The 56293-nt window shown below is 64.1% G+C and carries 53 protein-coding genes (2 of these 53 only partly in view); 18 read left to right on the top strand and 35 right to left on the bottom strand.

All coding sequences use genetic code 11. The features are described 5' to 3' along the window. A protein-coding gene (locus tag H2509_RS08760) for an aspartate aminotransferase family protein (RefSeq protein WP_182164394.1) crosses the window boundary here: on the top strand, positions 1–254 show its 3' end. It extends 1072 nt beyond the left edge of the window; only the last 254 of its 1326 coding nucleotides appear in the window; its start codon lies beyond the left edge, outside the window; the stop codon is at positions 252–254. Between the two features lie 30 nt (positions 255–284). Continuing rightward, positions 285–1043 carry an SDR family oxidoreductase gene (locus H2509_RS08755; protein WP_182164392.1) on the top strand — a complete coding sequence of 253 codons (759 nt, stop codon included), beginning with the start codon at positions 285–287 and terminating at the stop codon, positions 1041–1043. A gap of 66 nt (positions 1044–1109) precedes the next feature. On the opposite strand, the gene H2509_RS08750 is transcribed toward H2509_RS08755, so the two are convergent. The 3 genes from H2509_RS08750 to H2509_RS08740 all read right to left on the bottom strand — a co-directional run bounded on the left by H2509_RS08750 (position 1110) and on the right by H2509_RS08740 (position 4608). Beyond that, positions 1110–2351 carry a CaiB/BaiF CoA transferase family protein gene (locus tag H2509_RS08750; RefSeq protein WP_182164390.1) on the bottom strand — a complete coding sequence of 414 codons (1242 nt, stop codon included), beginning with the start codon at positions 2349–2351 and terminating at the stop codon, positions 1110–1112. Positions 2352–2732: 381 nt separating this feature from the next. Continuing rightward, positions 2733–3083, bottom strand: coding sequence for an endonuclease domain-containing protein (locus tag H2509_RS08745; protein ID WP_235974821.1), 351 nt, complete (start codon positions 3081–3083; stop codon positions 2733–2735). 145 nt (positions 3084–3228) lie between these two features. After that, positions 3229–4608, bottom strand: a complete 1380-nt coding sequence (locus H2509_RS08740) for a formimidoylglutamate deiminase (protein WP_182164388.1) — start codon at positions 4606–4608, stop codon at positions 3229–3231. 135 nt (positions 4609–4743) lie between these two features. Between H2509_RS08740 and hutI the strand changes: the two genes are divergently transcribed. The 6 genes from hutI to H2509_RS08710 all read left to right on the top strand — a co-directional run bounded on the left by hutI (position 4744) and on the right by H2509_RS08710 (position 11616). Then, positions 4744–5949, top strand: a complete 1206-nt coding sequence (gene hutI, locus H2509_RS08735) for an imidazolonepropionase (protein WP_182164386.1) — start codon at positions 4744–4746, stop codon at positions 5947–5949. Further along, on the top strand, positions 5949–7496 hold the full coding sequence (hutH, locus tag H2509_RS08730; protein WP_182164384.1) for a histidine ammonia-lyase: 1548 nt from the start codon (positions 5949–5951) through the stop codon (positions 7494–7496). The genes hutI and hutH overlap by 1 nt, the downstream gene beginning before the upstream one ends. Beyond that, positions 7493–8311 carry an N-formylglutamate deformylase gene (gene hutG, locus H2509_RS08725; RefSeq protein WP_182164382.1) on the top strand — a complete coding sequence of 273 codons (819 nt, stop codon included), beginning with the start codon at positions 7493–7495 and terminating at the stop codon, positions 8309–8311. The genes hutH and hutG overlap by 4 nt, the downstream gene beginning before the upstream one ends. A 13-nt stretch (positions 8312–8324) precedes the next feature. Beyond that, positions 8325–9998, top strand: coding sequence for a urocanate hydratase (gene hutU, locus H2509_RS08720; RefSeq protein ID WP_182164380.1), 1674 nt, complete (start codon positions 8325–8327; stop codon positions 9996–9998). A 66-nt stretch (positions 9999–10064) separates the two neighbouring features. Continuing rightward, positions 10065–11123: a type III polyketide synthase gene (locus H2509_RS08715; protein WP_182164378.1), complete on the top strand. Its 1059-nt coding sequence runs from the start codon at positions 10065–10067 to the stop codon at positions 11121–11123. Then, a complete protein-coding gene (locus H2509_RS08710; protein ID WP_182164376.1) occupies positions 11116–11616 on the top strand; it encodes an isoprenylcysteine carboxyl methyltransferase family protein in 501 nt (166 codons plus the stop codon). The genes H2509_RS08715 and H2509_RS08710 overlap by 8 nt, the downstream gene beginning before the upstream one ends. Here the strand turns inward: H2509_RS08710 and H2509_RS08705 are convergent. The 7 genes from H2509_RS08705 to H2509_RS08675 are packed head-to-tail and all read right to left on the bottom strand — an operon-like array spanning position 11613 to position 19140. Next, complete coding sequence (locus H2509_RS08705) at positions 11613–12905, bottom strand: TRAP transporter large permease (RefSeq protein WP_182164374.1); 1293 nt, start codon at positions 12903–12905, stop codon at positions 11613–11615. The two genes, H2509_RS08710 and H2509_RS08705, sit on opposite strands and share 4 nt — an antisense overlap. Before the next feature lie 12 nt (positions 12906–12917). Beyond that, on the bottom strand, positions 12918–13421 hold the full coding sequence (locus H2509_RS08700) for a TRAP transporter small permease (RefSeq protein WP_182164372.1): 504 nt from the start codon (positions 13419–13421) through the stop codon (positions 12918–12920). Further along, positions 13418–14440, bottom strand: coding sequence for a TRAP transporter substrate-binding protein (locus H2509_RS08695; RefSeq protein WP_182164370.1), 1023 nt, complete (start codon positions 14438–14440; stop codon positions 13418–13420). The genes H2509_RS08700 and H2509_RS08695 overlap by 4 nt, the downstream gene beginning before the upstream one ends. A gap of 43 nt (positions 14441–14483) precedes the next feature. Continuing rightward, complete coding sequence (locus tag H2509_RS08690) at positions 14484–16028, bottom strand: class I adenylate-forming enzyme family protein (RefSeq protein ID WP_182164368.1); 1545 nt, start codon at positions 16026–16028, stop codon at positions 14484–14486. A 12-nt stretch (positions 16029–16040) separates the two neighbouring features. After that, positions 16041–17312, bottom strand: coding sequence for an acyl-CoA dehydrogenase family protein (locus tag H2509_RS08685; protein ID WP_182164366.1), 1272 nt, complete (start codon positions 17310–17312; stop codon positions 16041–16043). Continuing rightward, the gene (locus tag H2509_RS08680) at positions 17309–18097 is read right to left on the bottom strand and encodes an alpha/beta fold hydrolase (protein WP_182164364.1); all 789 of its coding nucleotides are present in this window, start codon (positions 18095–18097) and stop codon (positions 17309–17311) included. The genes H2509_RS08685 and H2509_RS08680 overlap by 4 nt, the downstream gene beginning before the upstream one ends. Then, positions 18094–19140, bottom strand: a complete 1047-nt coding sequence (locus H2509_RS08675; RefSeq protein WP_182164362.1) for a M29 family metallopeptidase — start codon at positions 19138–19140, stop codon at positions 18094–18096. Before H2509_RS08675 ends, H2509_RS08680 begins: the two co-directional genes overlap by 4 nt. Positions 19141–19265: 125 nt before the next feature. Here H2509_RS08675 and H2509_RS08670 point away from each other — a divergent pair, with 125 nt between their 5' ends. Next, positions 19266–19706 carry a MarR family winged helix-turn-helix transcriptional regulator gene (locus tag H2509_RS08670; protein WP_182164360.1) on the top strand — a complete coding sequence of 147 codons (441 nt, stop codon included), beginning with the start codon at positions 19266–19268 and terminating at the stop codon, positions 19704–19706. Positions 19707–19733: 27 nt separating this feature from the next. Here the strand turns inward: H2509_RS08670 and H2509_RS08665 are convergent, their stop codons facing one another. The 14 genes from H2509_RS08665 to H2509_RS08600 all read right to left on the bottom strand — a co-directional run bounded on the left by H2509_RS08665 (position 19734) and on the right by H2509_RS08600 (position 34260). Beyond that, positions 19734–20081, bottom strand: a complete 348-nt coding sequence (locus H2509_RS08665) for a RidA family protein (protein WP_182164358.1) — start codon at positions 20079–20081, stop codon at positions 19734–19736. 42 nt (positions 20082–20123) lie between these two features. Further along, the gene (locus H2509_RS08660) at positions 20124–21248 is read right to left on the bottom strand and encodes an NAD(P)/FAD-dependent oxidoreductase (RefSeq protein ID WP_182164356.1); all 1125 of its coding nucleotides are present in this window, start codon (positions 21246–21248) and stop codon (positions 20124–20126) included. 10 nt (positions 21249–21258) lie between these two features. Continuing rightward, positions 21259–22290, bottom strand: a complete 1032-nt coding sequence (locus H2509_RS08655; protein ID WP_182164354.1) for a histone deacetylase family protein — start codon at positions 22288–22290, stop codon at positions 21259–21261. 13 nt (positions 22291–22303) lie between these two features. After that, the gene (locus H2509_RS08650; RefSeq protein ID WP_182164352.1) at positions 22304–22822 is read right to left on the bottom strand and encodes a GNAT family N-acetyltransferase; all 519 of its coding nucleotides are present in this window, start codon (positions 22820–22822) and stop codon (positions 22304–22306) included. Beyond that, a complete protein-coding gene (locus H2509_RS08645) occupies positions 22809–23735 on the bottom strand; it encodes a BKACE family enzyme (protein WP_182164350.1) in 927 nt (308 codons plus the stop codon). The genes H2509_RS08650 and H2509_RS08645 overlap by 14 nt, the downstream gene beginning before the upstream one ends. A 270-nt stretch (positions 23736–24005) precedes the next feature. Next, on the bottom strand, positions 24006–24425 hold the full coding sequence (locus tag H2509_RS08640; protein WP_182164348.1) for a hypothetical protein: 420 nt from the start codon (positions 24423–24425) through the stop codon (positions 24006–24008). Between the two features lie 176 nt (positions 24426–24601). Then, the gene (locus H2509_RS08635; protein WP_182164346.1) at positions 24602–25954 is read right to left on the bottom strand and encodes an aminotransferase family protein; all 1353 of its coding nucleotides are present in this window, start codon (positions 25952–25954) and stop codon (positions 24602–24604) included. Between the two features lie 139 nt (positions 25955–26093). Beyond that, positions 26094–26867, bottom strand: coding sequence for a DeoR/GlpR family DNA-binding transcription regulator (locus tag H2509_RS08630; RefSeq protein WP_182164344.1), 774 nt, complete (start codon positions 26865–26867; stop codon positions 26094–26096). A 129-nt stretch (positions 26868–26996) separates the two neighbouring features. After that, positions 26997–29186, bottom strand: a complete 2190-nt coding sequence (locus tag H2509_RS08625) for a 3'-5' exonuclease (protein WP_182164342.1) — start codon at positions 29184–29186, stop codon at positions 26997–26999. Continuing rightward, positions 29179–29580 (bottom strand): response regulator transcription factor, encoded by a 402-nt coding sequence (locus H2509_RS08620; RefSeq protein ID WP_182164340.1) that lies wholly within the window; start codon positions 29578–29580, stop codon positions 29179–29181. Before H2509_RS08620 ends, H2509_RS08625 begins: the two co-directional genes overlap by 8 nt. Before the next feature lie 113 nt (positions 29581–29693). Next, a complete protein-coding gene (locus tag H2509_RS08615) occupies positions 29694–30224 on the bottom strand; it encodes a hypothetical protein (RefSeq protein WP_182164338.1) in 531 nt (176 codons plus the stop codon). Positions 30225–30265: 41 nt separating this feature from the next. Further along, entirely contained in the window at positions 30266–32107 is a 1842-nt protein-coding gene (locus tag H2509_RS08610) for a DUF294 nucleotidyltransferase-like domain-containing protein (protein WP_182164336.1), read from the bottom strand. 97 nt (positions 32108–32204) lie between these two features. Next, complete coding sequence (locus tag H2509_RS08605) at positions 32205–33980, bottom strand: sodium:solute symporter family protein (RefSeq protein ID WP_182164334.1); 1776 nt, start codon at positions 33978–33980, stop codon at positions 32205–32207. Between the two features lie 16 nt (positions 33981–33996). Continuing rightward, positions 33997–34260, bottom strand: a complete 264-nt coding sequence (locus H2509_RS08600) for a DUF4212 domain-containing protein (protein WP_182164332.1) — start codon at positions 34258–34260, stop codon at positions 33997–33999. 469 nt (positions 34261–34729) lie between these two features. On the opposite strand from H2509_RS08600, the gene hutC reads away from it, so the two are divergent. The 7 genes from hutC (at position 34730) to H2509_RS08565 (ending at position 44013) form a co-directional block, all read left to right on the top strand. Further along, entirely contained in the window at positions 34730–35479 is a 750-nt protein-coding gene (gene hutC / locus H2509_RS08595; protein ID WP_182164330.1) for a histidine utilization repressor, read from the top strand. A 120-nt stretch (positions 35480–35599) separates the two neighbouring features. Further along, entirely contained in the window at positions 35600–37714 is a 2115-nt protein-coding gene (locus tag H2509_RS08590; RefSeq protein WP_182164328.1) for a methyl-accepting chemotaxis protein, read from the top strand. Positions 37715–37905: 191 nt separating this feature from the next. Then, entirely contained in the window at positions 37906–38928 is a 1023-nt protein-coding gene (locus H2509_RS08585; protein ID WP_235974819.1) for a BMP family protein, read from the top strand. Positions 38929–39136: 208 nt separating this feature from the next. Continuing rightward, positions 39137–40681 carry an ABC transporter ATP-binding protein gene (locus H2509_RS08580; RefSeq protein WP_182164326.1) on the top strand — a complete coding sequence of 515 codons (1545 nt, stop codon included), beginning with the start codon at positions 39137–39139 and terminating at the stop codon, positions 40679–40681. After that, on the top strand, positions 40678–41754 hold the full coding sequence (locus tag H2509_RS08575; protein ID WP_182164324.1) for an ABC transporter permease: 1077 nt from the start codon (positions 40678–40680) through the stop codon (positions 41752–41754). Before H2509_RS08580 ends, H2509_RS08575 begins: the two co-directional genes overlap by 4 nt. Continuing rightward, positions 41751–42695, top strand: a complete 945-nt coding sequence (locus tag H2509_RS08570; protein WP_182164322.1) for an ABC transporter permease — start codon at positions 41751–41753, stop codon at positions 42693–42695. The genes H2509_RS08575 and H2509_RS08570 overlap by 4 nt, the downstream gene beginning before the upstream one ends. A gap of 22 nt (positions 42696–42717) precedes the next feature. Then, positions 42718–44013 (top strand): amidohydrolase family protein, encoded by a 1296-nt coding sequence (locus H2509_RS08565; protein WP_182164320.1) that lies wholly within the window; start codon positions 42718–42720, stop codon positions 44011–44013. A 10-nt stretch (positions 44014–44023) separates the two neighbouring features. On the opposite strand, the gene eda is transcribed toward H2509_RS08565, so the two are convergent. Beyond that, on the bottom strand, positions 44024–44653 hold the full coding sequence (gene eda / locus H2509_RS08560; RefSeq protein ID WP_182164318.1) for a bifunctional 4-hydroxy-2-oxoglutarate aldolase/2-dehydro-3-deoxy-phosphogluconate aldolase: 630 nt from the start codon (positions 44651–44653) through the stop codon (positions 44024–44026). Between the two features lie 4 nt (positions 44654–44657). Next, positions 44658–46316, bottom strand: coding sequence for a glucose-6-phosphate isomerase (gene pgi, locus H2509_RS08555; RefSeq protein WP_182164316.1), 1659 nt, complete (start codon positions 46314–46316; stop codon positions 44658–44660). A gap of 389 nt (positions 46317–46705) precedes the next feature. On the opposite strand from pgi, the gene H2509_RS08550 reads away from it, so the two are divergent. Beyond that, positions 46706–47206: a hypothetical protein gene (locus H2509_RS08550; protein ID WP_182164314.1), complete on the top strand. Its 501-nt coding sequence runs from the start codon at positions 46706–46708 to the stop codon at positions 47204–47206. Between the two features lie 329 nt (positions 47207–47535). Here the strand turns inward: H2509_RS08550 and H2509_RS08545 are convergent, their stop codons facing one another. Genes H2509_RS08545 through H2509_RS08535 form a run of 3 tightly spaced genes read right to left on the bottom strand, consistent with a single transcriptional unit; the run spans position 47536 to position 49617 of the window. Further along, complete coding sequence (locus H2509_RS08545; protein ID WP_182164312.1) at positions 47536–47937, bottom strand: Fur family transcriptional regulator; 402 nt, start codon at positions 47935–47937, stop codon at positions 47536–47538. Beyond that, positions 47934–48758 carry a metal ABC transporter permease gene (locus tag H2509_RS08540; protein ID WP_182164310.1) on the bottom strand — a complete coding sequence of 275 codons (825 nt, stop codon included), beginning with the start codon at positions 48756–48758 and terminating at the stop codon, positions 47934–47936. The genes H2509_RS08545 and H2509_RS08540 overlap by 4 nt, the downstream gene beginning before the upstream one ends. Then, on the bottom strand, positions 48751–49617 hold the full coding sequence (locus H2509_RS08535; protein WP_182164308.1) for an ATP-binding cassette domain-containing protein: 867 nt from the start codon (positions 49615–49617) through the stop codon (positions 48751–48753). The genes H2509_RS08540 and H2509_RS08535 overlap by 8 nt, the downstream gene beginning before the upstream one ends. Positions 49618–49727: 110 nt before the next feature. Here H2509_RS08535 and znuA point away from each other — a divergent pair, with 110 nt between their 5' ends. Beyond that, the gene (znuA, locus tag H2509_RS08530; protein WP_182164306.1) at positions 49728–50690 is read left to right on the top strand and encodes a zinc ABC transporter substrate-binding protein ZnuA; all 963 of its coding nucleotides are present in this window, start codon (positions 49728–49730) and stop codon (positions 50688–50690) included. Positions 50691–50764: 74 nt separating this feature from the next. Here znuA and H2509_RS08525 read toward each other — a convergent pair whose 3' ends face one another. From H2509_RS08525 to H2509_RS08500, 6 genes are all read right to left on the bottom strand, one after another. Next, positions 50765–51046 (bottom strand): DUF2160 domain-containing protein, encoded by a 282-nt coding sequence (locus H2509_RS08525; protein ID WP_182164304.1) that lies wholly within the window; start codon positions 51044–51046, stop codon positions 50765–50767. An 18-nt stretch (positions 51047–51064) separates the two neighbouring features. Continuing rightward, positions 51065–51865 carry a carbohydrate ABC transporter permease gene (locus tag H2509_RS08520; protein ID WP_182164302.1) on the bottom strand — a complete coding sequence of 267 codons (801 nt, stop codon included), beginning with the start codon at positions 51863–51865 and terminating at the stop codon, positions 51065–51067. Further along, complete coding sequence (locus H2509_RS08515; protein WP_182164300.1) at positions 51865–52728, bottom strand: carbohydrate ABC transporter permease; 864 nt, start codon at positions 52726–52728, stop codon at positions 51865–51867. The genes H2509_RS08520 and H2509_RS08515 overlap by 1 nt, the downstream gene beginning before the upstream one ends. Positions 52729–52748: 20 nt before the next feature. Continuing rightward, positions 52749–53816 (bottom strand): ABC transporter ATP-binding protein, encoded by a 1068-nt coding sequence (locus H2509_RS08510; RefSeq protein ID WP_182164298.1) that lies wholly within the window; start codon positions 53814–53816, stop codon positions 52749–52751. Positions 53817–53832: 16 nt separating this feature from the next. Continuing rightward, the gene (locus H2509_RS08505) at positions 53833–54900 is read right to left on the bottom strand and encodes an ABC transporter ATP-binding protein (protein ID WP_182164296.1); all 1068 of its coding nucleotides are present in this window, start codon (positions 54898–54900) and stop codon (positions 53833–53835) included. Positions 54901–55174: 274 nt separating this feature from the next. Then, positions 55175–56293: the 3' portion of an ABC transporter substrate-binding protein gene (locus H2509_RS08500; protein WP_182164294.1), read on the bottom strand. It continues 618 nt past the right edge of the window; 1119 of the gene's 1737 nt are visible here — the last part of the coding sequence; the start codon falls outside the window, past its right edge — the gene reads right to left on this strand; the stop codon is at positions 55175–55177.

The following is a 56293-nucleotide window of genomic DNA, read 5'->3' as shown; positions in this document are numbered from 1 at the left end:
GACTGTTCCGGGGGCTAGAGCTCGTCGCCGATCGGGAGACGAAGGAGCCCTTCGACCCGGCCTTGAAGATCAATGCGAAACTGAAGAAGGAAGCTTTCGCGCGCGGCCTCATATGCTATCCGATGGGCGGCACGATCGACGGCAGGCGGGGAGACCACGTGCTGCTCGCTCCGCCATTCATCATCGAGGATGCCCAGATCGGCGAGATCACCGAAAAACTGAGCGGCGCGCTGGAAGCCGTGTTGGCCGCCTGAAACCGGGCGGAAGCGGGAGGGACGAAGAAAATGGCAGGCAAGGGCAGCGTTGCACTGGTAACGGGAGCGAGTTCGGGCATCGGCAAGGCGGTGGCGATCTCCTTCCTCAAGGCGGGATACAAGACCGTGCTGGTGGGTCGGCGGGCCGAACTGCTGCAGGAGGCGGTGCAGGATGCCGGCGCGTTGGCGGAAGACGCGCTCTGCGTTCCAGCGGACGTGACCGATCCGGATCAGGTCGACGAGCTTTTCAAGCGCATCGGTGAGCGGTTCGGCCGTCTTGACGTCGTCTTCAACAATGCCGGCATTTCGGGACAGGCGGCGCCGGTCGGCGATGTCACCTTCGAGAACTGGCGGCAGGTGCTTTCCGTCAACCTGGATGGTGCCTTCCTGATCGCGCGCGGCGCCTTCCGCATGATGCGCGAACAGTCGCCGCAGGGCGGCCGCATCATCAATAACGGCTCGATCTCGGCCTATGTGCCGCGTCCCGGTTCGGTGGCCTACACCGCCTCGAAACATGCGATCACCGGCCTGACGCGGACGATTTCGCTGGACGGGCGGCCCTTCGACATCGCCTGCGGCCAGATCGACATCGGCAACACGGCCTCCGACATGACGGAGAAGATGGCCAAGGGCGTGCCGCAGGCGGACGGCTCGGTTCGCGCGGAGCCGGTGATGGACGTCTCCAACGTCGCCAATGCCGTATTGCACATGGCGAGCTTGCCGCTCGAGGCCAACGTGCAGTTCATGACGGTGATGGCGACCAAGATGCCGTTCATCGGCCGGGGCTGAGCAGCGCAAATTCATTTGCCGGCGCGGAGGAGTTTGCCGCGCCGGCCGAAACTCCCGTCGCAGCAGCTAGTTTTTTCGACGCTGGCTCACCGCGCCCTGCACCTCGAGGGCCGCGACGTCGTCGGCCGACAGGCCCAGCACGTTCTCCAACACCTCCTGCGTATGCTGTCCGAGCGCCGGCGGGGCGGTTTCGCTTGAGACCGGCGTCGCGGAGAAGCGCAAGGGGCTGCGCACGCCCGGCGCGGTGCCGCCATCCACATGCGGCAGGGACAGTTCCAGGCCGCGCGCCTTGACCTGCGGGTTCTCGAATACCTCCTCGATCGTGTTGATCGGTCCGCAGGGCACGCCGACCTTCTCCAGCGCCGTGATCCATTCGGCCGTGGTGCGGGTGCGGGTGATTTCCTCCAGCAGCGGCACCAGCTCGGCGCGGTGGTCGAGGCGCCTGAGGTTACTGGCGTAGCGCGGATCGTGGGCAAGCTCGGGGTGGCCTGCCACCTCGCAGAAGCGGGCGAACTGCGTGTCGTTGCCGACAGCAAGGATCATGTGCCCGTCCTTCGTCGCGAAGGACTGATAGGGCACGATGCTCATATGCGCGTTGCCGTAGCGCTTCGGCACTTCACGCGAGACGAGATAGCTCGTCGCCTGATTGGCGAGCGTGGCCACCTGCACGTCGAGCAAAGCCATGTCGATATATTGCCCCTCGCCGGTGCGTTCGCGATGAACAAGCGCGGAGGTGACGGCGATCGTTGCGTAGAGACCGGTCATGACGTCGGCGAGCGCCACGCCTGCCTTTTGCGGCCCGCCGCCGGGCCTGTCGTCGGCCTCGCCGGTCACCGACATCAGCCCGCCCATCGCCTGGATCATGAAGTCGTAGCCGGCGCGCGGCGCGTAGGGCCCGTCCTGGCCGAAGCCGGTGATCGAACAGTAGATGAGGCCGGGGCTGACGGCCTTGAGGCTGTCGTAGTCGAGGCCGTATTTCTTCAGCCCGCCAACCTTGTAGTTCTCCACCAGCACGTCCGACCTGCGCGCAAGCTCGACCACGACCCTGCGACCTTCCTCGGTAGAGATATCGACGGCCACCGATTTCTTGCCGCGATTGGCGGCAAGGAAATAAGCGCTTTCGCCGGTGCGGTTTCCTTTCGGATCGTGGAGGTAGTAGGGGCCCCAGCTGCGCGTATCGTCGCCCGCGCCCGGGCGCTCGATCTTGATGACTTCGGCGCCCATGTCGGCCAGGTTCTGGGTCGCCCAGGGACCGGCGAGCACCCGGGAAAGATCGAGGACGCGGATATGCGACAGGGGGCCGGACATGGGGGCGATTCCTGATGTGGTTGCGCTTCTGGCGCCAGTAGTAAATCAAGCGGCCCGGCGATGCATCCCCTCACCCGGTGCTACGCACCGACCTCTCCCTCAGAGAGAGGTGAGGGAGCGCGGGGCGGGAGCGGCTGCGCTGCAATTCCCTCTCCGGCCGGGAGAGGGTCAGGGTGAGGGGATTATGCCTTATTTCCAATTCCGCCATGCTGGGGTGCTTTCAATAGTGAAGCACTTTGAAACGAAAGGCTTTCGGTAGTGGCATGCACCGCCGGTGCCGCGCGCCAGCCTCTCCCCAATGGAGAGGTGAACGAGTGCGGGGCGGGAGCTGTCGTGCCGCAATTCCCTCTCCCGTCGGGAGAGGGTCAGGGTGAGGGGACATCACCGCAGTTCCAAATGCGCGAGTATGTCTTCCAGAACGTTTTCCAGATCCGTCATGACGGCGTGATTCCAGTAGCGAACCACCTTGAAACCAAGCGTTTCCAATAAGACCGTGCGCTGTCCGTCTTGTGCCGCCTGCATTGAATGCTGCCCGCCATCCAGTTCGACAATCAACTTGGCGTCGTTGCAAAGGAAGTCAGCGACAAATCGATCGATGGGCACCTGACGGCGGAACTTCCAGCCGTTCAGCTGCCGGTTTCGCAGCCTCGCCCAGAGCCGGCGTTCGGGGTCCGTTTGATTGCGTCTCAAGGCACGCGCGAGCTGGATCCGACTTTTCATGTAGAAAAGCATTATTCAATTAAAAATTGTGTACAAGTAGATCCCCTCACCCGGTGCTACGCACCGACCTCTCCCTCAGGGAGAGGTGAGGGAGCGCGGGGCGGGGGCGGCTGCGCTGTAATTCCCTCTCCCGCCGGGAGAGGGTCAGGGTGAGGGGTCAAAGCGCTTCGCGCAGTTCGGCTACGGCCTTGCGATAGCGTGCCTCGATCGCCTCCCGCTTCACATGCCGGCCTCCGCGGACCATGTGCCGGCCGGCGGACCATACGTCGCTGACGAGGTGTGCCGGGCTAGCAAAGACGAAGGCGTCGAGTAACGCGTCGCCGACGAGTCCGTCGAGGGCAAGACTTTCGCCATCAAGTGCCACGAGATCGGCAAGCCGGCCCGGCGCGATTTCGCCCGCATGACGGAAGAGCGCCTGCGCCGAACCTTTTGCGGCACCCTCGTACAAGGTACGGCCGCAGGAACGGCCGGGGCTTGCCAGCACGGCGCGTGACCTCTCGTTGAGGCGCTGCGAATATTCCAGTTGTCTCAATTCTTCCGGGAGCGCGATCAGTACGTTGGAATCGGAACCGATGGCGAAACTGCCACCGGCCTGCAGAAATCGCCTGCCGTTGAAAATGCCGTCGCCGAGATTGCCTTCCGTGATTGGGCACAGCCCGGCCACCGCCTTGCGCCGGGCGAGACCTTCCGTCTCGCCCTCCGTCATGTGGGTCGCGTGGATGAGGCACCAACGTCCGTCGACGGGATAGTTGGCAAGCAGGAATTCGACCGGCCTCAGGCCATAGGCGGTGGTAACGGCCTCGATCTCGGCGACCTGCTCGGCCGCATGGATATGCACCGGACCATCGGGCAGGAGACCGCAGACGGCCGCAAGCTCGTCCCTTGTGACGGCGCGCAGGGAATGCGGTGCGGCACCGAGTCTTGCGTCGCCGGGCAACCCGCCGATCGCCTCCCGGCACAGGCCGAGAAGCGCGTCGAAGTCGTCCAGTCCCATCTCGAACCGCTTCTGGCCGCCGGCAAGGGGGCGGCCGTCAACACCGCCCTGCGTGTAGAGAACGGGAAGATGGGTAAGGCCGATCCCCGTTTCGGCGGCTGCCGCCATGATGCGCAGCGACAGTTCTGCGGGGTTGCCGTAGGGCGTGCCGCTAGGAGCATTGTGGAGATAGTGGAATTCGCCGACCGCGGCGTAACCCGCTTCCAGCATTTCCACCTGCACTTGCGCGGCGATCGCCTGCACCTGATCGGGCGAGAGCCGGTCGAGGAAGCGGTACATCACCTCGCGCCAGGTCCAGAAGCTGTCCCGTGCCGCCCGGCTCCTGCGTTCCGCCAATCCTGCCATCGCACGCTGGAATGCATGGCTATGGACATTGCCGGGTGCCGGCAGCAGCACGCCGACTTTGTAAATACCTGACGCATCGAACTTTTCCGATACACTCGATACGGATGCGATACGGCCGTCCGCACCGATCTCGACCAGCATGTTTCGCGCCCATCCGGTGGGCAGCAGCACATGGTCGGCATGGAGACGCGTGGTCATCGGCAGCCCTTCCTCGGTCCGGCGCCAAGCTGTCGCAAGGTCACCTTACGTTTCGTCATTGACAAATATGTATAGACATATTTTAGATTGACTGCCAGCCGAAAGACGCGGCCGGATCGGTAAGGGAACGTAGTCATGTCCGCTCGCCTCATCGTCGATGCGCGTGCAGCCACCATGACGGGCGCTGCGCCCTATGGCCTGGTGGAGGGCGCGGCGATCGCGATCGAGGGCGATCGCATCGCCTGGGTCGGGCCGTTCAATCACCTGCCACGCTATTTCGCGGGCTGGCCCCGCCAGTCGGTGGAGGGCCGGCTGGTGACGCCGGGGCTGATCGATTGCCATACCCATCTGGTGCATGGCGGCAACCGGGCGCGCGAATTCGAGATGCGTCTTCAAGGTGCCAGCTATGAGGATATTGCACGCGCCGGCGGCGGCATCCTTTCCACCGTGACGGCAACCCGCGAAGCGAGTGAAGATGAGCTCGTCGCCTTGGCGCTGCCGCGCCTCGATGCGCTGATCGCGGAAGGCGTCACCACCGTGGAGATCAAATCGGGATATGGGCTGACGATCGCCGACGAGACGAAAATGCTGGAAGCGGCCCGTCGGCTTGGCGAGGAGCGTGCGGTCCGTGTCAGGACGACCTATCTCGCCGCCCATGCCGTCCCGCCCGAATATGCGAGCCGGCCGCATGCCTATCTGGACGATGTGGTGCTGGCCGGCCTCGACGACGCGGAATCCAGAGGCCTTGCGGATGCGGTTGACGGTTTCTGCGAAGGGATCGCCTTTTCGCCGGACCAGATCGCGCGGGTCTTCGACAAGGCGGCGTTGCTCGGACTGCCGGTCAAGCTTCACGCCGAGCAGCTCTCCAACCTGGGCGGGGCAGCGCTGGCGGCTTCCTACAATGCGCTCTCCGCCGATCATCTGGAATATCTAGACGAAACCGGCGTGGATGCCATGGCACGAACCGGCACCGTCGCCGTGCTGCTGCCTGGCGCCTTTTATACGCTGCGCGAGGCGCAGCTTCCGCCGGTCGATCTGCTGCGGAAGGCGGGAGTTCCCATCGCGCTTGCCACCGACTGCAATCCCGGCTCCTCGCCGATGACGTCTATCCTGCTCGTGCTCAACATGGCGGCTACCCTATTTCGACTGACGCCGGAAGAAGCCCTGGCGGGCGTGACGCGCGAAGCCGCGAAGGCCCTTGGGCTGGAGCGGGAAGCGGGCACGATCGAAGCGGGCAAGCGGGCGGACCTCGCCATCTGGGATGTCGAGGAACCGGCGGAACTCGCCTATCGCATCGGCTTCAACCCGCTTCATCAGCGCATCTTCGGAGGCAACGCGTGATGGAAACCCTCGTTCCGGGGCATACGAGTCTCGGCCAACTCGAACGCATCTACCGGGAAGGCGTGCCGGCCCGGCTCGACGATGGCGTGAGGGAAGCGGTCGACCGTGCGGCCGGCATCATTGCCGGGGTCGCGGCAGGAGGCGAAGCGGTCTACGGCGTCAATACCGGTTTCGGCAAGCTGGCGAGTGTGCGTATTCCGCCGCAGGACGTCGCGACCCTGCAGCGCAATCTGATCCTGTCCCATTGCTGTGGCGTCGGCGAGCCGCTCGACGAAGACATCGTCCGTCTCGTCATGGCGATCAAGATCCTGTCTCTGGGGAGGGGCGCTTCCGGTGTGCGCTGGGAGATCGTCGCGCTGATCGAGGCCATGCTGGAAAAGGGCGTGACACCGGTCATCCCGGCGCAGGGCTCGGTCGGCGCTTCCGGAGATCTCGCTCCGCTTGCCCATATGACCGCGGTGATGATCGGCGAAGGCGAGGCGATCTACCGGGGCGAGCGCATGGCCGGTGCGGCGGCGCTTGCGCGCGCCGGGCTGAGGCCGGTGGAGCTTGGCGCGAAGGAGGGGCTTGCCCTCATCAACGGTACGCAGGTTTCCACCGCCCTGGCGCTGGGCGGCCTCTTCAAGGCTTTTCGCGCTGCGAGTTCCGCGCTGATCACGGGAGCGCTTTCGACGGACGCTGCTATGGGATCCGCAGCGCCCTTCCGTCCGGAAATTCATGCGCTCCGCGGTCAGCCTGGCCAGATCGAGGCGGCGCGCGCGCTGCGGGCCCTGATGGAAGGCTCGGAAATCCGCGAAAGCCATCGACAGGGCGACGAGCGGGTGCAGGATCCCTATTGCATCCGCTGCCAGCCGCAGGTGGATGGCGCCTGCCTCGACCTGCTGCGGCAGGCTGCCGAAACCTTGCAACGCGAGGCGAACGCGGTCACCGACAACCCGCTGGTTCTTTCCGACGGTTCGGTGGTCTCCGGCGGCAATTTCCACGCCGAGCCCGTGGCCTTCGCCGCCGACCAGATCGCGCTTGCAATCGCCGAGATCGGGGCGATTTCCCAGCGCCGTATCGCGCTGCTGGTCGACCCGGCGCTGAGCTATGGCTTGCCGGCCTTCCTGACGCCGAAGCCGGGCCTCAATTCCGGATTGATGATAGCCGAGGTGACTTCCGCCGCGCTGATGTCGGAAAACAAGCAGCGCGCCGCACCCGCCTCGATCGATTCCACCCCGACCTCCGCCAATCAGGAAGACCATGTCTCGATGGCCTGCCATGGCGCGCGTCGACTGCTCGACATGACGGCCAACCTGGAGCGTATCATCGGGATCGAGGCGGTGACGGCGGCGCAGGGGGTGGAATTCCGTGGCCCGCTGCGGACCGGCACGGAGTTGCGCAAGGCGCTTGCCGCGATCCGTCGGGCCGTGCCGCGGCTGGAAGCGGATCGCTATCTCGCCGGCGATCTGGAGGCGGCTGCCCGTCTTGTCGCGGAAGGCATTCTTTGCGCGGAAATATCGGACGGAATTTTGCCGAAGCTCGAGCGAACGGAGGGGCGTTCATGAAAGCGGTCGAGGTAACCGAAGGCGCGTCGCCCGTCATCCTGGGTATGCCCCATACGGGGCTCCATATCCCGCCGACCATCATGAAGCGGCTCAACCTGCGCGGCCACATGATGAGCGATACGGACTGGCATGTGGAACAACTCTATGCCGGCCTGCTGACCGACGCGACGCGGGTGCGCGCTACCTTCCACCGGTACTGCATCGACGCCAATCGCGATCCCGAGGGCGCAAGCCTCTACCCGGGACAGAATACGACGGGTCTGGTGCCGGAAACCGACTTCGACGGCCAGCCGATCTGGAACGGCGGCGAGAAGCCGGGGCCGGTGGAGACGCGCGAGCGGATCTTCCTCTACCACAAGCCCTATCACGAGGCGCTCGCCAGCCAGATCGCCAGGATCAAGGCAATCTACGGTGTCGCGATCCTGTTCGACTGCCATTCGATCCGCTCCGAGATTCCCTTTCTTTTCGAGGGCAAGCTCGCCGACTTCAACATCGGTACCAACGACGGCACGACCTGCCATCCGGAGATGGAGAAGGCTGTGGCGGAGATCTGCCGGAACGCCGACGGCTACACGACAACGCTCAACGGCCGCTTCAAGGGCGGCTGGACAACCCGGCATTACGGCCGCCCGGAGACCGGCGTCCACACGATCCAGCTGGAGATCGCCCAGTCCGCCTATCTGGAGAGCGAGGACACGCCCTTCCACTATTCCGAACTGAAGGCGGCGAACCTCAGGCCGCATCTTTCCGACATTCTCCACCGCCTGGAACAGCTTGCTCTCGATGGGGTGCTGGATCGCGCGGTCGGCAGTTGAGGAGGCCCGTGCCATGACCAGTCCCCGTCACAACATCCGCACCGTGCGCGCCGATCGTGGCCCGGAGATTTCGGCGAAGTCCTGGATGACAGAAGCGCCGCTCAGGATGCTGATGAACAATCTCGACCCGGAAGTCGCCGAAAAGCCGCACGAACTGGTGGTCTATGGCGGTATCGGGCGCGCGGCGCGCACCTGGGACGATTTCGACCGTATCGTCGCGACGCTGAAGTCCCTTGAAGAGGACGAAACGCTGTTGGTGCAATCCGGCAAGCCGGTCGGCGTGTTCCGTACCCACAAGGACGCGCCACGGGTGCTGATCGCCAATTCCAATCTCGTGCCGCACTGGGCGAACTGGGATCATTTCAACACGCTCGATAAGGTCGGGCTGATGATGTACGGCCAGATGACGGCCGGGTCCTGGATCTATATCGGCTCGCAAGGCATCGTTCAGGGCACTTACGAGACCTTCGTGGAGGCCGGCCGCCAGCACTATGACGGCGACCTCAAGGGCAGGTGGATCCTGACCGCCGGGCTCGGCGGCATGGGCGGCGCGCAGCCGCTGGCCGCCGTGATGGCAGGCGCCTGCTGCCTGGCCGTGGAGTGCAATCCCGACTCCATCGATTTCCGGCTGCGCACCCGCTATCTCGACGAAAAGGCCGACAACCTCGACGAGGCGCTGGAAATGATCGACCGCTGGACAAGCTTGGGGGAAGCGAAGTCTGTCGGCCTGCTCGGCAATGCGGCCGAGATCTTCCCGGAACTCGTCCGTCGCGGCGTGCATCCCGACATCGTCACCGACCAGACCTCGGCGCATGACCCGCTGAACGGCTATCTGCCCAGGGGCTGGAGCATGGCCGAATGGCTGGAAAAGCGGGAGAGTGACCCCCGCGCCGTCGAAAGGGCGGCCCGCGCTTCGATGCGCGAGCACGTGGAGGCCATGGTCGCCTTCTGGGATGCCGGCGTGCCTACCCTCGACTACGGCAACAACATCCGCCAGGTCGCCAAAGACGAGGGACTGGAGCGCGCGTTTGCCTTTCCAGGTTTCGTGCCGACCTATATCCGCCCGCTGTTCTGCCGGGGCATCGGCCCGTTCCGCTGGGCAGCCCTTTCCGGCGATCCGGAGGATATCTACCGCACCGACGAGAAGGTGAAGGAGCTCCTGCCGGATAACGAGCACCTGCACACCTGGCTCGACATGGCGCGCGAGCGCATCGCCTTCCAGGGCCTGCCGGCACGCATTTGCTGGGTGGGGCTTGGCGATCGTCATCGACTGGGGCTTGCCTTCAACGAGATGGTCGCCAAAGGCGAGTTGAAGGCGCCGGTGGTGATCGGCCGCGATCATCTCGATTCCGGCTCCGTCGCCTCGCCGAACCGCGAGACGGAAGCGATGAAGGACGGTTCGGACGCCGTTTCCGACTGGCCGTTGCTGAATGCGCTTTTGAACTGCGCGTCCGGGGCGACCTGGGTGAGCCTGCATCACGGCGGCGGCGTCGGCATGGGCTTTTCCCAGCACTCGGGCATGGTGATCTGCTGCGATGGCAGCGAGGACGCCGCGCGCCGCATCGGCCGCGTGCTCTGGAATGACCCGGCGACCGGTGTCATGCGCCACGCGGATGCGGGCTACGAAGTGGCCCTCGACTGCGCGCGCGAGCATGGACTCAGGCTGCCGGGAATACTCGGCAACTGACTTGGATGCCGTCAGGTAACGGTGGCTTGTTTTGTGGCATTGCCGTGACGTGCCCATACTAAGGCCATGGCTTATCCGGTTTCGGTTCTGGGCCTTGCAACTGCTCAGCCGCCCTATCTGCTTGATCAGGCGGACGTGGCCCGCCGGGCGCAGGCAATCTTCGCGGATGCCTTCGCACGCTATCCGCAGCTCGCCGATGTCTTCGCCAATTCGGGGATCGAGCAGCGCCACGCGGTGCGCCCCGCGGATTGGTATGAGGCTCCGCGCGACTGGCGCGAGCGCTCTGCCGTCTACCTGGAAAGTGCCGGCGAGCTGTTCCTTGAAGCTGCACGTGCGGCACTTCATCGCGCGGGTGTCTCGGCGGATAACGTCGATGCCGTCGTCACCGTCTCGTCGACGGGCATCGCGACACCGAGCCTTGAAGCGCGCATGGCGCGGCAGTTGGGCTTGCGCAGCGACGTGGTGCGCGTACCCGTCTTCGGCCTGGGTTGCGCAGGTGGCGTATCCGGCCTGGCGCTCGCGTCGCGGCTGGCGGTTGCGATGCCCGGAAAGACGGTGCTTTGCGTCGTCGTCGAACTCTGTACCCTCGCATTCAGGCGCGACCGTTGCGCCAAGGCGGATATCGTCGCCACGGCGCTCTTCGGCGACGGTGCGGCCGCAACAGTCCTGCGGGCGGGTGGCGGTTATGAAGGCTCGATCCGGCTCGGCATCAGTGGCGAGCATTTGTGGCCTTCGACACTCGACATCATGGGCTGGTCGGTTGATCCCATCGGCTTTGGCGTTGTGCTGTCTCGGGCCTTGCCAGGCTTTGTCGAACAAAGGTTCGCTGAGCCGGCCAGGGCTTTTCTGAAGACGGCAGGGTTGGAGAATTCCGGAGCGCATTATGTCTGCCACCCCGGTGGCGCCAGGGTGCTGACCTCGCTGGAGATCGCGCTCGGGCTGGAAGGCGGAAGCCTGGGGCATGAACGCGAGGTTTTGCGCAGTCATGGCAACATGTCCGCGCCCACGGTTCTGTTCGTTCTGGAGCGGGCGATCGCGCGCGGATTGAGCGGGCCTGCGGTCCTGGCTGCGCTGGGGCCGGGCTTCACGGCAAGTTTCCTCGCCATCGAGGCGGGAGATGCCTGAAGCCGTCTACCTTCTGGGCTTCCTCACGTTGCAACGGCTGGCGGAGCTCGTCTGGGCGCAAAGCAACACCAGACGGCTGATGGAGAAGGGCGGCGTGGAATTCGGCCGGAGCCACTATCCTGGGATCGTCGCCCTGCACGGCTCGTGGCTGCTTGGCCTCTGGGTGCTGGGTCATGCGGCGCGGGTCGAGGGGTTCTTTCTCGTGCTCTTCGCCATTCTGCAGATCGGCCGCCTTTGGGTCCTGCTCGCACTCGGTCGGCGCTGGACGACGCGCATCATTGTAATCCCGGGCGAAGAACTGGTCGCGCGCGGTCCCTTTAGGCTGATGCGCCATCCGAATTACGCCATCGTCGCGGCGGAAATTGCGGTCGTGCCGCTTGCGCTCGGGCTGCCGGCCTATGCGCTCGTTTTTTCCGCTCTCAATCTCTTGCTTCTGGCGAAGCGCATCCGCGTTGAGGACGCGGCGCTCGCCTGGGCCAAGAGCCAAGCCTAGCCCATCAGGCTCGGCAGGAAGAGGACGATCGCCGGAAAGGCGGCGATCAGGATCAAGCGGACGATATCTGCCGCGAGGAAGGGGAAGATGCCGCGGAAGATCGTGCCGATCGGGATGTCGGGGAGCACGGTCTTCAAGACGAAGACATTGAGCCCGACTGGCGGTGTGATCAGGCTGATCTCTGTGACCACGACGACGAGTATGCCGAACCAGACGAGATCGTAGCCGAGCGAAGCCATGACGGGCGCGAAAATCGGCACGGTCAATAGCACCATCGACAGGCTTTCCAGCACCATGCCGAGCACGAGATAGATCGCCAGCACCACGGCGAGGATGGCGGGTGCCGGCAGGCCGGACGAGCGGGCCAGGTCGCTCAGCGCCGCCGGAAGGCCGGCAATATTGACGAAATTGGAGAAAATGAGCGCGCCGATCAGGACCATGAACATCATGGTTGTCGTGGCGGCGGTTTCGGCGAGGACGTCGAGCAGGATGCGGGTCGTTAGCCGCCGGCGGAACAGGGCGATGAAGAAGGCGCCGGCTGCGCCGATGCCTGCGGCTTCCGTTGCGGTGAAGACGCCCAGATAGATGCCGCCGATGACAAGCAGGAAGAGGCCGAGGATGCCGACGACGCCCTTCAACGCGGCAAAACGTTCGCGATAAGGAAGGCGCGGTCCGCGTGGACCGGCCTCTGGCGAGAAATGGCAGACGGCACGCACTGCGGCCATGTAGCCAAGGATGCCGAGAAGGCCGGGGATGATGCCGGCGATGAAGAGCCGTGCGATGTCCTGCTGCGTGGTGACGCCGTAAAGGACGAGAATGACGCTCGGCGGAATGAGGATGCCGAGCGTGCCGCCTGCCGCGATTACGCCGGTGGCGAGGCTGTCGTCATAGTTGAAGCGACGCATTTGCGGCAGCGCGACCTTGCCCATGGTTGCCGCCGTTGCCAGCGACGACCCGCAGACGGCGGAAAAGCCGCCGCAGGCCACGGCTGTTGCCAGCGCGAGTCCTCCGGGCTTGTGACCGAGCCAGGCGTTGCAGGCGGCGTAGAGCTCGTCCGACAGCCCGCCGCGCGTCACGAGATTGCCCATCAGCACGAAAAGCGGGACCACCGAGAGGGAATAGGAAAGGCCTGTGTCGAAGGTCGTCTGCCCGACGATCGCCATGGCCGGGGTGAAGCCCAGGATTGCGGCGAGGCCGAGTGCGCCGACGGCCGCCATCGCCATGGCGATCGGCACACCGGCCATCATGACGACGATGAGGATGACGAGGCCAGGAAGCCAGGTTTCCATGCAGGGCTGGTCCTATTGCCGCCGGAGAAGGATGGTGAGGGCGCAGAACGAACCCGCGGCAGCAAGGAATGCCATGACGCCGGCAACGGGGCCGAGCGGGATGCGCAGGAACACGGTCGCATCGCCATAGGCCGATAGATCCCGCGCAATGATGCCGAGCCGCCAGGCAAGCATGGCCAGCACGCCCGCCGTCAGCGCTTGTGCGAGCCGCAGCAGAAGGCGGCGCAGCACGTTCGGCGCGCGGCTTGTCAGCAGGTCTACCGTCACGTGCTCCTGGCGCAGGGTGACAAGTGGGAGTCCGACGAAGATTATCAGGCCGAGCAGCACTTCCGTCAGTTCGAACGCCCCGGGAAGGGGGGAGGAAAAGACATAGCGGCCGATCACGTCGACGAAGGTCACGGCCATCATCACGAGAAGCAGAAGGGCGGCAATGATCCTCAATCCGCCCAGAAACAGACCGCCGATGCGGGCGGCCGGACCGGGTTCTCCCGATCCGGACCTTCCGAAATCCGTCATTTCGTGGCCGCGGCGATTTCGCCCTTCAGCATGTCCATCGCGGCGGCGCCGTCTATGCCGGCATCTCTTGCGGCGGCAAGAAAGCCGTCCTCGACGCCGGCGAGCTTCTCGGCAATCGCCGCCGTGAGAGCTTCGTCGGCCACCGAAATGGCGACGCCCTTGTCGGCCATCACCTTGGTGCCGGCTTCGTCGGCGGCATCCCAGGCCTGGCCGGCGAGACGGGCCAGCGCTTCGCCGGATACCTTGTCGATTGCCGCCTTCTCCGCATCCGTCAGCTTGTCCCAGCTCTGCTGGTTCATGATGACGAAAAAGGAGGTGTTGTAGAGGCCACCCGGCACGTTGGTGCCATAGCGGATAACCTCGTCGATGCGGAAGAAAGGTACGGATTCGGCCGGAAAGAGGATGCCGTCGGCAACCCCGTTCGACAGGATCTCATAGACCTGCGGCGAGGGAGCCTGAACGCCGACCATGCCGAGGCGCTTAGCGATTTCGGCGACGACACCGCCGCCGATGCGCATCTTCAACCCCTCCATATCTGCAAGTGAGGTTACCGGTTTGGCGGTGGTGTAGATCGCGCCCGGGCCATGGGTGAAGACGGTGAGAAGCTTGACGCCGTCATGCTCGTTCGCCTTGGAGAGCATTGCGTCCTGCACTTTCCAGTAGGCAACGGAAAGCGCTTCCGCGCTGTCGGAGAGGAAGGGGCCCTCGACGATCGGCGTCAGCTTGAACCGGCCCGGCGTATAGCCGTGCACGCCGTAGCCGATATCGGCCGCGCCGCTCTTGATCAGGTCGAACTGCGCCGGCGGTTTGCCGATCGGTGAAGCCATGATTTCCACTTTGACGCTGCCGCCGGTCGCTTCCTCGACTTGCCTGCCCCAGGGCTCGAGAATGTCGCGGACGATCGGATGCGAGGGCGGCAGCCAGTTGGAGACGCGCAAGGTGGTTTCCGCTGCGGCCGGTGCCGAAAGCATCGCGCCCAGGGCGGTGGCAAACGCAATTTTCCCGAAAATCCGACGCATGCTCATCCCCTCTTTGGTTTTTGTACTGCCAAGGCTGCCCGGCTCACTCCGGCGTGGCGCTGTCGCCGCCGTCGCTGGCCCGAGCCATGATTTTCACCAGATCGACCCTGATCTTGCCAAGTGCATTTCGCGGCAATTCATCGGCAAAAACAACAGCCTTGGGATGTTTGTATCGGGCAAGCCTTCCATCGAAGACGGAAAGCACCGCCTTTTCGTCGCGCGAATGGCCCGGCTTGGTCACCACGACGGCCACCGGCACCTCGCCCCAGCGTGGGTCCGGGCAACCTACGACGGCTGCCTCGCCGATCCAGTCGATTTCGCGCAGTATCCGTTCGAGTTCAGCCGGATAGATATTCTCGCCACCGGAGATGACGACATTTTTCAGTCGGTCCTTGAACCAGTAAACGCCATTTTGATCGACGAGGCCAAGATCGCCGGAGCGGAACCAGCCGCCCCGGAAATTCTCGTCGCGGCCGGCATCCCGGCCCCAATAGCCGGCAGTCACCGTATCGCCGCGAAGCTCTATCTCGCCGACCTCGCCGGGTGCGGCAGGGCTGCCGTCTGGCCGGGCGATGCGCGCCTGCGTGTGGAGGCCCGGGCGGCCGATGGCACCAAGCTCGTCGGGGGCGTCGGTTACCTGCTGGTAGATGGCAATTGGCGCGGTTTCGGTGGAGCCGTATATCTGGATAACCGGCGCGCCGCGCGCAATGAAGGCGCGCATCATCTCGACCGGAACGTCCGAGGAGCCTGTGGCAACGGCCTTCAGGCTTGAAATATCCGCCTTCTCCCAGTCGGCGTGGCCGATCATAGCCGCCATGGTTGCCGGCACGAGAACGGTGAGCGTGGGTTTGTCGGCTGCAATTGCGGCAAGCGTCTCACCGGGATGGAAGCGCTCGTGCAGGATCACGGCCGCACCGAGGTAGAGGGCGGGAGTGGTCTGGATGTTGAGCCCGCCGACATGGAACATCGGCAGTACCGTCAGCACCAGGTCTTCGGCGGTCATCGCGTGCATGTGGCGGGAATTGAGCGCATTGGCGAGGATCGCGCGCTGGGTCAGCACCGCGCCTTTCGGGCGCCCCGTTGTTCCCGAGGTATAGACGATCAGAAGCGGATCGCTCTCCAGTCCTTCTCCGGCCGCGAGGGCCGGCGCCCCTTCTAGCAGGTCATTCAACCCGCCGGTTGCCGGATCGACTTCGACGGTCTTCGGTTCTTCCCCGCCGGTTTCCCGCAGTGCCTCTGCAATTGCAGGCAGCATTTCCCGAAAGGCAGGCTGATGGACGAGCAGCTTGGCGCCGCTGTCGGCGACGGCATGGGCGAGTTCAGGAGGAGCAAGCCGCCAGTTCAGGGGCACGACTATCGCGCCAAGGCGGGCTGCGGCGAAAAGCAGCACCAGCATGTCGGGTGCGTTGTAGCCGAGCCAGGCGAGGCGGTCGCCACGGGAGATGCCATGTTTGATCGATAGCCAATGGGCTGTGCGGCCGATTGCGCGATCGAGTGCGGCATAGGTCAGCGTCCAGCCCTGGAAACGGATCGCCGGCTTTTCGGGTGAAAAGCGCGCATGGGTCTCAATCCACCGGTCGATAGTCATGGGGTGAGCGTATCAATCGTCCGTTTCGCCGGGAAGATAGAGACTTTCCCGCCCTATGCGGTCGAGGCAGATCTCCGCCGTCCAAGGAAGCATCAGCGAACCGCAGCGGCTGTCGCGGTAGAAACGTTCCAGCGGCAGGGATTTCAACATCGACTGCCCGCCGCAGGTGCGGATTGCGAGCTGGCAGATCTCGTTGGAGTTCTCCATCACGGTGTAGTGGGCGGCCCAGGCGCGCATGATCTGCTCGCGCGAAGGATCCGGGCCGGCCTCGGTGATCGCCTGGAACCACAGCGCCTTGGCCTGTTCGAGCATCAGGTGCATCTGCGCGACGCCCAGTTGCTTGGTCGGATACATCCGCCGCTTGACCGGCGGCAGACCCGGCACTTCGCCACGCAGGTACTGTACGGTGAAATCGTATGCCGCCTGCGCGATGCCGAGATAGGTGGGCGACAGGGTCATGAACATATGCGGCCAGCGGCTGGCGGCCTGGTAATAGACGCCGCGCGGCATCAGCGCCTCTTCCTCGGAAACGAAGACATCCTCGAAGATGAGAGTGCGCGAGACGGTGCCGCGCATGCCGAGCGGATCCCACGGTCCGACAACCGTCACGCCCTCGGCTCTGGCGGGTACGGCGATATAGAGCGTGTCGCGGCGGCTCGGCCTTTCGCCGGGCCGGAATTCGCCGCAAAGGATGCCGTAATAGTCGGCATGGCCGGAGAGAGAGGCGAAGATCTTCTTGCCGCTGATGAGGAAGCCTCCGTCGACCCGCGTGGCGCTGGTCGAAAAGGGGGCTGCGCCGGCCGCCGCGGCTCCTCCCTCCGAAAAAGGCTGCGAATAGATCGCGCCATCCTCGAGAATGCGGCGATAGTGCATCGACCGGCGGCGGCGGTGCGCCTCGCGCTCGATGGCCGGCATGTCGAGATCGTCGGTCAGCGCGCCCGTCCAGAGGCAAGAGCAGACGTGCATGTTCCAGGTCAGGGCGGTCGCGCCGCAATAGCGGCCGATCTCCGCCGCAGTCATCATGTAGGCGCGGAAGGAGGCGCCTTCGCCGCCGTCTTCTCTGGGCACGCAGATGCCGAGCAGTCCGGCCTCGTGCATGTCGCGGTAATTTTCCGTCGGAAAAGAGGCCTCCGCATCGAAGCGGCTCGCGCGCTGCGCGAATTTCGACATGCCGATGCATCGGGCCCGCGCGCCGAGTTCCTCTTCCTGCTCGGTAAGGCGGAAGGCCATCGGATCGAAGATCGGCCGGTCTGTTGCTATCAGGTCCAGGTCCGCTTCGGTCATGCTGTATCTCCGCCGATGGTGTCCGAGTAGAAGCCCCGCAGCAATGCGTTATAGGCATCCGGTGCCTCCAGCGGCGCCAGGTGGCCGATACCGGGTAGGCAGGCGAAGCGCGCGCCTTCGATGCTTTCCGCCATTTTCTTCAAGGTTGCCGCCGGCCCGTTCGTGTCCTCCTCACCCGCTATGACAAGGGTGGGAACGCAGATCCGCTTCAGATCCTCGCGCCGGTCGAAAGTGGCGAGGCAGCGGATCACTTCGCGATAGGTGTCAGGAGAAAGGCGGCTCATCGCCTCTTGCGCGATGGCGACCGCAGTCGGTTCGGATGCCGAGCCGACCAGCTTAGGTACGAAGCCGGCTGCAAGCTCCGGGATCGTCTTGCCGGCATCGAGCGGCGCCAGCCGGTCGGCGATGAATTTCCTCTGGAATTCGCCGTCACGGCTGCCGAAGGCGGAGGTGGTTGCCGAAAGCACGAGCGTGGCGACACGCTCTGGATGCCGGGCGTAGAATTCCTGAGCGACCATGCCGCCAATCGAGTGACCCACCAGGTTGGCTTTACCGATGCCGAGATGATCGATGAGGGAAAGCAGCGTTTCGGCGAGGCCTTCGAAGCTCATCGGGCCATCGAGCGGCGTGTCGCCATAGCCGGGCATGTTCCAGGCGATCACCGTAAACGTGTCGCTCAAACCCGAAAGCTGCGGTGTGAACATACCCGCCCCGGCGCCAATGCCGTGCAGAAGGATGATCGTCTCCCGCCCCGCCCCCTGCTTTTCAAAGGAAGGGACTCTCACCGCAGATGCTCCGCAAGCGTGCCGTCGGTCACGACGGCTTCGCCGTCAAGGGCGATCGTGCAGCCGCGAACCGGTATGTCGAAATGACCTTTGGTGTAGCGGCCGGCAAATTCGTTGGCGCCGGTGGAGAAAAGGAAATTGCCGGCAAAGGCGCGCAGTTCGGTGCCGTTCGTATCGCGCTGACCGTACATGGCAAGGGCTTCGTAGCGTGCGGCTTCGTTCATACCGAAGCCCACATGGCTGACCGCATAGGCTTCCCTGTCGCCCCAGGCGGCGAGATAACGGCGCATCAGTTCAGCATCCGTCCCTTCGCCCTCGATTGCCGTCACATAGTCGTCCACGATCGTCAGCGTGACGGGGCGTTCCAGGTAACGCTTGAAGGTAAGGTTGATGTCTCCCGCGTCGAGCACCAGGCGGCCATTTACCGAGCCTGCCTTCGGAAAGCTGACGACGAGGCCCGCCGGCCAATGAGCGACCGTGCCCGGTCGGTCGCACCAGCCCCAGACACCCACGGTTGACGCGCCTTCCATCGCGACAGTGAGATCGGTTCCGGCTGGCGAGACGACCGTCATTCGTTGGCTTGCCCGCGCCTGCCTGACCGCTGCCTTGACGCGCGTTTCGTCGCGGGGCTGGGGAAGGAGGCGCTCCAGGGCATCCGGATGTTCATTGGAAATCATCAACAGGCGGGCGTCGCCGGAAATCACCTCCGGCAACTCGGCCGCATGCAGCAAGCCTTCGACAGTGAGGTCCACCACGAGGCTGCTTGCCTTTAGCGCCGCGATCGCGGCCTTGTGGCCCGACAGCGCATCCGAGGCTCCGGTAGATCGCACCGGCACCGGCGCATGCTGCGGCCGGCTCGGTACGGTTACATGAAAGACCGTTGCGCCGAGCCGCTGCAGGGCGAGCTCCGCCAGCTGGACATTGAGTGCGCGCGACTGGGTTTCGGAAAGGATCGCCACCTCTTCGCCGGCCGCCACCTTGCAGAGGCGGAAGACGGCTTGGAAGGCGTCGAGCCACTTTCCCTCGATCCGGTCCGCGAACATGCCACCTCTCAATCGCCGAGATATTTGGCCGCAAAACTTTATGCCAATCGTCTGGCGGAGCGTAGCAATATCGTTATTGTATGAAAAGGAATAATTATAAGCATAAACCATAGGGGAATTACGGCATGCAGGGGGGTGATCGCTTCATCGACGGCTATCTGCTTTATCTGCTTGCCCGCGCCTCGAGCATTGCCAGCGCCGAGTTTCATCAGGAAATTCGCAGGTGCGGCTACACCGTGGCTCACTGGCGGGTTCTGGCCGCGCTGAAGGGGATCGATGGCGTGACGGTCGGCGACCTTGCCGATATCTGCCTCGCCAACCAGCCGGCGATCAGCAAGACCATCGAGAAGCTGGTGGGAATGGGGCTGGTCGAGCGGTCGAGCGACGATACCGACCGCCGTCGCGTCAGGGTCTGCCTGACGCGGGACGGCGATGCGGCGGTGGATCTTTTGATCGCAGCGGCAAGGGAGCACCAGGCGCGGCTGGTCGATGCCATGGGACATGACGAAACCACAGCGCTCGTGCGGGCGCTTACCCGCGTCATTGAGCGTTCGGTGGCAGGCTGAGGCGCGCCGCGCAAGTCGGCCGGAGCGTCAGTCGCGGGCGGCGACGATGATGATCTCGACCTTGTATTGGGGACCAGCGAGCTTCGACTCGCCCGTGGCGCGCGCCGGCGGATTGGCCGGATCGACCCAGGCATCCCAGACCTTGTTCATCTCGGCAAAGTCCGCCATGTCCGCAAGCCAGATGGTCGCTTGCAGCAGTTTGGACTTGTCCGTTCCGGCTTCCTTGAGGAGCCGGTCGATGGAGGCAAGCACTTCCGTCGTCTGTTCGGCGACGCCCTTGCCCGGCGTGCCGACCTGGCCGGCGAGATAGACCGTATTGCCGTGAATGACCGCCTGGCTCATGCGCGGGCCTGGTTCGATGCGGTGAATGGCCATGATGTTTCCTTTCCGGTGAAGCTGGGGATTGCGGATGCCGGACTACCGTCCGGCAAAGCGTGCGGGGCTCAGGGCGGAGACGAGCGTTTCATCCAGGCCTGGGAGGTCGGGCTGCCTGTGAAGCAGCAGGTCGGCGGCGAGCCGCGACAGGGCCGGCGCCGTCTGCATGCCGTAGCCGCCCTGTCCGGCCAGCCAGAAGAAGCCTTCCGCCGAGGGGTCGTAACCGCAGACCGGCGTGCGGTCGGGTGCGAAGGTACGCAGACCCGCCCAGGACGTTTCCACCCGGTCTATCGGGATCGTCACCGCCTGCTCGAAACGGTACAGGCCCTCGGCAAGCACCATGTCGTCGGCAAAGACGTCATGCGGCTCGACGAGATCCTCGTCGGCGGGCGAAACCAGCATCCGCCCGCTTTCCGGCTTCATGTACCAGCGCTCCGCGGCATCGGCGACGAGTGGCCAGCGGCTGCAGTCGACGCCATCGGGTGCCGGCAGGACAGCCATGGAACGGCGCATGGCGACGAGGCCAACGGGCGCTGCTCCGGATCGGGCGGCGACGATATCCGCCCAGCCGCCTGCGGCGTTCACCAGCACTCCGGCTTCGATCTCGCCGGCTGCCGTCCTGATGCGCCAGCGGCCGGTTGTCCGCTCGGCGGACAGCAGTTCGGCGCGGCACAGGACTTGACCGCCCGAGCGACGGTGGCGTTTGAGGAAGCCCTGATGCAGCGCGTGTACGTCGATATCTTGCGCATCCGCTTCATAAGCCGCGCCCGCAATCGCGCCGGCCTTGAGGATTGGCACCCGCCTGACGGCCTCGGCAGCCGAAACTTCGTCCAGGCCCTCGCCATCCGCCAGATGCTTGGCGAAGTCACTCAGCGCTTCCGTGTCGGCAATGGTCAGGATGCCGCGCGGGGTCAGCAGCGCCTCGGGAAAGAACTCCGGATCGGCGTCCTGGAAGAGCGGCGCGGAGGCGCGCGACAGGGCGCGGATCGGCGCATTGCCGTAATTCTGGATGAAGATGGCCGCCGAACGCCCGCTCGAATGGTAGGCGGGCCGCTCCTCCTGTTCGAGGAGGACCGCACTGCATTGGCCGGCAAGGCTTGCCGCCAGCCCGGCGCCGGCAATTCCCGCGCCGACGATCGCCACGTCGAATTGCCGGAGGTCGTTCATCGCCAGATCCTCAGATCGTGTGGGTCGTGCCGAAGCCTGTGAGGAAACTCGTCAGGTTGTCGGAGAGGGCATCGCAGAGGTAACCGCCTTCCTGAATAATCGCGGTTGGCAGCTTCAGATCTCCCAGCTTCTCGCCGATCCGGGCGAAGCCGTCCGTCGAAACGCCGAGACCGCCGAAGGGATCGCCCTCGAAGGCATCCAGGCCGAGCGCGACGACGATCGCCGTCGGTGCGAAGGCGCGCACCCTCAGGAGCGCCGCGTCGAGTGCCGACAGGAACGCGTCGTCCTTCGAACCGCGCGGCAGCGGCAGGTTGAAATTGTAGCCGAGCCCTTCGCCTTCGCCTCGCTCGTTCGCGTGGCCCCAGAAGAAGGGGTAAAAGCGCACCGGATCGGCATGCAGCGACACGGTCAGGATATCGGCGCGACGATAGAACATGCTCTGCGTGCCGTTGCCGTGATGCAGGTCGACATCGATGATGGCGACGCGGTCATGGGCGCGCCGCAGATGCTGGGCCGCAATGCCGGAATTGTTCAGGTAGCAGAAGCCGCCGGCAAGATCGGCCGTCGCGTGGTGCCCGGGCGGGCGCGACAGGCCATAGGCGGCGGCCTCGCCGGCAAGCACCAGTTCGGCGGCATGCACGGCGGTATTGGCGCTCCATAGCGCCGAAGTCCAGGTTTCCGCCGAAATCGGGCAGGAGGTGTCGGCCATGTGGTACCCGGCCTGGCCGACGGCGGATGCCGGATAGGCGAAATCCCTCCTCTCGGGATGGATATTCGGGACGACCTCCGCCGAGGCATCGGGAATGCGTTGCCAGCGCGTGTAGATATTGGCCAGGAACTGAAGATATTCCGGCGTATGCACGGCTGCTGCCGGGCCAAGGCCGTAGTCCTTCGGGGCGATCTGCTGCAGGCCCGCCGCGCGAGCGCCGGCAAGCAGCCTTTCGATGCGTTCGGGTACTTCCGGGTTGCGCTGCTGCCCGCCGGAGGAGAGGAAATGGCGGGGATAGTGCCGCGCCTGTTCGTCGTGATAGATGACTTTCATCGTTCCTGTCCGGTCAGATCCCGGCATCGACCAGGGCCGTGAATCCCGGCGTGTCGAGATCGTAGAATTGGTCGTCGGCGAACCAGGTGAAGCCCAGCCGGTCGTAAAAGCGCTGTGCGGCGCGATTTTTCGCATCTACGGCAAGGCGGATGAACGAGGCGCCGTCCCGCGCGCCGATCCTTCCGGCTTCGGCAAGGAGGCGACGGCCGAGACCGGACGCGCGCTCGCTCTCTGCGACATAGATATCCTGCACGAACATGCCGCGTCTGCCGCGCCATGTCGAATAGATCGGGAACCAGAGGCAGAGGCCGACCGCGTCGCCGGAGCGTTCCGCAATCAGTGCGCTGAAGGCGGCCGGCGCGGCAAGACCTGTGCGGATGTCCTCCACCGTCGCCGACATCGCATCGCTGCTTTCCAGATGGCCGGCAAGCGCCTTCAATAGACCGTGAACGAGGGTGGCATCCTCCGCATTCGCCATGCGGAAGCTGACGACGCCCGCGCGATCCGCCGCGATCTCGTCAGAAGGCGACACGATCCGCTCCCTTTAGCGCCAGGGCTTCACGGGCTTCGGATGCGCTGGCGACTTCGAAGTCGAGCTCTTCCAGGATGCGGCGGATGCGGGCGACCTGATGACCGTTGCCTGGCGCAAGATCCCGTCTGGCACCGTCCGTGAGACTGTCTTCCAGCCCGACCCGCACATGGCCGCCGAGCATCACGCCCATGCTGCCAAGCCTGAGTTGCTGATAACCGGCGGCGAGCACCGAGAACTCGTAGGCATCGCCGAGCAACCGGTCGGCGGTCGCCTTCATCGTCATCAGCGTTTCCGCCGAAGCATCCGCGCCTCCCAGCACGCCGAGCACGAACTGAACGAAAAGCGGTGGTTTGACGAGGCCTTCCTTGAGGAAATAGGCCAGCGTTCGGATATGGCTGAGGTCGTAGCATTCGAACTCGAAGCGCGTGCCCGACGCGCCAAGCTCCGTGACGATGGACGCGATATCCGTGAAGGTGTTCTTGAAGATGACGTTGCGGGTGTTTTCCAGATACTGCCGCTCCCAGTCGTGCTTCCAGTCGCTGTAGCGGCTGGCGAGCGGGAAGGTGCCGAAATTCATCGACCCCATGTTGAGCGAGCACATTTCCGGCAGGGCCGCACGCGCGGGCGCTAGCCGGTCGTCGAGCGTCATCTGCGTGGAGCCGCCGGTCGAAATGTTGATGACCGCATCGCAGTTCTGCTTGATGCGCGGCAGGAAACCCATGAAATCCTCGACGCTTGCGCTGGGCTTGCCGGTCTTCGGATCGCGGGCGTGCAGATGCAGGACGGTTGCCCCCGCCTCGGCCGCCGCGATCGCCTCGCGCGCGATCTCGTCCGCCGTCACCGGCAGATAGGGGCTCATGGTCGGGGTGTGGATCGAACCGGTTACCGCGCAGGTAAGAATGACTTTCCGCATGGCTTCAGTACCTTTCCTGCGGCAGGCCGAGCCTTGCGGCAAGTACCGCAAGGCTGTCGGTCAGCTTGTCGACACGATTGTCGAGAAGTTGGAGCAAGACGAATAGCGGCGGACAGGCTGCGACGCAATTGCCCTCCCTTCCGCTATCCGCGTCGACCACGGCACCGCGTCGTCAGGCTTTGCACACCTGCTTCGGATGGCTACCCCGTGCAACCGGACGCTGCTCCATCGTCTCCTGATCGGCGCGGGTTTCAATCCGGCCGATCGGCCCTAGAGCGCTGCAAGCCATTCCTGGATCTTCACCGAGTCCGGATTGTTGTTTGCCGGGGTAAGACGTTCGAAGCCCGTTCCCGGATTCGTGACGAAAGCCAGATCCGCAACGACGCGCGTTCCGGCCGGTACCTTGGCGAAGGTGAGGCGAATTCTCGCGTTGGGCACGGAATTCCACTGGGACCCCAGAAGGGCCGCAGCCACCGGATTCTCCACTGGCTTTTCGAAGGTCATCGAATACGGAGTGTCCGCAGTTACGGCGTAACCGTGATTGATCAGCTCGTTGATGGCGCTGTTCTTGACGACTTCAACGCTTTTCCTGGTCGTTACCTCCGGCCGTCCGCTCGCGGTATTGTGCTGGACGCCCTGGCAGGCAACGAGAGCGAATGCTATTGCAAGCGATGCTAGAATTTTTTTCAATTTAGCCCCCACTGATTGTGGGTGGCATGAATAGGGGATTCGCAAGTCTTGCGGAAGTAGATCAATTCGATCCTGGAACCGGTCGCTCGTCCCGGAGCTCGGGAAATCCAGGCAACAACCGGCACGACTCGGTAGACGATAAACCTGCGAATTAATTCAACGCCTTACCTGGGCAATCAATACCCCTCCTGCGGCAGGCCGAGGCTTGCGGCGAGTGCCGCTAGGCTGTCGGTCAGCTTGTCGACGATCTCGTCCAGATGTTCGCGCGTCACGATCAATGGCGGACAGACCATGAAGTGATCGCCTTCGCGCCCGCCGCGCGTGCGCCTTGAATAGATAATGAGGCCGCGCGAATAGGCTTCGTCCACCAGCTTCAGATAGGCATTCTGAGCGGCCGGAAGCGGCGTCATCGTTTCGCGGTCGGAGACGAGTTCGAAGGCGAGCAGCAGCCCCTTGCCGCGCACGTCGCCGATGAAGGGAAAACGCTTCATGAGGAGTTCGAGCCGCTCCTTCAGCGCAGATCCCATACGCTCCGCATTGCCGCAGAGATCCTCGCGTTCGATTTCTTCAAGCACGGCAAGGCCCGCGGCGCAGGCGAGCGGATTGCCGGCATAGGTATAGCCGTGCTGGAACCCGCCGGCATCGAGCACCGGCTCCACCAGCCGGTTATGCGCGACCATGGCGCCGAGCGGCGCGTAGCCGGCGGCAAATCCCTTCGACAGCGCGATGAGGTCGGGTGTGATCCCCCAATGCTCGGCCGCCAGAAACCGTCCGGTGCGGCCGGCGCCGGTCATCACCTCGTCATAGATCAGCAGGATGCCGAATTCGTCGCAGATCTCCCGGATGCGGCCGTAGTAGCTGTCTGGGGCGACGAGCGCGCCGGTCGACGCGCCTCCTACCGGTTCCATGATGAAGGCAAGAACGGTTTCGGCGCCTTCCTCCAGAATCTTGTCGCGCAGCAGATCAGCATATTTCAGTCCGCGCTCGTGCGGGGAAAGATTGTCGCGGTCGAGATAGGCGCGGGGAGCGGCGATCTTCGGCATTTCCCGCATCATCGGCAGAAAGGGCGCGGTCAGCGGATCGTAGCCGGTCACCGCCAGCGCGCCGAGCGTCGAGCCGTGGTAGGACGGCATGCGCGAAATCACCTTCCAGCGACTGTCCTGACCGGTCGCCACCGCATATTGGCGGGCAAGCTTGATCGCGCTTTCCACCGCTTCCGAGCCACCGGAGACGAAGAAGACCCTGTCGATCCCTTCCGGCATCAGGGAGGCGGTCTTAGCGGCAAGCCTTTCGGCCGGCTCGTTCTCGAAATGCAGCCGGTAGGCGAAGGTCGCCTTTTCCATCTGGCGGCGCATCGTTTCCAGAACCCGGGCATTGGAATGGCCGATATTGGCGACCATCGCGCCGCTGGAGCCGTCGAGATAGCGCTTGCCGTCGACATCCCAGATGTAGACGCCCTCGGCGCGGTCGACGAGAGGGCGGCGCAGGCGGGACTGATAGAAGAGATGCGAGGGTTCGCGCGCTGTCATGAAGGCCATCCGGCAAGACTGAAGGCGGGGATAACAAGACCGAGGGCGGATAATCTGCCAGACCGGCAAGGCCCGCAAGAGCGGTGCATCAATGCGCAAGGATCGGCACACACTTGTCAACAAAGTGGATGGCGAACGGTTACTCGCAGATCGTCGTTTGCACGCCGGTGCGCGCGAGCATGCGGGAGATCGCGGGCGGTGGCGGTCGGTCGCAGAAGACATGGCTGACATCGCCGATATGGCCGCCGCGGACATGGGCCGTGCGTCCGAACTTCGAGTGATCGAGAACGAGGAACGAGCGGCGGCTGTTTTCCAGTATGGCCTGGCGCGACAGCACCTCCTCCTCGTGAAAGTCGAGGAGGGTTCCGTCCTCGTCGACGCCGGCTACGCCGAAAATGCCGATGTCGAACTTGTAGCCGCCAAAGAAGGCTTGCGTCGCGGGGCCGAGGATGTCGCGGTCGCCGGGCCGGATACGGCCGCCGACGATCGTCACGTCGAAGCCCGTGTTGCTGGAGGCGGCCATGGCCACGTTCAGGTTGTTGGTATAGATGCGCAGGCCTTCGTGTTTCAGCAGCGCCTGCATGACGATTTCCGGCGTCGTGCCGATGCTGAAGGCAAGGGAGGCGCCGAAGGGGACCTCTTCCGCGACGCTCGAAGCGATCCGGCGCTTCGCCTGGGCATTGAGGATCTGGCGGGTCCTGTATTCGATGTTGTCCGGCACCGGCGGCGGCTCCACCCCGCCATGGGTGCGACGCAGGATGCCGACCTCGCACAGACGGTTGACATCACGGCGGATCGTCTGGGTCGTGACGCCGAAACGCGCGGCGAGTTCATCCACCGACAGAAAGCCGTTTGCCTGAACGATTTCCGCGATCTCGGCCTGCCTTGCAGAAATCTCCATACCGTTCAGCATCCCCTCCCGGTCTCCCACGCGGCGATCATATGCCGTTCACATGAACATCGCGCGACGTTCATATGAACACAAGGTGACATAGTCTTGCACCAGAAAGCGCGGGAAGGGAAAGGAACAAGCGCTTGATCTTCAATAGGCGCCCTGCTTCCGGCGAATGGCTGCCTGCATGTCGGACACGCGAGTTGCATCTCCCAGCGTCATGACATCCACGGCCTCGAGCAGGTCGAAGAGGCGAAGCAGGACTTCGGCGGTGGCGATCGCGTCACCGAGCGCGGTATGACGCTCTTCCGGCGGTATGGTGATGCCGAACCGCTCGGCCAGCGCGTCGAGCGTCAGGCTTTCGGAGCGGCCGAAGACATGGGCGGCAAGCAGCACCGTGTCGAGCACCGGCTGGTCGAAGACGACGCCTGCTTCCCGTTGTCGCTTCTCCAGGAAAGCCATGTCGAAGGCCGCGTTGTGGGCGACGAGGATGCTGTCGCCGACGAAGTCGTGGAAGCGCGGCAGGACGGAGGTGATGTTGCCGGCACCGGCGACCATTTCGTCGGTGATGCCGTGGATCTTGATCGAGGCCGGTGGGATGCGGCGCCCCGGATTGACCAGGGTGGAGAAAAGCTCGCCCCGCAGGATTCGGCCGTTGACGATGCGCACGCCGGCCACCGAAATCATTTCGTCGCCGCGCGACGGTTCGAGGCCGGTGGTTTCCGTGTCGAAGACCACGAAGTTCAACGCCTTCAGTTCCGCGTCCTCCAGCCGGCCAGGTGGATGGCGGGTGAAGAGGTCGAAGTCGTAGAATTCCGGCCTTTGCGGAATCTGGACATTCGCTTTTTCCGGCCTGTCCTCGAGGTCGAGGGCAAGGGCGAGCGCCATGCGGACACGGACGACGCCGGGCCTGTTGTCCGGTGTCAGCTCCTCGCACCACATATCGGTCTTGTGGTGGCTGAGGACATCGCGGCCGGTCATCGAGCCGACCGCCTCGTCGAGGGGTTCCGACAGCCAGTCTTCCAGCACGCCGACCGGCACGAGGTTGCCGCGCCAGACAAGGTCGACATAGGCGCGGTCGCCATGGCGTGTCGCCTCGAGCCAGAAATCGCGGATCTGATCCCAGACCGCCGCACGGTTCATCACCCGGTCCAGAAGCTCCGTGACGCTTGCGCTGTCGCACATCAGCCAGAGCGGCGTGCCGCCCTGTTCGACCTGGATCGTGCGATTTTCCGACCGGCGGTGGATGACGCATTCAAACAGGGTGGGCGAAAAGACGGGGGCCACGGGCCAGGCGCCGAAAAGCATGTCGTTGGCGACCTGGTCCAGCCGGTCCAGCCGTTCGCCGATTACCTTCGGCTCCTCGCGGAGAGCGGCGCGGATCCATTCGATATCCCCGTCAGCATCCTTGTGCATGCTGAGGACGACCTCGGCGGCCATCGTCAGGTTGGTGACGTGCCGGCGCATGTCCTGGGTCACGTCCTGCAGCAGCCGCTCGCGCCAGATCGCCGCCGCCAGCTCTTCGGTGACCCGGTCGATGGTGACCACGTAGCCGATCGGACGGGCGTCATCCTCATCCAGCATCAAGGACATGCGGCCCTTGAGCGTTTCGTGGCCCGAGACCGTTATGGCGAGGAAGGGCGCCATCAGCCCGTCGCGATGGGAAAAGTGCCGTCCGCCGCCAAAGCGCCTGGTCAGTCTCTCCAGCGCATGCCGCAGGGCCTGTACGGCGAGGAAGGCGCTGAGTTTTCGCCCCAGCCCGAGTTCGCGGCCCGGGCTCCCGGACTGGGCGTGCGAATGATCGAGCAACCCCTGCGCGGCGCGATTGTAGAGCAGGATCGTGTGGTCGAGGCGGCAGATGATCACGCCTTGCTGAAGGTCGCGGACGACGGTCTCAAGCTGCCGCTTCTGTCGTTCGGCGGCGACAGTGGCCTTTTCGATCGCCGCTTCCACGTCATGCCGGGCTTCGGCGAGAGCATCCGTGATTTCCCGGGCGGCCGGCGCCAGGTAGCCGAGATATTCGCCGGTTTGCGGCAGGGCCGTCCGGCCGCCTTCCGGCGTTCCGCCGGCCCGGACGGCCGTCCGCATCGCCTGGGACAAGGCGTCGATCGGCTTCGCCACATGGTCGTCGAAACGCAGCCACACCCAGGCCGTCAGGCCGGCGATGGCGAAGGCCGCGCCCCCGACGAACAGCACCACCATGCTGGTGCTTTCTGGTGGAAGATGGAAGGAAAGCCAGAGCGTGGCACCAAACAGAATTGCTGCACTCGACCCGGCAATAAGCGCAAAGAAAAGGAATATGCGGAAACGGAGGCTCCATCGCTCCGTCCTGTCAGGCATGGGCGCGGTCCGTCCGCTCCCTGTCGCGCCGGAGGGTCGAACCGAGCACTTTCCTCAATTCGTCGAGCGTAAAGGGCTTGCACAAGGTGGCATCCGCGCCAAGCGCCAGGCCTTTCTCCCGCTCCACGGGACGGGAAATGGCGCTCATCAAGACGACGGGAAGATCACGCGTCCTGGGATCGCCGCGCAGGGCCTGACAGACCGAATAACCGCCCGACCGGGCAAGGCCGGCATCGACCAGCAGCACGTCGCCTGCTCCGGAGCGGGCCAGCGAAAGCGCGCCGTCGGGCGTCGTGGCGGTCGACACCTCATAGCCGTCATCGGCCAGAAGGCTTTTCAGGCAATGCGCCAGCACCGCCCCTTCGTCCGCGACTATGAGCCGCTTGTTTGTCATGGCTGTTTCCTCCAGGGCCATTATCGCCAAGGAGCGGGGTTGGGGATAGAAGCCCTTCGGATTACGACGAATGTCCGATTGTAATCGCCTGACGGGCGGTTTCGGCGCCCGCCTCAGCCACTGGTTGGCGCCGAGCAGACCTTCGAGAGCATCGGATCGGTCTTGTCGAGGCTCTCCCAGGCGGCGCCCTCCGGCAGGCCATCCTCGCCGAACGTGTCGCTGCGACCGAGGAAAGCCCGCCGACCGCCCGGGCAGTCGAAAATCTGCTGCGTCGCCGCCGTCGGTGTGAAGCGGGTGACCAGATAGACTTCCGCCAGCCGGTAGCCGGGCGCCTTGTCATTGGTCTTCACCGTGGAAAGGTCGACGGCCGCGTAGCGGTTGATGCGCGGGAAGACGAGCGTCCAGGGCTGAATGACCGTCGAGGTGGTGTAGGTCTCCGCGACGGCGACATGCGCGGGCAGGTCCGCCGCCGTGCGGTCGAACCAGGTATATTCGTTCCAGATATGGAAGGTAAGCATCCCGAGTGCTGCGCCGGCCGGGAATATCCAGCGCGGCAACCGCTTGCCCGTCAGCTTGTTGAGGAACATCAGGCAACCGACGACGGCAATGCCGAGAACGAGTGTTCCGACCAGTCCTAGAAGCATGCATCAGATCCTATGGAAGACAGTTCCGGTAAGTGCCGGCCTCAGGCGCCGCGTGCGCTGAGAGCCGACTGCATGGTCTTGACGACGCCGAATGCGTCCTTGAGATGATTGCGTTCCAGTGCCGAAAGCGTGCTCGGCGCCATGAAGTTATCGACCTTTCGTCCGTCGCGCACCTGGCGTGCCTGATGCTCCAGGCGGATATTGGCGATGAGGTCGTAGGCGTCGATCAGGTCGTCGGCGCCGGACCGGCTGACGCTTCCCGCGTCGCGGGCGAGAAACAGCCGCTCGCGCGTATTGACCGGCTCGATCGCCGCGTCGAGCGCATAGACCCGCGCCAGGTCGACAATTGGTACGATCCCCGAGTGTTTCAGGTCGAGCGTATCCTTGTGCTCGCCCGAGCGGATCAGGGCGAAGCCGCGGAACAGGCCGAGCGGCGGCGTGTGCTTCAGCGAATTCGCGATCAAATGCGCGCGGAAGATCGAGTTCGCCCGTGCCGTTTCCAGCGTCTCGCGATGCATCCCCTCATACAGGCTTTCGTCGCCGGCGATCGGGCGCAGGTCGAACATGACCGAAGACAGCATTTGCGCCATCGGGTCGGGCTTCGCGATCCAGCCCTGGTAGTAACCGCGCCAGACCCTGGCCGGCTGGCGCCACTTGTCGTTGGTCGCCATCATGTCGCCGGGGCAATAGACGTAGCCGCAGGCGTTCAGGCCGTCAGAAACGAAACGGGCCATATCCCTGAAATAGGCGCCATGCGCGTCTTCGCGGTAATCGTCGTGCAGGATCAGGCAGTTGTCCTGGTCCGAAACGCCGGTCTGCTCCCGCCGGCCCTGCGAGCCGCAGGCCAGCCACAGCCAGGGGATGGGTGCCGCCCCCAGTTCCTGTTCGGCAAGCGTCAGCAGGCGGCGTGTCAGCGCGTCGGCGATGCTCGTTATGAGATGGCCGATCTTGTAGGCCTCGATGCCCGACCCCACCAGTTGCGCCAGCAGCTGCGGCAGGCGGCCGACGACGGTCGCCAGATCGTCCAGCTTCGACAGCCGGCCGATGTCGGAGATCATGAAAAGGGCGGAAACCGACTGGCGGCGGATCAGGTTGGTCTTGGTCAGGATGCCGACCGCCTTGCCGTCCTCGGTGATCGGCAAATGGCCAATGGAGCGTCCGCTCATCTCCATCATGGCATCGAGCACCAGCGCCTTGGGCCCAAGCGAAAAGGGCGCGGGCGTCATGATCTCGGATACCGGACGGTTGCCGCCGAGGCCCTTCGCCAAAAGACGTCCGGTCAGGTCGCCGGTGGTCAGGATGCCCTGCAGCATGCCGCCTTCGCCGACGAGCAGGCAGGAAATATGCTTCTCGCCCATGATGGCGGCGGCCTCGCGCGCAGTTGCCGATGGCGAAACCATCACCGGATCGGTGGTCATGATATCGCTCAGCGGCGAGGAAATGAGCGCATTGACCGTATCCATCGATGCGATGGGAGGGCGCTCCTGCGCCGGGCGCAGCCGGTCGAAGAAGGTGCTGAATCCGGGATGCGCCGCCAGCAGCGCATCGAACTCGGCCTTTGGAATGCACAGGGCCCGCATGTCGCCGCAGGCGACGGCCTTTTGTGCGGCGATGCCGCCGCGAAAAAGGGTTCGCGCGGCAAAGCTTTCGCCCTGGCGGAAGTGGGAAATGATCTGGCCTTCGGGGGAAAGGAGATCGACCTCGCCGGCAAGGATCACGAAAAGGCAGTCAACCTTGTCGCCGATCTCGTAGACGGCGTCGCCGGCTGCGACCGAGATCGTCGTGCCGCTGGCTTCCAGCCCGAGCAGGGCCTCGGCCGGCAGCAGGTCGAAGGGATGGTAACGGGCGAGAAACGCGCCGATCGATGTCGTCTCCTGCGGCATTGGCAGAGTTTATCCCAAGACAGGTCGGCGGAAAAATAAATGCGGACCCCGCCGGGGGCGGGGTCCGCGATCGCGTTCAGCCGCAAGCCATGCGGGCTTAGTGGCTCTGGGCGGCACCTGCACCGCGCGGGATGCGGATGCTTTCCACCAGGTCCTGGATCTCCTGTGGGGGAGCCTCTGTCGCGTTGGACACGAAATAGGCGACCGCGAAGTTCAGGATGGCGCCGACCGTGCCGATGGACAGCGGCGAAATGCCGAAGACCCAGTATTCGGCCGTATCCGGGGCGAAGTTGGTGCCCGGGAAGAACAGCCAGCCCTTGTACCAGAAGATGTAGACCAGCGTGAAGATCAGGCCCGACAGCATGCCGGCCACCGCACCCTTGTTGTTGATGCGCTTCACGAAGATACCCATCATCAGCGCCGGGAAGATCGACGCGGCCGCAAGACCGAAGGCGAGCGCCACGGTCTGGGCGGCGAAGCCCGGAGGGTTGAGGCCGAGATAGGTGGCAACGCCGATCGATACCGCCATGGCGATACGGGCGGCGAGCAGTTCGCCCTTTTCCGAGATATTCGGGTTGTAAGCGCCCTTGATCAGGTCGTGCGACACCGCCGACGAGATCGCAAGCAGCAGACCCGCCGCCGTCGAAAGGGCGGCCGCAAGACCGCCGGCGGCGACCAGTGCGATAACCCAGTTCGGCAGGCGGGCGATTTCCGGGTTGGCCAGCACCAGGATGTCCTGGTTCACGGTCAGCTCGTTGCCCTTCCAGCCGAAGCCTTCGGCCTTGGTGTTAAAGTCTGCCGACTTGTCGTTGTAGTACTGGATGCGGCCGTCGCCGTTCTTGTCCTCGAACTTGAGAAGGCCGGTGGTTTCCCAGTTCTTGAACCAGTTCGGCCGGTCGTCATAGGCGAGATTGCCGTCAGGCGAGCCGACCTCGCCCGTCTGGATCGTGTCGACGAGGTTGAGGCGGGCCATCGCGCCCACGGCCGGAGCGACCGTGTAGAGAATGGCGATGAAGACCAGCGCCCAGCCGGCCGACCAGCGGGCATCGGCAACCCTCGGCACCGTGAAGAAGCGGATGATCACGTGCGGAAGACCCGCCGTGCCGATCATCAGCGACATGGTGAACAGCACCATGTTCAAGGTGTTGGTATGATGCCCCGTATAGGTGGCAAAGCCGAGATCGCCGATGACCTGGTTCAGCTTGGTCAGCAGCGGCACGCCATCGGCGACAGTGCTGGAGAACAGGCCGATCTGCGGCAGGGCGACGCCCGTCAGTTGCAGCGAGATGAAGACCGCCGGGATCGTGTAGGCCAGGATCAGCACGACATACTGGGCGACCTGGGTATAGGTGATGCCCTTCATGCCGCCGAGCACCGCATAGGCGAAGACGATCGCAGCGCCGATATAGAGGCCGACATCCGCACGCACGTTGAGGAAGCGCGAGAAGGCGACGCCGACGCCGGTCATCTGGCCGATCACGTAGGTGAGCGAGGCGACGATCAGGCAGATCACCGCCACAAGGCGGGCCGTCGGGCTGTAGAAACGGTCGCCGATGAATTCCGGCACCGTGAACTTGCCGAACTTGCGAAGATACGGCGCAAGCAGCATGGCGAGCAGCACGTAGCCGCCGGTCCAGCCCATCAGGAAGGTGGAGTTGTCATAGCCGACGAAGGCGATCAGGCCGGCCATGGAGATGAAGGAGGCTGCCGACATCCAGTCCGCCGCCGTGGCCATGCCGTTGGTGACCGGGTGCACACCCCGGCCCGCGGCATAGAATTCGCCCGTCGTCGACGCCCGGGCCCATATCGCGATGCCGATATAGAGCGCGAAGGTTCCGCCGACGATGATATACGTAATGGTTTGAAGATCCATGTGTTTCCCCCCGGCCTTATTCTTCGTCGACGCCGTATTTCTTGTCGATCGTGTTCATGCGCCAGGCATAGAAGAAGATCAGGATAAGAAAGACGTAGATCGACCCCTGCTGGGCAAACCAGAAACCGAGGTCGGTTCCGCCGATCTTGATGCCTGAAAGAAGCGGCCGCAGAACGATTCCGAAGCCGAATGACACGAGAGCCCAGATGACAAGGCTCCATTTCACGAGCGAAAGGTTCGCCTTCCAGTAGGCGATCCCTGCTTCCTTATCGTTATCCATTAATTCTCCTCCGCGTAACGATCCTGGTGCTGCGAAGGCATATCCGGCGCGAACAACTTGCGGCGAGACCGAACGGGATCCTCCGCGACGCCTTTGGCCGGATGCTGCCCGGTCCACCCCGACGGCATCGGGTTCATGAACCGGCTGTGCTCCAGCCACCCCCACAGCGACCGGCCTCAGTTCCTCCTCCTGGCCGGTCGGCGCGGCCACGCATGCCGTCAAGGCATGTGAAACCACGCTTCCGGCCGCAACTATACCGACAAGGTGAATGCGGACGAACCACGACGATCGATTAATACACTTTCGTCGTGACTTATGATCGAAGGGTGCGACAGAGATTCGCCGCGCGCCAATCGCCCTGAATTATGTATAGACATTTTCCGAAGCTGCTCCAAAACTGATACCCGATGAAAGCGCCCGCCGCGGGGGCGAGGGGAGACGGCCTATTCACGATCGGAAGCAATCCGGCATGCAGGCACCGCATGACACCGCAGGCGCCGGGGCGGAGTCCGCCAAGGCATCGCCGCTCTATGGCCGCATCAAGGCGGATATCCTGCAGCGCATTCGCAAGGGCGAATGGCGCCCGGGCGCCACGATCCCCGGCGAGGTCGAGCTCGCGCGCAGCTACGGCTGCGCCCGCATGACGGTCAACAGGGCGATCCGCGAACTGGCCGGCGAGGGCGTGTTGGAGCGCCGCAGGCGCGCCGGCACGCGCGTGGCACCCTTTACCGGCCACAGCGCGCTGCTGGACATCCCGCGCATCGACCAGGAGATCGAGCGGCTGGGAGCTCGCGTCGGCTACAGGCTGATAGGCCGCAAGAGCGTGGCGGCGGATGCCGAACTGGCGGCGAGGCTCGATGTCGCGCAAGGGGCTCCCATCCTCGAAGTCACCTGTCTGCATCTGGCCGACGGCGTGCCGTTTCAGCTCGAAAGGCGCTGGATCAACCTTCAGGCCGCGCCTGATGCGGCAGGCGAGGACTTTGCATCGTCGGGCCCGAACCAGTGGCTGCTCGATCACATCGCCTGGTCATCGGTGGAGCATGAGGTGGCCGCGCTGGCGGCGGAACCCGCGGATGCGGAAGTCCTGGGAATTGCCAGAGGCGCGCCGATCCTGGAAATCAGCCGGAGAACCCGGCAGGGCAGCCGGGTCGTTACCCTGGCAAGGTTGCTTCATCCCGGCGAAAGCTATCGTCTTCAGGCGCGTGCGAGCGTGGCATGACCCCGGCGCGCGCTGCGCGCGCCGGAGGACTGCGGCCGTTAATCAATCCTTGGAGTTTTGCCGGCATTCTCACGCCACCCAAAAAAACACCCGACTATAAAGAACACCTTGGGGGTGGAGATGCTTCGCAAAAAACTTTCAACCAAGCTGGCGATGCTTTTCTTCGCCGGGGCGGCTGTCCTGTGTCTGGCCCTGGTCGTGACGACCTCGCAGCTTGCGGGAAATGTCGCAAATGACCAGGCCGGCAAGGCACTCGCCAGCGCCACGCTCGGCAAGAGCAAGGCGATGACGATGTCGCTCCAGCAGGTAAAGGACAGCGCGCGTTTCTTCGCGACGCTTCCCAACGCCAAGGACAGCATCATGAAGATGCGGGCCGGCTGGAAGAACCTGAAGGAAAACCAGACCGAGCAGTTGATCTCGATCTTTGTGGAAGCCAATCCCAACAGCGTAGCGGAGCGCTATCTGCTGGAAGACCCCGGCGTCGACAACTACTACGCCACCAATCACAAGGTGATCCATATCGCGTTCCGCGAGATGGTCGGACAGGGCCTCTTCTCCGACGTGGCGCTGGCGGATCCGGACGGCAACATCATCTATACCTACCGCAAGGGAGACGACTTCGCCCGCCGGATCGACGCCCCGGAGATCGACGGGTCCGCGACGCAGCTTGCCTTGAAGCCGCTGCATGAGGGAACGGTCGCAGGCACTGTCAAGGCCGGCGACGTCTTCTTCTCGGGCTTCACGAAGGGCGCAGACGGGTCGATCGTTGCCGTCGTCGCCACTCCGGTCTTCTATCTCGACTCCTATTTCGGCGCGGTGGCCCTGACGATCGACATGCACGGCCTCGCGTCCGTGCTCGCCGATCGCACCGGCATCGGCGAGACCGAACGCACGATGCTGCTTCTCAACGACGGCAGCCTGGTTGAGCTTTCCGCCGACGGCACGACCAGCGCGTCCTATCAGCTTGCGGACGTCAAGACCTCCGCGAATACGCTCGACATCGACGGCGACGAACTGCGCTTTCGCGAAGCCGCCGGAGAGTTTCTCGGCCGCAGCTTCGCAGTCGTCGAGACCGTGGCGCAGTCGGAGCTTTCGGAAGCCGCCGGCCGCATCACCTATGGCGTGATCATCGCCGGCGCGCTCTGCCTTCTGCCGATGGTGGGCATCATGTGGTGGCTGACCGGGCGCACATTCCGCCCGCTTGCCGAGCTTTCGGTCGTGGCGCGCCGGATCGCCGAGGGCGACCTGGAGATCGAGGTCGGCAGCCGCGACCGTTCCGACGAGATCGGCGAAATGGCCCGCAGCATCGAGGTCTTCAAGGAAAACGCCGTCGAGCGCGAGCGACTGGCCGCGGAACGCAAGGTCGGGCACATCGCGCGCGAAAGCCGGCAGAAGGCGATCGACGACCTCATCGCCAACTTCCGCAACGAAATGCAGACAGTGCTTTCCTCGGTGGAGGAAAACCTGTCGCGTGTCGGGGGCCTCTCCGAATCCCTTACCGGTCTTGCCGCGGCAGCCGCGAACCGCGGACAGGAAGCCACCCACGAGTCGACAAGGGCGTCTGAGAACGTCCAGGCCGTTGCCTCGGCCACGGAAGAACTCAACGCCTCGATCGAGGAAATCGCGCGCCAGGTCGCCACGACGGCCCAGATCGTCGAGCAGACGACGGCGAATGCGAATTCCTCCAATGCCAAGATCGGCGGGCTCGCGCAGGCAGCCAACCGGATCGGCGATGTCGTGTCGCTGATTTCGGAAATTGCCGAGCAGACCAACCTGCTGGCCCTCAACGCCACAATCGAGGCGGCGCGCGCGGGCGATGCGGGCAAGGGCTTTGCCGTCGTCGCCTCCGAGGTAAAGTCGCTTGCCGGACAGACGGCGAAGGCAACGGAAGAGATTTCCGCCCAGATCGCCGGCATTCAGGCGTCGACGGCGGAGGCTGTCGGCGAGATCGCTTCGGTCACCGAATCGATCGACGAAGTCAACCGCTACACCTCGACAATCGCCGCGGCCGTGCGCCAGCAGGGTGCGGCAACCGGCGAGATTTCCAGCAATGTCGCGCAGGCCGCGAACGGGACGATGACCGTCTCCTCGGCGATCGCCTCGCTGAGCGACAGCGTCAGCGAAAGCTCGCAGTCGGCCGAAGTGATGCGCAACGCAACGGTGGAGATGCAGGAGCATTCGATGCGCCTGCGCTCCGTGATCGACCGTTTCCTCACGGACGTTGCCGCCGCCTGACCTGCGGCAACGGAACCGAGGCGAAAGAATGGGCGGGAACATCCCGCCCATTTCTTTTTCGGACCTGCCTGTTTCTTTTTCGGACCTGTCTGTCGAAGCCGGAACGCGTCGGCGTTTCTGAGCCTGCCCAGATTGTGGGCGCGATTATTCTGTGCTCATATCCTCTTACCTTACCTAAGGAAAAGAGGGGAATGTCGATGGCCGGTCCTTCCGATTATTCGTTTCTCAGGCTGACGCGCCGAACCGTCCTCGCGGTCGGCCTGTCGGTTGCCGCAATCACATGCGGCGGGGCCGTGGCGGTGGCCAAGGAAAAGCCCCTCAAGGTCGCCGCGATCTACACCGTGCCCGTCGAGCAGCAATGGGTGAGCCGGATCCATCAGGCCCTCAAGGCCGCCGAGGCGCGCGGCGACGTGACCTATACATTCTCCGAGAACGTTGCCAATACCGACTATGAACGCGTCATGCGCGAATATGCCGAAGGCGGCATGGACCTGGTCGTCGGCGAGGCTTTCTCGGTTGAGCGGGCGGCCCGCAAGGTGGCGTCGGAATACCAGGACGTGGCCTTCCTGATGGGCTCTTCCTTCGGGTCGGTACCGCCGAACTTCGCCGTCTTCGACAACTGGATCCACGAGCCGAGCTACCTGACGGGCATGATCGCCGGCAAGGCGACCAAGTCGAACATCATCGGCATGGTCGGCGGCTACGCGATTCCGGAAGTCAACCGGCTCATGAACGCCTTCATGGAAGGCGCCTTGTCGGTCAACCCGGACGTGAAGTTTCTCGTGACCTTCATCAATTCCTGGTACGACCCGCCCAAGGCCAAGGAAGCGGCCTTCGCCATGGCCGACAAGGGGGCCGACATTCTCTATGCCGAGCGTTTCGGCGTGTCGGATGCCGCGAAGGAAAAAGGCATTCTCGCCATTGGCAATGTGATCGACACGTCGGGCGACTATCCCGGCACCATCCTGGCAAGCGCGCTGTGGCACATGGAGCCGACGATCGATCGGGTCATCGATGCGGTCGCCTCGGACACGTTCGAAGCCGCGGATTACGGGCAATTCAGCTTCATGGGCTATGGCGGCGGCAGTTTTGTCGTCGACGAAACGCTCGCCGATCCGGCCGCGCTGAAGGCGGCCAAGGACAAGGAGCAGGAAATCAAGGATGGACTGTTCCGTGTCAACGTGAACGACGCCGAGCCGAAGTCCACTCTCTGACACCGTCGACGCGGCCGGAGAATCCACGTGTTCTTCGGCCGCTCGCTTGCCCGGATCTTCCCGCGAGTATGCCTTTACCGCTAGGGCAGTAACGGGGCTGTTCATAGCCGGGGACGTAAGATACTCTGTCGTAGAGCATTTTTGACGATCTGTTCCTTCAGTCGGGGGAATGGTCGGGTGCCGGTTGCGTATCTGGAAAGAGGTGGAGATGTCAGAGCCCTCGGCGGAAGTCCCCGCCGTCCTGTCCCTTTCCGGCATCACGAAGCGCTTCGGAGATCTTGTCGCAAACCAGACGATCGATCTCGATTTCTTCCCCGGCGAGGTCGTCGCGCTGCTCGGCGAGAACGGCGCCGGCAAGACGACATTGATGAATATCCTGTTCGGCCACTATGTGGCCGATGAAGGCTCGGTGAGAATTGCCGATCATGAGGGCAAGCTGGTGCCGCTGGAGCAGGGCTCGCCCAACGCCGCCCTGAAGGCCGGCATCGGCATGGTGCATCAGCATTTCACCCTGGCGGAGAACCTCACGGGGCTCGAAAACATCCTCCTTGGAACGCAGACGCTGTTTTCCCCCGGGTGGCAACGGGGCCGCGCGCGCAGGAAGCTCGCGGAAGTGATGAAGCAGTCCGGCCTGGAAGTGGATCTCGACTGTCGCGTATCCCGGCTGACGGTCGGCGAAAAGCAGCGTGTGGAAATCCTCAAGGCGCTGTATCGCGATGCGCGGGTGCTGGTGCTGGACGAGCCGACGGCGGTGCTGACGCCGCAGGAATCGGAGAGCCTGTTTCGCACACTGCGGGCCCTTGCCGCGAACGGGCTATCCGTCGTTTTCATCTCCCACAAGATGGCCGAGGTGCTATCGGCCTCCGATCGCATTGCCGTTCTTCGCGGCGGCCAGCTTGTCGCCGACCTGCCGACGAGGGTCTGCGACAGGCATATGCTGGCCGATATCATGGTCGGACGGCACATCGAGCCCGACGAGCGTCTGCCCTCGAAAGAGGGAGCGCCGCTCCTGATCCTGAAAGACATATCCACCGACGACGGGCGCAATGCGCTGCACGATCTGTCGCTTTCCGTTCGAGGGGGGGAAATTCTCGGTATCGCCGGCATTTCGGGCAACGGACAGGCAACGCTTGCGAGGCTGATCTCGGGCCTCGAGCCGCCGAAGTCGGGTACCATCGAAATCGACGGGAAGCGGTTGCCCGCCGATCCGCGCAAGGTCATGGCGGCGGGCATCGCCCGCATTCCCGAAGACCGGCACCGGGACGGCATCGTCGGCGCGATGACGGTCGCCGAGAACCTCGCGATCGAAGCGATACGCTCGCCGGCGTTTCAGCGCCTGGGATTTTTGAAGTTTTCCGCGATGGCAAGCCGCGCAACCGAGGCGATCGAGGCCTATGACATCCGTTGTCCGGGGCCGGATGCCACGGCAAGGCTCCTTTCAGGCGGCAATATCCAGAAGATCGTGCTGGCGCGCACGCTCGACGGCGATCCGAAAGTGGTGATCGCGGCGCAGCCCGCTCGCGGCCTCGATATCGGCGCGGCCGAGGACGTCCACCAGCGTCTCCTGGCGGCGCGGGCGCGCGGCGCGGCCATCCTGCTGATCTCGGAGGACCTCGACGAGCTCTTTGCCCTCTCCGACCGGATTGCCGTCATCCATCGCGGCCGCCTGAGCGAGCCGCAGCAGACGGAAGCGCTCGACCGCGCCGCCGTCGGCCTGATGATGGCCGGGCATGCTCCGGGAGAGGCGGCATGATCCGTTTCGAGCCGCGCCAGTCCGTTTCCCCGGTGCGGATTGCCGCGGCACCCATCATTGCCGCCGTGCTTGCCCTGGCCATCGCCGCCATTCCGATCTGGGCGGCGGGCGCCTCCGTCTTCAACGCCTATCTGCTGATGTACAAGGGCGCGCTGGGCTCGACCTTCGCGGTGTCCGAACTTCTGGCACGCGCGACGCCGCTCATCCTGACGGGGCTCGCCGCCGCGATCGCCTTTCGTGCCAAGCTGTGGAACATCGGCGCGGAGGGCCAGCTTTACGCCGGAGCGCTTGCGGCGGTCGCGGTCGGCTCGGGCCATCTCGCCTTGCCGCCTGGCACCCTGCTGCCGCTTGTCATCATCGCTGGCGCGGCCGCCGGCGCGTTGATGATGCTGGTTCCGACACTTTTGCGCGTGCGGCTCGGCGCCGACGAGGTGGTCACCACGCTGCTGCTCAATTTCGTGATCCTGCTGTTCGTTCAGATGATGCTCGAGGGACCGATGAAGGATCCGCTCGGCATGGGCTGGCCGCAGTCGGAACCGATCGTCGACGCGGCGGTGCTGCCGAAACTGGTGGAGCGCATGCGTGTCCATTCCGGCCTCGTCGTCGCCCTGGTGCTCGCAATCGCCGCCCATATCGTGCTGAAGCGCACCGTCTGGGGCTTCGAGATCCGTGCGGTTGGCGAGAATCCGGCCGCCGCGCGCCATGCCGGCATCCCCGTCACGGCGACCATCGTCCGGGTCGGGCTGATATCGGGCGCCTTCGCCGGCCTTGCCGGCGTCGGCGAGGTGGCGGGCCTCAAGGGCTACCTGACGGCGGACCTGTCCCCCGGCTTCGGCTATGCGGGGATCGTGGTGGCGATGCTCGCCGGCCTGTCTCCGCTCGGCGTGGTGCTTGCCGCGCTCTTCATCGCCGGAATATTCGTCGGCGCCGATTCCATGAGCCGCGCGATCGGCGTGTCGAACTACCTCGCGGACCTCATCGTGGCGCTGTCGCTGCTTTGCGTGCTCGTATCCGGCCTTTTCGTCCGCTTCCGCATGCGGGTGGGCGGCAGCGCATCGGCGGAGAAGCCATGATCGATATTCTCGATATCCTGCTGACCGCTAATTTCTGGGCCGCCGCCATCCGCATCGCGACGCCCCTGATCTTCGGCGTTCTGGGGGCCCTTGTCTGCGAGCGGGCGGGCGTGCTCAATCTCGGCATCGAGGGCATCTTCACCGCCGGCGCCATGGCCGGCTGGATGGCCGTCTGGCTCGGCGCGGATCTGTGGACCGGGGTGGCGGTCGCCGCCGGCACAGGGGCCGCCTTCGGCCTGCTGCATGCCATCCTGACGGTGCCCTTCGGCCTGTCCCAGCACGTCTCCGGCCTCGGCATCACCCTGTTCGCGACAAGCGCCAGCTACTATGCCTATCGGACCGCCCTGCCGGATGTGTCCTCGCCGCCGCGCATCACGCCCTTTCAGCCGCTCGATGTCGACGGCCTGTCCGACCTGCCGTTTATCGGGCCGGCGCTCTTCCAGCAGACGCCGCTGACCTTCCTTGCGATCGGCCTGGTGCTGCTGGTCGCCGTCCTGCTCAACCGCACACCGCTTGGCCTAGCGATCCGCGCGGTCGGCGACAATCCGTCGGCGGTGGAGGCGCAGGGCCTGTCCGTCATGAAACTGCGGACAGGCGCCATCATGTTCGGCTCGGCGCTGATGGCGCTGGGCGGCGCCTTCCTGACGATGTCGGCTTTCGACGCCTTCTTCTTCGGCATGGTCAACGGTCGCGGCTGGATCTGCATCGCGCTCACGGTTTTCGCGTCCTGGCGACCCGGCAAGGCGCTGATCGGCGCGTTGCTCTTCGGCGCCTTCGACGCTTTCCAGGTGCGCCTGCAGACAGAAGTGGGCGCTGTGGTTCCGGGGCAGGTCTTCCTGATGCTGCCCTATCTCCTGTCGATCGTTGCGCTTGTCGTCGCGGCCCGCGGCGCCGATTATCCGCGAGCCCTGCTGAAGCCCTATTTCAAGGGGCAGCGATAGATAAAGGGGGAAGCAACCGGCGATGACCATCGAGCTTCTTGTCCGCAACGCCACCCTGCCTGACGGCCGCACGGGCCTCGACATCGCCTGCGCGGGCGGCAAGATCGTCTGCGTGGAGCCGGATATGTCCGTCGAGGCCCGCCGCGTGCTCGACGCCGGGGGACGTCTGGTCTCGCCGCCCTTCGTCGATCCGCATTTTCATATGGATGCGACCCTTTCGCTGGGGCTGCCGCGCATGAACGAGAGCGGCACGCTGCTGGAGGGGATCGCGCTCTGGGGCGAGCTGAAACCGCTGCTGACCCATGAAGCGGTGATCGAAAGGGCGCTTCGCTATTGCGATCTCGCCGTTTCGCAAGGGCTGCTCGCCATCCGCAGCCATGTCGATATCTGCGACGACCGGCTCGTCGCCGTCGAAGCCCTGCTTGAGGTGAAGAAGCGGGTCGCGCCCTATATCGACCTTCAGCTCGTCGCCTTTCCGCAGGACGGTTTCTTCCGCTCGCCGAACGCGGAGCGGAACCTGACCAGGGCGCTGGATATGGGCGTCGATATCGTCGGCGGCATTCCGCATTTCGAACGCACGATGGAAGACGGCGCCAGAAGCGTGAAGGCGCTCTGCGAGATCGCGGCGGCGCGCGGGCTGATGGTCGACATGCATTGCGACGAGACCGACGACCCGATGTCGCGCCATATCGAGACGCTGGCCTACGAGACGCAGCGCCTGGGGCTGGCGGGCCGTGTTGCCGGCTCGCATCTGACGTCGATGCACTCGATGGACAATTACTACGTCTCGAAGCTGCTGCCGTTGATCGCCGAGGCCGGCGTTGCCGCAATCGCCAATCCGCTGATCAACATCACGCTGCAGGGGCGGCACGATGCCTATCCGAAACGGCGCGGCCAGACGCGCGTGCCGGAACTGCGCAAGGCCGGCATCCTCGTCGCCTTCGGCCACGATTGCGTGATGGATCCGTGGTATTCGCTGGGTTCGGCCGACATGCTGGAGGTGGCATCCATGGGCCTTCATGTCGGGCAGATGACCGCGCGCGAGGCGATGCGCTACGCCTATGATTGCGTCACGGTCAACGCTGCGCGAATCATGGGCCTCGAAGGCTACGGCCTCGAGGTCGGCTGCCACGCGGATTTCGTCCTGTTGCAGGCGGTGGACACGATCGAGGCGATCCGGCTGAAGGCGCGCCGGCTTACGGTGGTGCGGCGCGGGCGTGTGATCGCGGAAACGCCGCCGCAGGTGACGGCGCTTTCGCTGGACGGGCGGCCGGAAACGCTCGATCCGGCCGACTACGTTCCGAGGAGGGAGGGGTAAGCGTTCCGGCTCAGCCCTTGAGGGCGGCGACCGCTTCCCTTGCAAGCTTGGTGATGCCGGCGAAATCGCCCGCCTCGATCAGCTTGTCGGGGGCGACCCAGGAGCCGCCGACGGTCACGACATTCGGCAGCGCCAGATAGTTTCCGGCGTTTTCGGGCGTCACGCCGCCGGTCGGGCAGATTTTGATGTCGGGCAGCGGCCCGGCCATGGATTTCAGCATCGGCACGCCGCCCGCCGCTTCCGCGGGGAAGAACTTCAGCACCTCGAAGCCCTGATCGGCGAGTTCCATCGCCTCGGTCGGCGTGGCGCAGCCCGGCAGGAAGGGCAGGCCGGACTTGCGGACGGCAGACACGAGCGCCGAAGGGGAGCCGGGGCTGACGCCGAAGGCGGCTCCGGCCGCGATGGTGGCTTCCAGATCGGCGGCGTTCCGCAGGGTTCCGGCGCCAATCACCGCCTGCGGGCAGGCATCCCGCATCGCCTTGATCGCGTCGATGGCGACCGGCGTGCGCAACGTGATCTCCAGAACCGGCAGGCCGCCGTCATAGAGCGCCTTCGCGAGCGGGCCAGCGTCCTCGATCCGCTTGACGACGAGAACGGGGATCATGGGCGCCAGTGCGCAGATTTCCGAGACGGAAGACATCAGATCAGTCCTTGCTGGAGGAAAGATAGCCGAGAAGGCCGATGGTCGAGGCATCGAGGCCGCTGGTGTCGGAAGCCTCTCCCGCCACGAGCGGACCGAGCGATCCGGCAAACTCCTTGCCGAGCTCGACGCCCCACTGGTCATAGGAATTGACGTTCCAGATCGCGCCCTGGACGAAGACCTTGTGTTCGAAGAGGGCGATGAGGCGGCCAAGCGTGAAAGGGTTGAGCTCGCTTTGCAAGATCACCGTCGACGGGCGATTGCCGGGAAAGGTGCGATGCGGCGCCAGCTTGTCGATTTCCGCCGGACTGCGCCCCTGCGCCCGCATCAGCTTGCGCACCTCCTCCTCACTCCGCCCGAAGGCGAGGGCGCGGGCCTGGGCCAGGCAATTGGCGAGCAGCAGCGACTGATGGCCGGGCAACCCGTCGCGCGCGCTGGCGGAGGCGATGAAATCGACGGGAATGACGTCGGTTCCCTGATGCAGCAACTGGAAGAAGGAATGCTGCGCGTTCGTGCCGGGCTCGCCCCAGATGATCGGGCCGGTGGCACGGGTGACGGGCACTCCTTCCCGCGTCACCCGCTTGCCGTTGCTTTCCATGTCGAGCTGCTGGACGTAGGCGGCGAAGCGGTCGAGGCGCTGGTCGTAGGGAATGAGCGCGACCGTCGGCAGGCCAAGCGCGTTGCGCCGCCAGATGCCGATGAGCGCGAGAAGGACCGGCAGGTTCCGGCGCAAGGGCGCGCTGGCGAAATGGGCGTCCATGTCGCGGGCGCCCGCCAGAAAGGCGCGGAAGCCATCCGCGCCGATGGCGATGGCGAGCGGCAGGCCGATCGCCGACCAGACGGAATAGCGTCCGCCGACCCAGTCCCAGAAGCCGAAGACGCGGGCATCGTCGATGCCGAAGGCTTTCGTTGCAGCAAGATTGGTGGAAACGGCGGCAAAATGCTTGCCGGCGTCGGCCGGCAGGGCGGCTTCCAGCCAGGCCCGCGCTGAACGGGCATTGGTCATCGTCTCCTGAGTGGTGAAGGTCTTCGAGGCGACGATGAAAAGCGTGGTCTTCGGATCGAGGCGCTTCAGCGTGTCCGCCAGATGGCTGCCGTCGACATTGGAAACGAAATGCAGCCTAGGCCCGTCCGCGTCCGGCGCCAGCGCGCGCGCCGCCATGGCCGGTCCGAGATCGGACCCGCCGATGCCGATATTGACCACGTCGGTGAAGGCATTTCCGCTTGCGGAGCGGTAGGTTCCCGACCGCACGTCCTCCGCGAAGTCGAGGAACCGGTCGAGCACCGCACGCACGGTCGGCATCACGTCCTCGCCGTCGACGAGAACGCGGGCGTCCGGCCCGGCGCGAAGTGCCGTATGCAGTACGGCGCGGCCTTCTGTCAGGTTGACGGGCTGGCCTGCAAGCATCGCCGCACGCCGATCCTCGACGCCCGCCGTTCCGGCAAGCCGGATCAGCGCGTCGAGCGCGGCCTCGTCCAGCCGTTCCTTGGAGAAGTCGACCAACAGGTCTTCGTGGGTGGCGGACAGGCGATCGAAACGCTCGCCGTCTGAGGCGAAGAGGGCGCCGATACCGGTTTCCTCCAGCCGCTTCGCCTCTCCGTGGACAAGACCCCACGCATCGCTGAGTGCGGCCTGCTTTGCGTCTTCCGGCGTTCCGGCCAAACTCGCCTCCTTATTTTGAAAGTGCGTCCTTGTCGCAAAATTTCATGACGAGGAAAAGGCCTGATGTACGTTCCTCAAAATAGCGGCATCGGACTTTCGCGTCATCGCTGATATAATTGAGAATTCAATTCGCATCGCCGACGGTTCCACCATATCAGCTAGTTTCCTGAGCTGTCCTGCCGCAACAATTACCGTCCTTGTATGTTGAACCCACGATTGGATACCTGCTCAAAGCGGGTGCAATCGAAGGAAAGGGTAGCCACAGGGTCCTGCCTCTCTCCTTCACATATCTCATCATAATTTGGAACAAATGTGGAATATGCAGCTTTTGTGGTGAATATCATCTCATCTCGCTTGACGGCTGTGAGGGTGTGCCATATCAAAGGAGCATGGACACGAATTTGGTTAAAATTCGCCGCACTGAGGTCGAGCGTGAGGTTGAGAGGCTCAAAGGGCTCTTGGCTGAGCTCACGGCAGAGCTGAATGAACTCGAAATCACAGAAAGAACGCTTGAGCGGCTTTCTGGTGTAGAGCGGCGTTCGTCTGGTGAGGTCGATCAATCACCGCCGCCACCGAGTAAAGAAATTAATCCGAAGAAATCTCCGACTGTCAGGAGCATGATCAAGGAAGCGCTGATGGACGCTCATCAGCGGGGTTTGCCGGGACTGCCTCCCAAGGACATTCGGGCTTACATCGCCAAAGTCTACGGGCGGGTTCTCGGCCAGCAGATCAATACGACAACTTCTCGTATGTGGCGCGATATTGGCGAGCTCGAAAAGGACGAGCAGGCTGGGCTTTTCAGATTGCCAAAAAAAGACAGGACTGGTGGCGACATGTTTGCCGACACCGTCACCAGCCCTTCAACTAAGAACCCCAAGCATGACCGTTGAGCCGGTCAAGGAGGTGATGCATGGCGATATGACTGCCACCACGCCCCGACTATATGAGAGGCGCACTCTTATATAGTCGGCAGCGGTCGCTAGGACCGCAGGCCAAGAGAGGGACGCCTTTCTTGGTCATCCTTATTGGGACAGATAGGCTAAAACTATGGTCGAAGTCTCAAAACCACGTCCACAGTTTACGTCGCTCCGTCCGTCGGAAGGATTTGGATTTCTTAGCAGAATCCCCCGAATCCGTCAATCAATACTGCCACGGACCCAATATTTCGGGCTCGTCAAATGCTAAGCTCGTAGCCACTAAACTGTTTATCCAAGCGCCCTCAGGCCTGCGTCGCGCAGCCAGCGCAGCGCCCGCGGATTTCTATCGTCGTCTTCGCGGCAGCGAAGTGATGGTCATGCGCCCAGGCACCGAGCCTGTCGGCCACCACATCGTCCGAAAATTCGTTCACCTGCCCGCAATCCTCGCAGATCGCGAAAGCGATGACGCCTGCCGTGTGGCAATGGGGGTGGGCGCAGGCGACGAAGGCGTTCAGGCATTCCAGGCGATGGATCAGCCCGTAGTCGATCAGCTTGTCGAGGGCGCGGTAGACCTGCAACGGCGCGCGGAAACCATCGTCCCGCAATTGGTCGAGGATCGTGTAGGCGCTCATCGGCCCGTCCGCCCGCGACAGCGTCTTGAAGACAAGCGACTGGTTCTTTGTCAGCATCGGCGTTTCGGTCATGGCGTCTTGTCCCCGGTCGGTTGCGGGCGCAGGCCGAAGAAGGAGCGAGGAATCAGGCTTGCGGCAAACAGAATAAGAGCGGCCACAACGATTGTCGGCCCCGACGGCGTGTCATACTCAAGCGAACCGAACAACCCGCTGCAAACGGCCAGCGCGCCGGCGACAGATGCGATGACCGCCATCCGCTCCGGGGTTGTGGCGAAGCGGCGCGCCGTTGCCGCCGGAATGATCAGCAGCGAGGTGATCAGCAGGATGCCGACGAGCTTCATGGCGATCGCGATGACGAGCGCCATCAGCAGCTTGAAGGCAAAGAGGGCTCGTTCCGGGTTCAGGCCCTCGGCTTCCGCAAGCTCCGTGCTGACGGTCGAGGCCAGAAGCGGCCGCCAGATCAGCGCCAACAGGCCGAGCACCAGTGCTCCGCCGCCATAGATGAAGGCGATATCGAGCTTCGAGACGGCAAGGATATCTCCGAAGAGGAACCCCATCAGGTCGATCCGCACCCAGGACATGAAGGCGACCATCACCAGGCCGATGGCAAGCGTGGAGTGGGAAAGGATGCCGAGCAGCGCGTCGGTGGAAAGTCCACCCCGTCGCTGGAGCAGCAGGAGCGCGACCGAGACCAGGGCGGCCACCATGAAGACGCCCAACGTCAGATTGATCTCGAAAAGCAGGGAAAGCGCCACGCCGAGCAGGGCGGAATGGGCCATCGTATCGCCGAAATAGGCCATTCGCCGCCAGACGATGAAGCAGCCGAGCGGCCCGGCGACGACGGCGAGGCCGATGCCGGCGACAAGCGCGCGCATGAAGAAATCGTCAAGCATGGCCCGTCCAGCCTTCCCGCGCCTGCTCTTGCTGCGAATGCTCATGCGGATGGTGGTGGTGACCGTCGCCCGGTGAACAACTGTCGGTGATCGTTCCGTCCGCGTGACGCACGCGCCCGTCCGGCAGGTGGGTATGGTCGTGATGATGGCTGTAAAGCGCCAGCGTTTCTGCTGCCCGCGTGCCGAACAGCCGCAGGTATTCGGCGCTCGAAGCCACGGATTCCGGCGTGCCCCGGCAGCAGATATGGCCGTTCAGGCAGATCACCGTGTCGGTGTCGGCCATCACGACGTGAAGATCGTGGGAAATCAGCAATATGCCGCATCCGGTGCGGTCGCGAATCTGCTTGATGAGGGCGTAGAGCGAGACCTGGCCACTGAAATCGACGCCCTGCACCGGCTCGTCGAGGACGAGGAGGTCGGGTTTGCGCAGCATGGCGCGGGCCAGCAGCGCGCGCTGGAACTCGCCGCCGGAAAGCGTCTGCACTTCCGCTTGGCGCAGATGCGGGATGCCGACTTCCTCCAGGGCGACGCCGATCTCTTCCGGGGAATGCCGGTCCGTCAGCGTCATCAGCCGGTCGACGGATAGGGGCAGCGTCCAGTCGATGGACAGCTTCTGCGGCAGATAGCCGACCTTGAGATCCGGCACCCGCGTCACGGATCCTTCGTCCGGCTTCAGCAGGCCGATGGCCGAGCGGGCGGTGGTCGACTTGCCGGAGCCGTTCGGCCCGATAAGCGTGACGATCTCGCCTCGCCGCACGGTCAGGTCGATATTGCGGACGAGCCATCGGCCCGACCGGCGCACGCCCACATCGTGCATTTCGATCAGCCGTTCATTGTCCGCGGTACGGGATTTCAACATTCGGATCTCGCATGAAACGTCTTGGCAACGGATATCGCACACGTTATAGCATAACGCAAGAAACGTTATGACATAACATTGCCGCCACCCAAGCATGGAGCCCCCCCCGAATGAAACCTGCCCGCCTGCTTTCCGCTGCCACGCTGTTCCTGACCATGACCGCCGGGGTCGCGTCGGCCGATGCGCCCAACGTTGTCGTTTCCATCAAGCCGCTCCACTCGCTGGTCGCCGGCGTGATGCAGGGCGTGGGCACCCCCGGCCTGATCGTCGATGGCGCTGGATCGCCGCACAGCTACAGCCTGAAGCCGTCGCAGGCCGAAGACTTGCAGAACGCCAGCCTGATCTTCTGGGGCGGGCCGGATCTGGAAGCTTTCCTGAGCAAGCCGCTGGAAACCCTGGGCGCGGGGGCGACGGTGATTTCCTTCGAGGAGGTGGACGGGCTGGAACGACTGCAGCTTCGCGAGGGCGGGGCTTTCGAAGAACACCTTCATGACGAGGAAGAGGGTGATCATGACGGCCACGAGGCGCATCATGACGAGCACCACGATCATGAAGAGATCGACATGCACCTCTGGCTGGACCCGGTGAACGCGAAGGCTTTCGTGGCAAAGGCGGCCGCCGCGCTTTCGGTCGCCGACCCGGCGAACGGGGACACCTACAAGAAGAATGCCGCCGACCTCGAGGCGCGGCTTGACGACCTCGTAAAGGCGATCGACGGAGAGGTCGCTCCGGTCCGCAGCCGTCCCTTCATCGTCTTCCACGACGCCTACCAGTATTTCGAGAAGCGGTTCGGGCTTGCCGCCGCCGGTTCGATCACCGTCAACCCGGAGGTCAATCCGGGGGCGCAGCGCCTGGCGGAAATTCAGGAAAAGGTCGCCGAAGCGGGAGCGGTCTGCATTTTCGCCGAGCCGCAATTCGAACCGAAATTCGTCGCGATCGTCGCGGAGGGAAGCGGCGCGAAATCCGGCGTGCTCGATCCGCTGGGTGCCGCCATTCCCGCAGGCCCGAACCACTATTTCGACATGATGCGGGCGCTGGCAGCTTCGCTGAAGGAATGTCTGTCGCAGGGCTGACAAGGCCTTTCCGGAAATGAAAACGGCGGGACCCTGTCCCGCCGTTCCTGTTTTCAATTTGCGCTTCGAGGGGGCTACACCCAGCGGAAGACGACGAAGGCATAGACGAGGGAAATCACCAGCGGCCCCCAGAGCGGCGTTCCCATGATCCCCAGCCAGCCGAGGAAGATGAAGGCCGAGCCGAGCAGCGTGATGAAGAGCCGGTCGCCGCGCGTTGTGTCGAGCCCGAGAATGCCGTGGCGCGGACCGCCGCCGGGATCCTTGAACTCCCAGACGCTCATGGCGATCAGGCAGAGCAGGATGAAGGCGAAGAAGGCGGCCGTCGGCAAGGTCCAGGCCATCCAGGTCAGGAACATGGCTCAATCTCCCTGTCGTCAGACGCGGCCGAGGGCAAAGCCCTTGGCGATGTAGTTGCGCACGAAATAGATCACGAAGGCGCCCGGCACGATCGTTAGCGACCCGGCCGCGGCCAGCAGGCCCAGTTCGTAGCCCGAGGTGGAGGCCGTTCGCGTCATCGTGGCGGCGATCGGCTTGGCGTCGACGGCCGTCAGCGTCTTGGCAAGCAGCAGTTCCACCCAGGAGAACATGAAGCAGAAGAAGGCCGCGACGCCTATGCCGGCGGCGATGGTCGGCACGAAGATCTTCAGGAAGAAGGACCAGAAGGAATGGCCGTCGATATAGGCGGTCTCGTCGAGCTCCTTCGGTACGCCGGACATGAAGCCTTCCAGGATCCAGACCGCCAGTGGGATGTTGAAGAGCGTATGGGCAAGCGCGACCGCGATATGCGTATCGAACAGGCCGACCGCCGAATAGAGCTGGAAGAAGGGCAGGGCGAACACCGCCGGCGGCGCCATGCGGTTGGTCAACAGCCAGAAGAACAGGTGCTTGTCGCCGAGGAACCGGTAGCGCGAGAAGGCATAGGCCGCCGGCAGCGCCACGCAGACGGAAAGCACCGTGTTCATCGTGACGTAGATCAGCGAATTGATATAGCCCGTATACCAGGTCGGATCGGTGAAGATCGTGCGGTAGTTGTCCAGCGTGAAGTCCTGAGGCCACAGCGTGAAGGTGCCGAGGATCTCGTTGGTCGTCTTGAACGACATGTTCAACAGCCAATAGATCGGCAGCATCAGGAAGAGGATGTAAAAGGTCGGCACAAGCCAGGACAGGCGACGCATCACTGGGCCTCGTTGCGCATCATCAGGGTGTAGAAGATCCAGCTCAGGAGCAGGATGATCAGGAAGTAGATCAGGGACATGGCGGCCGCCGGGCCGAGGTCGAACTGGCCAAGCGCGATCTTGACGAGATCGATCGACAGCAGCGTCGTCGAATTGCCCGGTCCGCCGCCCGTCAGCACGAAGGGCTCCGTGTAGATCATGAAGCTGTCCATGAAACGCAGCAGCACGGCGATGGTCAGCACCCGCTTCAGCTTCGGAAGCTGGATGAAGCGGAAGATCGCCAGGGGTTTCGCGCCGTCGATCTTGGCGGCCTGGTAGTAGGCGTCCGGGATCGACACGAGGCCGGCATAGGCAAGCAGCACAACGAGCGACGTCCAGTGCCAGACGTCCATGGCGATCAGCGTGAACCAGGCGTCGCCCGGCTGGCGGGTGAAATTGTAGTCGAAGCCGAGAGCGTTGAGACCGCGGCCGAGCAGGCCGATATCGGGCAGCGCGAAGATGTTCCACATGGCGCCGACCACGTTCCACGGAATGAGGAGCGGCAGCGCCATCAGCACGAGGCAGACGGAAACCCACGGACCCTTGCGCGGCATGGCGAGCGCGATAGCAACTCCGAGCGGCACCTCGATGAACAGGATCGTGAAGGTGAAGCCGAGCTGCCGCAGCAGGGAATCATGGAAGCGCCTGGACTCCAGCACATCCTGGAACCAGCCGACCCCGTGCCAGAAGAATACGTTGTCGCCGAAGGTTTCCTGCACCGAATAGTTCACCACCGTCATCAGCGGAATGATGGCGTTGAATGCCACCAGCGCGACGACAGGGATGACGAAGATCCATGCGGCGTTGTTGATCGTCTTGTTCATTTCGAACTCATCCTCACGGCTCAGGCCACGATCCAGCCGTCGCGATAGACCTGCGTATGGCTTTGCGCGAAGGCGAGGTGGGCGTCGTCCGCCGGAATGCCTTCACCCTCGTTGACGAGAAGCTTGATCACCGCCTCGCCGGCGCGCGTTTCGACGATGCGGAACCGGCCGGCATCGCTTACCTTCGTCACCCGTACCGGAACGCCCTTGTCGGCGAAGTTGACGAATTCTGGCCGAACGCCGATCTCGGTGCGGCCCGAAACCGCGTCGAGCGAGGATTCCGTCGCCGTCGGCACCGCCGTGCCGTCGAAAAAGGCCTTGCCCTCGCGGATCGTGCAGGGAAGGACGTTCATGCCGGGCGAGCCGATGAAATGGCCGACGAAGGTGTGTTGCGGCCGCTCGAACAGTTCGACCGGCGTGCCGACCTGCACGACCTCGCCGAGATTCATCACGACGACGCGGTCGGCGAAGGTCAGGGCCTCCGTCTGGTCGTGCGTGACGTAGATCATCGTGATTTTCAGGCGCTGATGAAGCTCCTTGAGCTTCGAGCGCAGCAGCCACTTCAGATGCGGATCGATGACGGTCAGCGGCTCGTCGAACATGATCACGTTGACGTCGGAACGCACGAGGCCGCGGCCGAGAGAAATCTTCTGCTTGCCGTCCGCCGTCAGGCCGGCGGCCCGCTTCTTCAGCATATGCGTCAGGTCGATCATCTCCGCGATCTCGCGGACGCGGCGGTCGACATCGGCTTCCGGCACATGGCGGTTGCGCAGCGGAAAGGCGAGATTGTCGTAGACCGTCATCGTGTCGTAGACGACCGGGAACTGGAACACCTGCGCGATGTGGCGCTGGTCCGGCGGCAGGTGCGTGACATCCTGGCCATCGAACAGCACCCGCCCCGCGCTCGGCGTCAGCAGGCCGGAAATGATGCTGAGCAGCGTGGTCTTGCCGCAGCCCGAAGGGCCGAGCAGCGCATAGGCGCCGCCATCGTCCCAGTCGAGATTGAGTTGCTTCAGCGCCCAGTCGGAGGGCGCCTGCGGGTTCGGCATGTAGGAGTGGCCGAGGTTTTCGAGTGTGATTTTGGCCATCGGTCAGCCTTCTTCCTTATGCCGAGACGCGCCGGCCATTGCCGTCGAAGATCATCGCCTTCGACATATCCGCGTAGAGCCGGGCCTGGCTTCCGACCTCGAACGGGTGAATGCCATGTGACTGCGAGACCCAGGTCGAACCGTCCATGTTGAAATGGATGACGCTTTCGGACCCGGAGAGTTCGGCAACGATCACCCTGCCGTCGACCGCTACCGGCTGCTCGCCGCGCGAGACCGGGCTGACGTGATGCGGGCGGATGCCGAGCGTATAGGTGCCGTCGGCGAGGCCCGACAGCTCTCCGGCCGCGTCCCACCGCGCCTTCGTGCCGAGATGGAAGGTGTTGCCCTTCTTCTCGATCCCGGCGGCGTTCATCGGCGGGTCGGAGAAGACTTCCGCGCTGATGATGTCCCGCGGCTTGCGGTAGAGATCGCCCGTTGGACCGAACTGGCTGATCCGGCCCTCGAAGAGACACGCGGTGTTGCCGCCGAAAAGCAGGGCCTCCGTCGGCTCGGTCGTGGCGTAGACGACGATGCAGTCGCGATCGGCGAAGAGCTTCGGCAACTCGTCGCGCAACTCCTCGCGCAGCTTGAAGTCCAGATTGGCGAGCGGTTCGTCGAGCAGCACCAGATCCGCGTCCTTGACCAGCGCGCGCGCCAGTGCGGTGCGCTGCTGCTGGCCGCCCGAAAGCTCCGATGGCCGCCGGTCGAGCATCGGCGTGAGCTTCAGCAGCTCCGCCATGGTCGAGACGCGCTGCTTGATAATGATGTCCGGTGTGCCGCCGACCTTCAGGGGCGAGGCGATATTCTCGTAGACGCTGAGGTTCGGGTAGTTGATGAACTGCTGATAGACCATCGAGACGTTGCGGCGGCGCACCGAGACGCCGGTGACGTTCTTGCCGGCGAACCAGACCTCGCCGGACGTCGGTTTTTCCAGGCCGGCCATCAGCTTCATCAGCGTCGTCTTGCCGGCCAGCGTCGTCCCAAGCAGGATGTTGAAGCTGCCGTCCTCCAGCTTCAGGTCCGTGGGGAAGATGTGGGTTTCGGCGCCGAAGCGCAGTCCCACGTTTTTCAGTTCAAGGGTCATCGCGTCGCCAAATCGTTCCAGGTTCGTCTTCGCCAGCCAATTGTTTCAATTGTTACATCGGATCGGAAGGCCAAGCGTGTCATCGCGCCTGCCGGAGCGCGACGGCCAGCTTCATCCAATCGCCCGTGAGATTGCTTGAAGGATATCATGCCGGCCAATGGCGTTGCGGCGCGTCATCGTTCAAGGAATGTCACGCAGGAAGCCAATGAGCCTGCGGATATGAGAGGCCTTTCCGGCGGCACGGGGCCGCCGGAAAGCTTTGCGTTGCGGGAGGTCAGTTCGACTGCCAGCGCTTGACGAGTTCGTCGTAGGCGATGGTCTCGCCCTGCGGCTTCTCGTTCTCGAGCTTTGCCTTGGCGCCGCCATGGCCGAGCCAGTCCGCAGGATTCTTTTCCTCGTTCAGGCGCGGGCCGCAGCCGCCATAGGTGTTGTTGGCTTCGTCGGCACGCTGCATGCGCAGCATCACCTGGTCCATTTCGCCGGCGAGACGGTCCATCGCTTCCTGCGGCGTGAAGGCGCCGGAGTTCACGTCACCGATATTCTGCCACCACAGCTGGGCGAGCTTCGGATAGTCGGGGACGTTGACGCCCGTCGGGGTCCACAGCACGCGGTCGGGCGAGCGGTAGAATTCGACGAGGCCGCCAAGCTTCGGCGCGCGCTCGGTGAAGCTCTCGTGCCGGATCGTGGTGTCGCGGATGAAGGTGAGACCGACATGGCTCTTCTTCACGTCGACGGTCTTGGACACGACGAACTGCGCGTAGAGCCATGCGGCCTTGGCGCGGTCGGTCGGCGTGGACTTCAGGATCGTCCAGGAACCGGCGTCCTGATAGCCAAGCTTCTGGCCTTCTTCCCAGTACGGGCCATGCGGAGACGGAGCCATGCGCCACAGCGGAGTGCCGGAATCGTCAACCGTGTTGTTGCCTTCGCTCTTGGGCGCGACCATCGAGGCGGTGAAGGCGGTGTACCAGAAGATCTGCTGGGCGACGTTGCCCTGCGACAGGGCCGGCAGCGACTGGTAGAAGTCGTAGTCGGCAGCACCCGGAGGCGCATACTGACGCAGCCATTCGTCCCACTTGCGGATGGCATAGACGGCGGCCGGGCCGTTGGTGCCGCCGCCGCGAGCAACGGAAGCGCCCGCCGGGTTGCACGAACCCTCCTCCATGCGGATGCCCCATTCGTCGATCGGGCGGCCGTTCGGAAGACCCTTGGAACCGGCACCGGCCATGGAAAGCCAGGCGTCGGTCATGCGCCAGCCGAGATCCGGAGCGCGCTTGCCGTAGTCCATGTGACCATAGACGCGGACGCCGTCGACTTCCTTCACGTCGTTGGTGAAGAACTCGGCAATATCCTCATAGGCCGACCAGTTGACCGGCACGCCGAGCTCGTAACCGTA

This window comes from Stappia albiluteola (assembly GCF_014050225.1).
GTDB lineage: Bacteria > Pseudomonadota > Alphaproteobacteria > Rhizobiales > Stappiaceae > Hongsoonwoonella > Hongsoonwoonella albiluteola.
The sequence above is the reverse complement of the archived record's forward strand: the minus strand, read 5'-3'. Positions and strand labels throughout refer to the sequence as shown.

Bases quoted from the DNA above. Each gene is read 5' to 3' on its own strand.
- H2509_RS08755 (WP_182164392.1), top strand. From the start codon at position 285: ATGGCAGGCAAGGGCAGCGTTGCACTGGTAACGGGAGCGAGTTCGGGC.
- H2509_RS08750 (WP_182164390.1), bottom strand. From the start codon at position 2,351: ATGTCCGGCCCCCTGTCGCATATCCGCGTCCTCGATCTTTCCCGGGTG.
- H2509_RS08745 (WP_235974821.1), bottom strand. From the start codon at position 3,083: ATGCTTTTCTACATGAAAAGTCGGATCCAGCTCGCGCGTGCCTTGAGA.
- H2509_RS08740 (WP_182164388.1), bottom strand. From the start codon at position 4,608: ATGACCACGCGTCTCCATGCCGACCATGTGCTGCTGCCCACCGGATGG.
- hutI (WP_182164386.1), top strand. From the start codon at position 4,744: ATGTCCGCTCGCCTCATCGTCGATGCGCGTGCAGCCACCATGACGGGC.
- hutH (WP_182164384.1), top strand. From the start codon at position 5,949: ATGGAAACCCTCGTTCCGGGGCATACGAGTCTCGGCCAACTCGAACGC.
- hutG (WP_182164382.1), top strand. From the start codon at position 7,493: ATGAAAGCGGTCGAGGTAACCGAAGGCGCGTCGCCCGTCATCCTGGGT.
- hutU (WP_182164380.1), top strand. From the start codon at position 8,325: ATGACCAGTCCCCGTCACAACATCCGCACCGTGCGCGCCGATCGTGGC.
- H2509_RS08715 (WP_182164378.1), top strand. From the start codon at position 10,065: ATGGCTTATCCGGTTTCGGTTCTGGGCCTTGCAACTGCTCAGCCGCCC.
- H2509_RS08710 (WP_182164376.1), top strand. From the start codon at position 11,116: ATGCCTGAAGCCGTCTACCTTCTGGGCTTCCTCACGTTGCAACGGCTG.
- H2509_RS08705 (WP_182164374.1), bottom strand. From the start codon at position 12,905: ATGGAAACCTGGCTTCCTGGCCTCGTCATCCTCATCGTCGTCATGATG.
- H2509_RS08700 (WP_182164372.1), bottom strand. From the start codon at position 13,421: ATGACGGATTTCGGAAGGTCCGGATCGGGAGAACCCGGTCCGGCCGCC.
- H2509_RS08695 (WP_182164370.1), bottom strand. From the start codon at position 14,440: ATGCGTCGGATTTTCGGGAAAATTGCGTTTGCCACCGCCCTGGGCGCG.
- H2509_RS08690 (WP_182164368.1), bottom strand. From the start codon at position 16,028: ATGACTATCGACCGGTGGATTGAGACCCATGCGCGCTTTTCACCCGAA.
- H2509_RS08685 (WP_182164366.1), bottom strand. From the start codon at position 17,312: ATGACCGAAGCGGACCTGGACCTGATAGCAACAGACCGGCCGATCTTC.
- H2509_RS08675 (WP_182164362.1), bottom strand. From the start codon at position 19,140: ATGTTCGCGGACCGGATCGAGGGAAAGTGGCTCGACGCCTTCCAAGCC.
- H2509_RS08670 (WP_182164360.1), top strand. From the start codon at position 19,266: ATGCAGGGGGGTGATCGCTTCATCGACGGCTATCTGCTTTATCTGCTT.
- H2509_RS08665 (WP_182164358.1), bottom strand. From the start codon at position 20,081: ATGGCCATTCACCGCATCGAACCAGGCCCGCGCATGAGCCAGGCGGTC.
- H2509_RS08660 (WP_182164356.1), bottom strand. From the start codon at position 21,248: ATGAACGACCTCCGGCAATTCGACGTGGCGATCGTCGGCGCGGGAATT.
- H2509_RS08655 (WP_182164354.1), bottom strand. From the start codon at position 22,290: ATGAAAGTCATCTATCACGACGAACAGGCGCGGCACTATCCCCGCCAT.
- H2509_RS08645 (WP_182164350.1), bottom strand. From the start codon at position 23,735: ATGCGGAAAGTCATTCTTACCTGCGCGGTAACCGGTTCGATCCACACC.
- H2509_RS08635 (WP_182164346.1), bottom strand. From the start codon at position 25,954: ATGACAGCGCGCGAACCCTCGCATCTCTTCTATCAGTCCCGCCTGCGC.
- H2509_RS08630 (WP_182164344.1), bottom strand. From the start codon at position 26,867: ATGCTGAACGGTATGGAGATTTCTGCAAGGCAGGCCGAGATCGCGGAA.
- H2509_RS08625 (WP_182164342.1), bottom strand. From the start codon at position 29,186: ATGCCTGACAGGACGGAGCGATGGAGCCTCCGTTTCCGCATATTCCTT.
- H2509_RS08620 (WP_182164340.1), bottom strand. From the start codon at position 29,580: ATGACAAACAAGCGGCTCATAGTCGCGGACGAAGGGGCGGTGCTGGCG.
- H2509_RS08615 (WP_182164338.1), bottom strand. From the start codon at position 30,224: ATGCTTCTAGGACTGGTCGGAACACTCGTTCTCGGCATTGCCGTCGTC.
- H2509_RS08610 (WP_182164336.1), bottom strand. From the start codon at position 32,107: ATGCCGCAGGAGACGACATCGATCGGCGCGTTTCTCGCCCGTTACCAT.
- H2509_RS08605 (WP_182164334.1), bottom strand. From the start codon at position 33,980: ATGGATCTTCAAACCATTACGTATATCATCGTCGGCGGAACCTTCGCG.
- H2509_RS08600 (WP_182164332.1), bottom strand. From the start codon at position 34,260: ATGGATAACGATAAGGAAGCAGGGATCGCCTACTGGAAGGCGAACCTT.
- hutC (WP_182164330.1), top strand. From the start codon at position 34,730: ATGCAGGCACCGCATGACACCGCAGGCGCCGGGGCGGAGTCCGCCAAG.
- H2509_RS08590 (WP_182164328.1), top strand. From the start codon at position 35,600: ATGCTTCGCAAAAAACTTTCAACCAAGCTGGCGATGCTTTTCTTCGCC.
- H2509_RS08585 (WP_235974819.1), top strand. From the start codon at position 37,906: ATGTCGATGGCCGGTCCTTCCGATTATTCGTTTCTCAGGCTGACGCGC.
- H2509_RS08580 (WP_182164326.1), top strand. From the start codon at position 39,137: ATGTCAGAGCCCTCGGCGGAAGTCCCCGCCGTCCTGTCCCTTTCCGGC.
- H2509_RS08575 (WP_182164324.1), top strand. From the start codon at position 40,678: ATGATCCGTTTCGAGCCGCGCCAGTCCGTTTCCCCGGTGCGGATTGCC.
- H2509_RS08570 (WP_182164322.1), top strand. From the start codon at position 41,751: ATGATCGATATTCTCGATATCCTGCTGACCGCTAATTTCTGGGCCGCC.
- H2509_RS08565 (WP_182164320.1), top strand. From the start codon at position 42,718: ATGACCATCGAGCTTCTTGTCCGCAACGCCACCCTGCCTGACGGCCGC.
- eda (WP_182164318.1), bottom strand. From the start codon at position 44,653: ATGTCTTCCGTCTCGGAAATCTGCGCACTGGCGCCCATGATCCCCGTT.
- H2509_RS08550 (WP_182164314.1), top strand. From the start codon at position 46,706: ATGGACACGAATTTGGTTAAAATTCGCCGCACTGAGGTCGAGCGTGAG.
- H2509_RS08545 (WP_182164312.1), bottom strand. From the start codon at position 47,937: ATGACCGAAACGCCGATGCTGACAAAGAACCAGTCGCTTGTCTTCAAG.
- H2509_RS08540 (WP_182164310.1), bottom strand. From the start codon at position 48,758: ATGCTTGACGATTTCTTCATGCGCGCGCTTGTCGCCGGCATCGGCCTC.
- H2509_RS08535 (WP_182164308.1), bottom strand. From the start codon at position 49,617: ATGTTGAAATCCCGTACCGCGGACAATGAACGGCTGATCGAAATGCAC.
- znuA (WP_182164306.1), top strand. From the start codon at position 49,728: ATGAAACCTGCCCGCCTGCTTTCCGCTGCCACGCTGTTCCTGACCATG.
- H2509_RS08525 (WP_182164304.1), bottom strand. From the start codon at position 51,046: ATGTTCCTGACCTGGATGGCCTGGACCTTGCCGACGGCCGCCTTCTTC.
- H2509_RS08520 (WP_182164302.1), bottom strand. From the start codon at position 51,865: ATGCGTCGCCTGTCCTGGCTTGTGCCGACCTTTTACATCCTCTTCCTG.
- H2509_RS08515 (WP_182164300.1), bottom strand. From the start codon at position 52,728: ATGAACAAGACGATCAACAACGCCGCATGGATCTTCGTCATCCCTGTC.
- H2509_RS08510 (WP_182164298.1), bottom strand. From the start codon at position 53,816: ATGGCCAAAATCACACTCGAAAACCTCGGCCACTCCTACATGCCGAAC.
- H2509_RS08505 (WP_182164296.1), bottom strand. From the start codon at position 54,900: ATGACCCTTGAACTGAAAAACGTGGGACTGCGCTTCGGCGCCGAAACC.